This window comes from Clostridium ragsdalei P11, assembly GCF_001675165.1.
Taxonomy (GTDB): domain Bacteria; phylum Bacillota; class Clostridia; order Clostridiales; family Clostridiaceae; genus Clostridium_B; species Clostridium_B ragsdalei.
Window position 1 is genome coordinate 115,344 of sequence record NZ_LROS01000055.1, and the last position, 57,671, is coordinate 173,014.

Below are 57,671 nucleotides of genomic sequence, written 5' to 3' on the forward strand. Positions count from 1 at the left end.
TCATGGGCTGGTGCTGCAAATATGTCTGGACTACCAGATGCTACAAAAAATATGTTTAAAAATTGGAGCAAAAATAGCACACAGCAAGCTAATGATATACAGGGTACTATAAATAATATTGATAATACTTATAATAAAGCCATGAGTGATGCTACCTCTTCGACTCAAGCATTAACAGATGAAAATAATAATGGTTATACTCCTAGTGAAGATGGAGCTACTAAAGCAACTGAGGGGAATACAGAAGCTCAAAAGGCACAAAAAGCAATAATAGATGAAGTAAAAGAAAAAACTAAAGAATATGAAACTGAACTTAAAAATCTTGATAATATTCAAAATAAATTAGAAGTTGACCTTAAACATATGGATAAAACATCAGAAGAGTATCGTCAAGGATTACAACAAGAAATAGATTTATTAAAACAAAAGAATGGTTTCCTTCAAAAAGGAGTAGATTTAAATAATTCTAGCATGGGGGCATTAGGAGGATATGCTAGTGGAGCAGGTTCTCAAATGGGAGAAGAAGTAGCACAATTAGCAGAACAATATCAAGGCGTACCATATGTAAGGGGAGGAGCAGATCCTTCAGGTTTTGATTGTTCAGGATTAGTTCAATATGTATATTCACAACTTGGAATATCACTTCCTAGAACATCAGAAGAACAATTTACAGTAGGAACGCCAGTAGATAAAGATAATTTACAACCTGGAGATTTAGTATTTTTTGAAGGTAGTTCTCCAGGACATGTCGCAATTTATACTGGAGGCGGAGATATTGTAGCAGCGACACATAGTGGAAGTGATGTAAAAGTAGAATCTTTAGATGATGTATCTAATGCAGATGGATATAGTGGTGCTAGAAGGATTGTTTCAGGGGGTGGTTCTAGTACAGAAACATCTGTACCAAGTTCAATGACATATAAAGAGATTGTAGATGCAGCAGCTTCAAAATATGGTGTAGATCCTAATCTTATAGCAGCAGTAATAGAACAAGAAAGTACATGGGATGCAAGTCAAGTAACAGGTAGTGCAGTAGGATTAATGCAACTTGAACCAGATACAGCAGAATCTATGGGATTACCAAGAGATCAAAGGACAGATCCGTTAAAGAATGTAATGGCAGGAACTCAATATCTAGCTGGATTAATTGATAAATATGGTGAAGAAAAAGGAGTTGCTTTATATAATACTGGTGAAAATGGTGGAGGTAATTACGGATATGCTAATTCGGTAGAAAATAAAAAATCTGCATATGCTAGTGGTAGTAAATCTATTCCAGATAGTAGTGCTGATGTAAGTAATGATACTGATGTATTATCTGAAATGGATGATTTAAATTCAAAAACAGCAGATTATCAAAAACAGATGATAGATAACCAAAGTACTATATTAGATTTATATACTGAAAAGTATAATTCTCAATTAGATGCTTTTAAAGCGCAAATAGATAATTATACTAAATTACAAGATTATAATAAACAGCAGTATGATTTATTAAGAGAAACTGATTCTGCATCAGCAGATAAATATGCAAAAGCTGAATTAACAGATGAAAATGATATATATGGTGCATTATCACAAAAAGAAACATTTATTAGGTCACAAATGACACAAACAGTATTTGATAAAGCTACTCTTGCTCAAATGAAAAATGATTTATTAGATACCCAAGAACAAGAAGTAGAAACAATAAATAAATTACATACAGATTTTACAGAATGGCAGGATAATGCTTTAACTGATTCTACTAAGCAATATACAGATCAGTTAACTGAAATAAAAGCTCAATTAGATTTAATTGACACTGAAGACAAATCTAATTATCAAGATGAATTAGATTTAAATAAACAGGAATTATTACAGCAAGAAGAAATTAAGGCAAGGACGGAAGAAAGATTACAAACAATAAAAGAATTGATTGATACCGAAAAGAATGATACCACAAGACAAATAGAAATAGACGAATATAATAAGATAAATAATGAATTATTAGCCACAAATAAAGAAATAGTAACAATTAATAATAGTATTGATGATTTAAATCTTCAAAATAAATTAAAGCCATATGTAGATGATATAAAATCTGTTAATGATGAAATGGATGTATTAAATGATAAAACCGATTCTTCAAAGGCAAATGGAGAAACTATTGAGGATTTTGATAAAAAATTAGGATATTATAATCAGATTAATGATGATTTGCAAAAACAAAATGATATCTATACACAACAGATTAAATTATGGCAAGATTTACGTAGTGAATTTGAACAAGGTTCTGAATTGTGGACAGAGTATAATGATAAAATAGATGATGCTCAAGAAAAGCAATCGGAATTACAAAAAAGTCAAATTGATAATGCTAAGAAAATGGAAGAATTAGCTGAGAATCAAGTTCTTGATATAGCAGAGAATGCTATATATGGTGGTGAAACTCAACAACAATTTGAAGATAATGCTAAAGCTAGAGAAAATGCCATTGATGAACAACTTAAATTAATGGATAAGCAGGAACAGAATCTTGAAGAGCAGGAAACTAGAAATAAGAATTTGTTAGATCTTGAAGAAGCTAGAGTAAAATTGCAAGAAGACCAAGCAAATAAAAGTGTACAGCAATTAACTAAAGATAAAAATGGTAATTGGCAATTTACATATGTAGCAAATCAAGATACTGTTGACCAAGATGAAAAAGATATGCGTGATAAAGCACAATCTAATAATGATTGGGAAAGACAGACAAAGCAAAAACATGACCAAGATTCATTAAATGACGAAAAAGACGAATTAGAACAAGAAGTATCAATGCGTCAAGAAGCTATGGATAGAATTAAAACTAATATTGAAAATGCTTTTAATGACCAAAAAAATTTATTTAAAAATGGTCAAACTGATATTAGTACAATTGTAGAAAATAGTTTGTCACAAATATCTAACTTATATAGTAGTACATTCCCTGAAATCACAAATATTATAACAGAAAACGTTGAAGCACAAATAGCTGAAATGAATAAATTAAATCCTAATTTTGTTAATGCTCAAAATAATATTACAGGAATTACAAATCCTCAAACACCAGCAATTACACAGCACGTGGTGTATGGAAGTGGAATTGACATCGATAATGCAAAGCAAATGTTTGGTACTGATGGAATTACATATGTGAACATAGACAAAGATCATATGACAGATGAACAACGTAAAAAAATTAAATTAGGGGATAATGATTTACTTCTTGGTGGTGCAGGTGTTACTTATGGAATTACAGAAAATCAGAATGGTGGTACTGGTACTAGATTATGGGGACAAGATAGATATGCTACAAATGAAAAGATGGCAAATTGGTCAGAAGAAAATCAAGAAACTAAGCATTTTGTATTTGCAGAGGGGGAAGATCTAATAAGTGCAAAGGCAATTTATGGTGATGCCTATACATATATACCTACAGATAGATGGACAGAAAAAGAATGGTCTGAATTACATACAAAAGCAGGAGATAAAGTGATAGGTTCACAAGACCGTACACCTGGATTAGTATTAAATGGTGCTACTCGTATATATGGACAAGATAGAAGTGATACAGCAAATAAAATTGAAAATAATGCTTTAGATAAAGGTGTTATTGCTAAAAGAAATGTGTATGCTGGTGGAAAAGATTATGAAAGTGCTAAACAAGTACTTGATAGTACATATTATAATCTTATAGATATATCTTCTAAGGATTTTGATGCTTCTAAAGTGAATTTAACTGGTGATGATTGGGTTCTAGGAGGGGAAGCAGTAACTAGTTCACTTAACAATCAAATATCTCAGTCAAGAGCAAGAAGAATTTATGGACAGACCGCAGATGATACTAAAAAGGCATTAGAAAAAGCTAGAGATGATGATTTGGCAAATGTTCAAAAATATAATCAAAATGTCACTAAAAATATAAAACAAAGCACTCAGAAACAAACAGTGTTAATACAGGATGCTCAAACTAAGGAAAGTTATTCAATTGAAGTTGGGGCAAATACTAATTTAGATACAGTTATTGCAAGCATGGGTAATATTTATGATGTAACTAACGATGGCATGGGTAGAGTGGTTGTAACTGTAAATGACCATGTACAAGAGGCAATAGAATCATTTAATAAATTATTGGAGGCAGAGGCAGCAGCAGGAATTCAAGTTAGTTCATATACTCCAACAAAAATTGGTGATGTTGATACAAGACCAGTTGAGTATGCCACAGGTGCAGATGCTAAGATTTTGGAAGTCCAATATGGTGAAACTATTAGAATTTTACCTGGTACTGGATTTAGCCGAAGACCTGGCTCAACGAGATATGATACTAATAGATTATATCAAGAAGATTTAGCAAGAAAAGGATATCTACCTATTCATGATGCAGGTGATTTATATAAATATGCAGATGGAGGAAAGATTGATTATACTGGACTTGCAATAGTAGATGGAACTCCAAGTAAACCAGAAATGGTATTAAATCCAGATGATACATCTAAATATTTAGAAGCTTCAAAATTAATAAGAGATGTTGATTTAGATAAATCACTTAATGCATATCAATATATTCCAGATTTAATGCCGAATTTAATGAAATCTATACCTATGGATAATTTAATAAAGAATAATTTTAGAAATCAACCTACAAAAGTAAGTAATACTTTTCATTTTGATAAGGTAGAATTACCAAATGTGGTTGATGGTGAAAGTTTCATAAAAGAAATGGGTAATTTTGGAGTAAAGCAATATACAAGTAGTTATGTAAATGGATATTAATAGTTAATTGGAGAGTTGAAATATACTCTCCTTTTTATTTAAAAAAATTTAATGAAAGGTAGATGAGATAAATAATGTTAAAAGATAATGGTAGAGTAAAAATGGCAATGAGTCATTTTAAGGAAGAATTATTGAAAGCAGTAGAAAAGATGATTGAAGAAAAAAGGAAGAGAATAGATTATTGTAGGACGGTTTATGGAATAGTAAGGCAATGCAATATAGATGGTACATATGACGTAGAAATAAATAGTTGTACACAAAAAATATATAGTATGGATAATGCAAAATATTCGGTAGGAAACGTAGTGGTGTGTTTAGTTCTTGATAATAGAAACTATTCAAACAAGATAATTTTATGTAAAAAACCTACAGTAATATAATATGAAATAATACTACAAAAGTGTATAATTAAGTTAATTAATGAAAGCGTGAGGCGGTGGTATTATGGAAATTTGGGTAGGTTTAATTTTACTTTGCTGTATTGGTTTTATTATGTCTTGCTTTAGTCAAAGTCAACGAATATCAGATGAACATATAGTATTAGAAGAACAAATTATTCATTTAGCTGGACAACCATATTTTAAATCTAATCAGAAAATTCTTTTTCAAATAAAAAGTGAAAGCCCTAATCATAATAGATTATATATTCAAAATAAACTAATTAATACAAAAGATATAATAAGATGTGAGTTATTGACAAAAGAACAGATTTCAAAAGATGTAACATTTTCCAGATTGTTAACTTTAGGTATTTTTGCAATTGCGTTTAAGAAGAAACGAACTGTTACAGAAACATTTATGGCATTTTCATATAAAGTGGAAGGTGTTCAGGTAGATTGCTTATTTAAAGGAATTCTTACACAGCAACTTTCTAAATTAACATTTCAAATCAAAAAATTGATGTTAAATGCTAATAGTGGAATCAAAAAAGTAATTGAAATTAATTTATTGATGTGGAGTATTTGATAAAATATATGTTTTAAGTTGTTATTTGCATATAAATGTGTTGACTATAATACTAAAAAGATAGTTAAATTAAGCTAAAATTGAAGGAAATTATCTCCTCCTGTAGAAATATTATACGAGGGAGGTAAAAGAAATATGACAAAAAAGAAATTGCAAATATTTATTTCATCAACTTATATAGATTTACAAGAAGAAAGACAAGCAGCAGTAGAAGCTATTTTAGGATCGAAACATATACCTGCTGGTATGGAATTATTTAGAGCAGGAAATGTATCACAATTAGAAACAATTAAAAAATGGATTAATGAATCAGATATATATATGTTAATTTTAGGTGGCAGATATGGGAGTATAGAATCTAGTTCAGGTAAAAGTTATACTGAAATTGAATATAGATATGCGATTGATAAAAAGATTCCTGTATTTGCAGTTGTATTAACTGAATCATTTTTACATAAAAAAGCCGCTAATGGGTTAGATGTATTTGAAAAAGATAACAAAGATAAATATAATAATTTTAAAGAATTTGTAATGACTAAAATAGTAAAACAAGTAGATGATTGTAAAGATATAAAATTGGCTATAAAAGATTCAATTACTGAATTAGAAGAACAATATAATTTATATGGTTGGGTAAAAGGTTCTGAAATTGATGATAATACAGAAATAATAAAAGAAAATAGTAAATTATTAAAAGAGAACAATAAATTAAAAGGACAGCTTCAAAAACTTAAAGAGAAAGATAAAATAGGAAATTTTGAATATGAAAAGCTGAAAAAGGTATTGAGTAAAAAGACGTTAACAATATCAAAAAATTTTTTTGAGGATAGTAAAAAAGATAAAACTATGACTTATTTACATTTCTTTAAAATATTTAAAAATATTTTTGTTACAGGATTTACCAATTGTCCTGGTATCGATAAGTTGCAAAGTTATATTTTTAATGATATAAGTCCATTTCTTATTGAATTTGGTTTATTAGAAATAAATAGAGTTCCAGGAACTAAATATGAAAAAATACATATGTCAAAAAATGGATTGAATTTTATAGCTAGATTAGAGCTTGAAGATGTTAATAATTAAAGTTGTTATGTGAAATATATATAAGATGAAGATAAAAATTGATGAGGTTCAAATTTAATTAAATCTGTAATCTTTGTACACATAAAATTAATTTAATGATTTAAGAGTATATATAAAAAAACCACATGTACTCACACCGCAGAGTGATTTTTTCATGGATACGATAACATTGGGGTGAAAAGTGGCTGTAACCGTTGATATTAGTAAGTTTACCCGATACACACTTTTTAGTGGTTATCGGTGTTTATCGAGAAAAGATAGTTATATCAATGGTTGTAGCTATTTATAGAAACTTAAAAGTAGTTTCTTAATGAAAGGAAATGATGATATGAGTTCACTAAGTATAAAAATAGATAATTTATATTATTCAACAATCGAAAGAGAAATTTCTGATTTCTATGATATGGGAATGATTGACAGCTCGAATCTTCCTATAGAATGTTTAGAAGATACTTGTGATACATATATTTTGATTGGAAGTAAAAAGGAAGGAGAATTTAATATCAGAATTGCTAAACAAGCCGATGGTAAATATTGGCTATTTGCATCTCCAGTAGAAAAAATAAAGCAAAAATAACTTATTTTGTGTAAGTGAAAGTTTTTCTGCAAATAGTTCTCTATTAATTTTGTTTTCAAAATATATTTTTTTAAATACTACCTTTCTTTATATAATAACTGTTTATTTAAAGTATACTCTAAATAAATAAGCAAAATATATTTAAAAGTGTTTGTATAGGATTGCTTCTACAATTTATAAACATTTGTTTATCATAGTCCTTGACTTCAAACAAACAAGTTGATATAATATAGATAAGAAGTTAAGGGAAGGAAGTAATAATATGAATATAGCTTATGTAAGAGTAAGTACAGTTGAACAGAATGAGGAAAGGCAGATTGAAGCATTAAAGCCACATAATATTGATAAGTGGTTTACTGAAAAAGTTAGTGCTAAAAATATAGATAGACCACAATTGAAAGCAATGATAGAATTTGCACGTGAAGGTGATACAATATATATCCATAGTTTAGATAGATTGGCAAGAAGTACGAAAGATTTATTGAATATAGTAGAAGAATTACAAGCAAAGGGAATACATCTGGTAAGCAATAAAGAGAATATAGATACGTCTACAGCAACAGGAAAATTAATGTTAACTATGATTGGAGCAATAGCAGAGTTTGAACGTGCGAACCTATTAGAAAGACAAAAGGAAGGCATTGCAATAGCAAAAAAAGAAGGTAAATTTAAGGGCAGAAAAGAAATCCAATATCCAAGCAACTGGAAAGAAGTTTATACAAAATGGAAGAATAGAGAATTAAAAGGCAATCAAGCTATGGAACAGTTAGGACTTAAAAGAAATACATTTTATAAATTAGTCAAAGAGTATGAGAAGGTAAGGGAATAATACCTTCTTTTTTTTATAACTATATAGTGGTAGGGGGGTATTTTACAATTTTTTAGCAGTTAAATTTGTGTAAAACCGCTCTAGTACATTAACTCACACATCAGAGTAAAAAATGGTAATGTCTTTATGTTCTGAAATTTGATGCTTTTATTTGTGCATTTATAAATTAATACTATATAATATGGAATTTTAGGAGGAATTAGTTATAAATTGTAGAATACTGATAATATGAATAAAGTGTGAATAGACATAAGTATATGAGGAGGATCATATTCTATGAAAAATAAACTTGCTAAATTTACCAATGCATTACTAGTGATATTTACTATAGCATTTATAATATTTGCTCCAATGTTTAATTATCTAAAAAATAATAGTTCAAATATTGCTTTGCTTAATAATAAGGTATTTATAATTACATTACTAGTATTAGGGTGTATTTTGGCACTAACTGGTTTAATGCTAATATTAACTGGATTATGTTATATTAGAAATTCTTTATCAACAAAACAAAATTTTAAATTTAAAAAGAAACAAGTTATAGCAGGATTAATTATTATAGGTATAATTGCAATTATAGTTGTTGGTAATTTTAGTCACAAAGAAAATTCTCAAGTTGATAAAAATACTACATCTCAAGTGGCTACACAAAATGATAATAGTAGTACAAGTACTGATCAAGATAATGATACTACCTCTGAAAGTGATAATAATACGTCGGTTAATACATCTACACAAACGGAAACGGTGCAGCATCCTAATACTTCAGGTAAATTAACATCTGATGATGCGATGTTAGAATTGGAAAATGATTATTGTTCAGATGGGCATGTGTGTGGTACTATAAAAAATTTATCAAATGATTCTTATAGCTATGTTGAGGTAGATATAAATTTATATGATGCAAGTGGTAATCAAGTGGAGAGCACATTAGCGAATATTAATAATTTAGAAGGAAATACAAGTTGGAACTTTAAAGCACCAGTTATAAATCAAGATAGAGTTTCTAAATATAAAGTGGTTGGCATAAAAGAAAGTAAGTAAGATGGGAGATGTTTATTATGATTTGTCCAAATTGTTCAAGTGAAATTGAAGATGATAGTTTATTTTGTAGTGTATGTGGAAGTGATTTAAGAATAAAAGATAAACAGAAATCTATGATGGAAGATGAATCACATATTAATAAAACAAGCAATGATAATAAGGTTAAAGAAATATCATCAAATAATGCTCAAAATAATATATCCAAAATATTTATTGCTTTAGCAATTATAGGATGTGCATTATTTTTTATTTCAGCAGAACATATAAGTAAAGCTGGAGATGATATGATAACGCTTCGATCTGAAGCTGGTACATCACTAGCGGAAGTATATTATCAAGATGTTGGGAGAGCTTTAAAAGGTTTTGCTATATTTACTAGGGGATTAGGTGTAAGCATTTTAGCTATAGTATTTTCAACTGTTTTCAAAAAATATAAAAATAATTAATTAAAGTTTTGAGAGTGAGGTAAATTTAAATGTTTTGTCCTAATTGTGGAAAAGAAATATCAGATAACAGTGTATATTGCAATAAATGTGGAGCAAAAATAAATAATGATGAAATAACTCCAATTATGAATGATGATATTGAAGATCCAACAATAATATCTAATTCTGGAAAAGTAAAGAAAATAATTATAGGTTTGATTGTGATAGTAGTTATATGTTGTGCAGGATTTGGTGGATATAAATATGTACAAGCCAAGGAATTTAATAATTTAGTTAAAACAGCTAATCAAAAATTGAATGCAGGAAATTATGATGAAGCAATACAATTATATAATAAAGCATTAACGTATAGAAGCGATAGCAACGTTCAAAAAGAGCTTACAGAAGCACAAAAATATAAACAATACCAAAGTATATATAATCAAGGTTTAAAGCTAATGAGCAATAAGAAATATTCAGAAGCTATACAGAAATTTAGTAGTATAAATCAAAGTGTAGTGCAAATATATAATAATGCACAAAGTAAAATATCACAATGTAAAAAGAATGTTATAAATGATGATATTCAAGCTGCTGATAATGCAATTGAAAATGGAGATTATGATAATGCAAATAAATATATTAATGATATATTGAAGATAGATGCTAATAGTAGTGATGCTAAACGATTAAAAGCTAAAATTGTACAGGCACAAGGAAAATCTAAAGCAGAAGGAAATATCAAAGAACAGCAACAAGCAATAAATACTTCTATTATAATAAAATATTCAATAGATGAGAGAGGATATATAATGGCCACAAATTATCCCAATGGCTCAAGTATACAATTAAAAGTAGGTCAAGAAATTAATTTAATAGGGAATGTTTCCTCAAAATCTTCACAGAGAGTTCTATTTGATGGTACTGTTATGAAGTCAGTATCACCAACAGCTATAAAAACTACTACTGTAGGTGGTGGAGACATAAATATTATTCCTAATGGTTATGATTGGGATAAAGCTTATAAATATCACATTATTGTAACTAGTTAGCATTAGTGAGTTTTTAAAATAGTATTACTACATGGTAGGATTTATATTTACTCAAGAAAAAATTTAAAATGGAAGAATGAAGATCTATGAAGAAAATAAGTGTACTCCTAGATAAATTTTTAAAATAGAATGGGGAGATTAATATGGATAAAATTAAACTGTTTTTAAAGAAACATAAGTTTCCAATTTTTATATTAGTAATAGTAGTATTAGTGGGTATAGGATTTGGTACATATAATTATAACAAAGTACAAGCATATAATAATTTAATAACTACAGCAAATAAGTATATGAGTCAGGATGATTATGATAAAGCTGAAGCTTTATTTGAGCAGTCATTAAAATATAAAGAAGATTCTTTAGTTGAGAAAAATATAAAATTGGCTGTGACTTTAAAGAAGTTTAAAGAAATTTATGATGATGGAATGAAGTTAGCAAATGATAAAAAATATTTGGAAGCTATAGAAAAGTTTAAGACGATAGATAAAAGCGGTTTGAAGTGGTATTCCAATGCTCAAAAAGAAATTAATGAGTGTAAAAAGCAATTTATAGCACAAAATATGCAATTAGCAAATGATTCTGCAAAAAATGGTAAGTATGATGATGCAAATAAATATTTAAATGATATATTAAAGATTGATAGTAATAATGAAGATGCCAAGAATTTAAAGGATTCAATTGACGAAGCTATGAATCAAAAACAGGAAAATTCTAAGCCAATGGAAGAAACTAAACAAGTGGCACAAAATAATACAGAGCAATCCAATGTGAAAAATAATAGTAATTTGAATAATGATAAAGGTAATGAATATTCTGGTAAAATGAAAGAAATAGACAATGAGATATATGCAATAGAATCTCAAAAGAAAGGTATGTATAAGGGCAGTGAAGAATACAGGCAGGCATTACAACAACAAATTGATTTACTTAAACAAAAAAATGATTTGATAGATCAAATGCAAAAGTAAATCATTAGAGATATATGAAAGATAATATAAGGTTTGAATAATTTATATAATAATTAAGAGTATCACAGAAATGTGGTGCTTTTTTATATGCCTAAATTAAATTTACTTTTAAAATATTATGTTAATAGAAATAAATGTAAACTTGAAAATCTATAATTGAATTTAATGCAAATATAGTATAAGTCCTTGATAAAAAATTAGAAACTATTTTTATATAAAAATAAATATTAAAAGATAGATAAGCAAAAAAATCAGAAAAATATTTTTAAAAGCTATACATATATGGTAATTATTACATCATACTGAATTAATTAAATGGAAGTAGTATAATATAACTATGTGAATGGAACGGATTATAAAATTTAATAATGAAATCACAGATACTAGCCAATTAAAACATATCAAATTTTCATATTCACGGCGTGAAAGGTATGGAGTTTGAGAATGTGTTCATAATAAACTGCAGCGAAGGATTAATTCCTCATGCAAATAGCATACAAAATAACCTGGAAGAAGAAAGGCGGCTTTTTTATGTAGGAGTTACAAGAGCCATAGATAATTTGACTTTATGTTATTCAAGTACTATTAGGAAAAAGGCAGTAGATGTATCCAGGTTTATAGAGGAATGTGACTTGTTAAATTCGGGAGAACTTATGAAAAATTGCGGTTTAGAAGTAGGAGACTATGTAGTTCACAAAGTGTTTGGAAGTGGGAAAATAATAGATAAGGGAGATAATTGCTTAAAAGTATTATTTTCAGATAATAGAGAGATAGGATTTGACTTTTCTGTTCTTTATAATGGACAGTTGATGAAGGATGCTGCCAGAAAATGTTTGTGATTAAAGGTAAGTGTAGCCTAGTTTATAAGTAAGTTTCTATTAATTTCATATATAACCAGTAATAAATACTAGATGAAATAATTTAAATATTATATATTTGTTATGTAAGAAATATACATCACATATATGCTGTTTTAATAACAGCAGCCCATTTAATCATTTGAGGTCAGTATGAAAATACTGACCTCATTTCACTTGTCAAGAAAACCACCGGTAATGCCGGTGGATAAAAGGGCTTAAGCTCTGAACAATAAAAAACCCCCTATGATATAATTTGAACGACTGACAATCGCAAAAATTAAAATATCATAGGGAGGTGTCGTTATGGGAAACGACATAGAAAGCTTATCACATAGTGTGTCCTGAATGCAAAAGACAATGAAAAAAGAGAAAAATGTCAAAGACAATGCTTTTCAAAAGATGGAAGTAGGCCTTCCATGGTCGGTATACAGGTGCAGATCATAAACCACCCATGGGTGCTGTAATCAAAAGTTATGGTGCTGAGCGCATGAGGAAAAGGCAGCGGAAAACTGTCAGGTGTATGCCATGAAGCTGAACGAAAGTGAAGAGCTGATTAAGCATCGTTAAGACTTTAAAGTATAGTCGAAACTGAGGTATTGTGTGGACTTCAGGATAAGTCTGACGGGAACCTGTTTACTGGTCAGATGGCTATCGGTGTAGAGGCTACAGGAGCATGGTATAGGCTTTTGAAAGGAACAGGAGAATCTTGAATATCTATGTTAATCGAAAAATTTGAGTTGCCAAAGTACGAGAGTGAAAGTAGAAAAGAGATGTTCAGGTGCGGAAGAATTCGTAGTAGTGATGAAATTGCTGTAATGGGAATGGAGCAAAGGAATTCTATTATCTTAACTTCTGAAATATAACAACCAGAAATGGGAGGATTAAATTGATAGAAGGGAAATCATTTAGAATCACGAAAAAGGAAGTGTTAATGGCATACAAGCGTGTGAAAGCGAACAAAGGTGTCGGGGGAATTGATGGTGTAAGCTTCGAAGAATTTGATAAAGATTTTAAAAACAATATGTATAAACTATGGAATAGAATGGCATCTGGAAGTTACTTTCCTAAGGCTGTTAGAGGAGTTGAAATACCTAAAAAGAATGGGAAAGCAAGGCTTTTAGGAATACCAACAATTGAGGATAGGATAGCACAAATGGTTGTAAGGAGTAGATTTGAACCAAAAGTAGAAAAGATATTTTTAAAAGAATCTTTTGGGTATAGACCTTATAAATCTGCACTAGATGCTGTAGGGATGGCAAGGAAAAGATGTTTTAGAATGCCTTGGGTTATTGAATTTGACATAGTTGGCTTGTTTGACAATATTAGTCATGAGAAACTGATGAAAGCAGTCAAGATGCATACGCAGGAAAAGTGGATAATTTTATATATAGAGAGATTCTTGAAAGCACCAATACAAATGCCTAATGGAGATATTAAGGATAGAAAATCTGGAACTCCGCAAGGTGGAGTCATAAGTTCAGTTTTGGCAAATCTGTTTATGCATTATGCTTTTGATATATGGATGGCTAAAGAATTTCCAAGGAACCCCTGGGAAAGGTATGCAGATGATGGAGTAATACACTGCCTTAGCAAAAAACAGGCACTATACATAATGGATAGTTTATCAAAAAGAATGAAAGAATGTGAATTAGAAATACATCCAGATAAAACCAGAATAGTCTACTGTAGAAGTGAAAATTTTAATGAGCATTATAGAAATGAGTCATTTAACTTTCTAGGATATACATTCCGAAGTAGATGCTGTAAGAGCCGTACTGGTGAATATTTTACTGGCTTTACGCCAGCAGTTGGCAAAGAAGCAGGAAAGAGTTTCCGAAATAAAATACGAGAAGCAATAATAAATGCTAATACAACATCAATTGAAATCTTGTCTGAAATATTGAATCCAATTATACGAGGATGGATGAACTATTTCTTGAAATACAATCCAAGTGAAGCATTTAGGCAAGGAATTAACTACGTGAATCTAAGACTGGCGAGATGGTTAAGAAGAACTCACAAGAAAGTGAAAAATGGGATTCATAAAGCACAGATATTGTTGAAGAGAATCGCAAAAGTGATGCCGAATTTATTTTACCATTGGTCAGTGGGCTATATGCCAGTGACTTGATAATAAGAGCCGTATGATGGGAGACTATCAAGTACGGTTCTGTGAGAGACTAGGGGTGAGAATCCTCTTGCCTACTCGACCAAAATGGAGGTGTCAATATCATATAGTGTTTGCACCAAAATATAGAAGGCAAATAATATATGGGAAATATAAGGTACAAATAGGGAAAATATTAAGAGAGATATGTATAAGAAATAATGTAGAGATAATAGAAGCAAATGCATGTATAGATCACATACATATGCTTGTAACAATTCCACCCAAAATAAGTGTATCAAAGTTTATGGGAATACTTAAAGGAAAAAGTAGCTTAATGATATTTGATAGATTTGCAAATTTGAAATATAAATATGGAAATCGTCATTTTTGGTGTAGAGGTTATTATGTAGACACAGTTGGAAGAAATAAAACAGCAATAACAAAGTATATACAAAATCAATTACAAGAAGATCAAATTGTGGAACAAATAAGTATAAAAGAATATATAGATCCGTTTACAGGTGAGCAAGTAAAAAGAAGAAAATAAGCAGCCACCAAGGGTGGCCGCTGGAAATGTTTTGCGATTGGCGGTCTATTCAGGGCGCGAGTAGCGCTTGCCAGTACCATGCCCTTATAGGGCTTAATCAAGCCACCAGCTTAGCTGGTGGTACTTGACTATAAGTAGAACAACATATGATGATTTAAGTGATTCATCAAATTTAACGAATGGCTGAAATACAATACCCGCAGCATCATTACCCAAGTTAAATTTAGTATAACGCTTAAAGAGTATTACAAATATGTACAGGTCGTTTAAAACGTCTTGGAAATTTAAATCACATAAATGAAATGTAGTTTATGGAATAGTAAGACAATATTGACTCATAATTAAATTGATAAACACATATGAGATAGATATAATAAACAATATGGAGGGAATAAAATGAATCGGAACTATTTTATAAGAGAAATTCAATTAGATACAAAAAAAGTAAATTCGTTTTCTGAATATCCATATTGTTTACCAGTAATAAAAAATTTATCAACTATAAAATTTCACCCTAAAGTAACATATATAATAGGTGAAAATGGGACTGGAAAATCTACCATACTTGAAGCAATTGCTATAGCATGTGGTTTCAATCCTGAAGGTGGGTCTAGAAATTTTAACTTTTCAACAAGAGATACCCACTCTGATTTGTGGCAAAATTTAAAATTGATTAGAGAAACTAAAATACCTAAAGACGGTTTTTTCTTAAGAGCAGAAAGTTTCTACAATTTAGCTTCAAATATTGATGATATAGATGTTACTGATTCATATGGTGGGAATTCATTACATTCACAATCTCATGGAGAATCTTTTATGTCATTAATTATGAATAGATTTAGAGGAAATGGTTTATATATTTTAGATGAACCAGAAGCTGCTTTGTCTCCAACAAGACAAATGGTTCTAGTTTCAAGAATGCATGATTTAATTAAAAATAATTCTCAATTCATAATTGCTACTCATTCGCCAATAGTATTGTCTTATCCAGATTCTATAATTTATCAATTGGATGATAGATTAAGAAAAGTTAATTATGAAGATACCGAGACTTATCAGATAATGAAATCATTTGTTAATAATCCTAAAAAAATGTTGGATATACTTGGAGTAATGGCAAAGTAATTTTTATATGTTATAAAGTAATTGAAATTAATTTATTGATGTGAAGTATTTATACTTGATGTTTTATGCTGCATTAGACATATTAAATGGACAAGACCAATGTTTAATAAGGAGATGTGTATTATGGAAGTCGATCGAAAAACATTAATAAAGGATATTGTTAATATGGGGCCTAGGGCAATAGAAATATTAAAGAATTTTGGTATGGGTTGTATTGAATGCCCTTCATCTCAAAATGAGAGTATAGAAGATGCTGCTGCAACTCATGGAATCGACGTAGAGAATTTAATTCAAAGTTTGAATAAAATTCCATTAAGGGAGAAAATAAAATGGAAAATAGAAAAGAAGATTGAGGATGTTATGAAGTCACGATACAATATTAAATAATGCAATTGTAGAGATTAGTTATTTTAGATTTTTGATATCTTCTATAAGATAAACAGAGTTCTTGGCATCAGATGGGGTTTTGACTCCACACCTGATGCTTATTAACAGTATTCTTAGTGCTTCAGTACTTAGAGACGTTATCCTTTAGGAAAAATTGTTATCCAGGGACGTAGCTGCTCGCAACGTACACTTGGAGAAAAGCAGATATCCCAAATCTTTGATTTGGTGATAGTCGCTTTCGCTGTGTGCAAGCAGATATCCCAAATCTTTGATTTGGTGATAGTCGCTTTCACAGGGTGCGTGGGAGTATTAGAGTAGGTGGTCATCGGATAAAAATAAAACCAACACTTTAGCACAATATCATAAATTTAAGGAAACCTGATCAACATTTTTGTTTATCAGGTTTCCTTAAGTTTATCCGATAATTCATCGAATCCGCGTTAAATTATGTAATTATTTGAAAATTTTTATATGTTTTTTAGCTAATAAATGGTATAATAATAGTAAAGCATTTTTATTGGAGAAAATATTAATATGTAATTGTATTTCAAAACTAAAATAAATTAGTACAATATGTTAGATAAGGTAAAACGTTGAACTAATAATAAAGCATAATAATTGGACTTGCTTATATAGAGAGTCCCTAAAAATAGATTTAATCAATTAAATTGGAGGGGTATAAAATGGAATTAAAGGGAAGCAAAACAGAAAAAAATTTGTTGTCTGCATTTGCAGGTGAATCTCAAGCAAGAAATAAGTATACATATTTTTCTTCAGCTGCTAAAAAAGAGGGATATGAACAGATTGGTGAAATATTTCAACTTACAGCTGATAATGAAAAAGAGCATGCAAAGATTTGGTTTAAACTTTTAAATGGTATAGGTAATACTTCAGAAAATCTGAAATCTGCAGCTGGTGGAGAGAATTATGAATGGACTGAAATGTATAAAAAATTTGCAGAAGAAGCTAAGCAAGAGGGTTTTAGTGATATCTCTAGATTATTTAGTATGGTAGCAGAAATTGAGAAACATCATGAAGAAAGATATAATGAACTTTTAAAGAATATAGAAGAAAACAAGGTTTTTAGTAAAAGTGCGAAAAAGGTTTGGATATGTCGTAACTGTGGATATGTTTACATTGGTGAAAACGCACCTAAAAAATGTCCTGTATGCTCACATCCTGAATCATACTTTGAAATAGAAAGTAAAAATTGGTAGTAGTATAGTACTAAAAAACATCGTATTATTCAATTGAATTTTACGGTGTTTTTATATTTGTAAAACAAAAATATACATTTCAGGAGATGTTACATTAATGAATAAAAGGATTATGAAAATAATTGTATTTGCAGCAGCTTTTTTATTTATAGCACCTTTGTATAGAGTTTCTGCACAATCTTCAAAGTATTACAATGTTACTAGAATATGTGGACAAGATAGATATGAAACTTCTATTAATATCGCAGGCCAATTTAATCCTACAGTAACGGATAATATAATAATAGCTGACGGTAAGAGTTTTCCAGATGCATTAGTTGGAGCGCCGCTTTCAAAAAAATTAAATGCACCTATTTTGCTTGCAGATGATTTTAATAATGGATGTGAATATGAAAGCTTAGATTACATAAGTAAACATTTATCAAAAGGTGGAACTATTTATTTACTTGGTGGGGAGGGTTCAATAAGTAGTAATATAGTAAATGAGCTTAAGCAATATGGATATAAGAATATTAATAGATTGGGTGGCACAAATAGATTTGATACTAATAATATTATAGTAAATGAATTGAATGTTGCAAAAGGCACACCTGTAGTTATAGTTAATGGATTTGATTTTCCTGATGCACTTAGTATATCAGGTATAGCAGCATCTAATGGGTATCCTATATTTATGAGCCAAAATAACAGTATACCAGAAAACATAATTGATAAGATATCTTCTATAAGTCCTTCTAAGGTCTATATAGTTGGTGGCAGTGGAGTATTAAGTGATGATATTAAGAGTCAATTAAAAAATAATGTACCTAATATGAATGATGAAAATATTATAAGAATTAGTGGAAAGAATAGATATGATACATCCTTGAAGGTAGCGAATTATTTTAAGCTAGATTCCAAATATGCAGTACTTGCAAATGGAGAAAATTTTCCTGATGCTCTGTCAGGAAGCACGTTAGCTTCAAAATTAAACGCACCAATAGTACTTACAGATGGTCAAAATGCTGACATCCAAAAAAGTTATATAGATTCTTTGAATTGTAATAATGTTGTCATTTTAGGTGGACAAGGGGCTATATCTTCAAATATAGAAAATAGTTTTAATGGTATAAAGTTGGATGTTGGTGGAATTTTTCAAGGAGAAAAGATTATTGATTTAAAAACTGTAGATATAAATAATGACGGGAAACTTGAGAACATTATACTTACCAATAATATAAATGATAGTGGTAAAGTTAAATTATATGTACAAGATACTTCAAATGGTAATGTACTTGCATCAAAAGTTGTAGGTGATAGTGATTGCGGACATGGGCAAATTATGCTGGCAGATATGACAGGGGATGGATCACCTGAAATAATATCTATAGCGTTAGAAGGGGGAAGTAGTGGAGGCGAAACTTGCGATGTTGAAACTATGGATGGAAATAATTTGACTAAAATAGATAATTATAATGATGGTGAAAAGCCAGGATTACAGATTGGAAGTATGAGCGAGGATAATTTTTCATTTCAATTAAATGGATATGATACTTTTGGTATGTATTCAAAAAATTTCAATAAAAGTTGTTCAGTGAATTTAGAGAATGACAGACAAATGCAAAATGCTAAAGTATATGGAAGAGGAGTACAAGCTTGGATGGGACATGGACCGGTATATTATTTATATAATATAGATAATAGTGGTACTTATGGACTAAAGGTTTATGAAGATGTATCTGGTAGTTGTCATGCTGATGTACTAGGAGGATTTAATGCTTATTATAAATATGAAGATGGTATTATGAAACTTACTAATTTAGATTTTAATAGTCCATATTCTATGACAGAAACTAATTAAATGATATATATTTTTAAATTTAAGAACTTATAGAAATATAGGTTCTTTTTTGTACAAAAAATTGGAAGTATGACTAAAACAATTTAAATATTAAAATATTTTCTCATACTTATATTTAAAACTAAGGCTAATGAGATAAAATTAGCTAAACTAGAACTCCCTCCATAACTTACAAAGGGAAGAGTTATTCCTGCAATAGGCATAATTCCAATAGTCATACTGATATTTTGAAATACAGAGAAAATGAGAGAAGCTGCTATACCTATACATATAAATCTTCCTAGAGAATCTTTTGATTCTTTTGCTGACTTTATGATTCTATATATTAATATGCCATATGCTGCTAAAAGTATTGTAGATCCAATGAGTCCCCATTCCTCTCCAATGACAGAGAATATAAAATCCGTATGTACTTCGGGAATGTATCCACCAGATACTTGAGCACCTTTTAGAAATCCTGCTCCATGTAATCCTCCAGAACCTACTGCTATTAAGGATTGTGTAAGCTGGAAACTAACATCCTGTTGGTATGCTCCAGGGTTGATAAAAGAGGTTATTCTCTGCTTTTGATATTCCTTTAGAATTCCGCTAAACCAGATAATAATGCATAAGGGTATTGAAGAAGCAAATCCTATTATTATAGACTTTAAATTTAGACCAGCAATGAAAAAGATACAAAAAACTATAAATAAGTATATTAGTGCCATACCTAAGTTAGGTTGTATTATTATTAAGAAAATTGGTATAAAGGCATAAAAACACAGTATTAAAAAATTTTTTAAGTTATTTATATTGCAATCTATTTCTTCTAATTTTTTTGCAATAATTAATATTAATCCTATTTTTACAAATTCAGCCGGTTCTAGAGCTCTATTTCCGATTCTTATCCATGAAGAAGCACCTTTTATTGCCTTACTGGTTACATCATTAAATAGTAGAACTCCCACACCACCCCAATATATTAAATTGGCATATTGAACTATAGTTCTATAATCAATAAGTAAGATTAGAAAAATTACTACTGTACTCAATATAACCCATAATAACTGTAGTTTGGTATAATAATAATTAGACTGATTATATGTGGCACTATAAATGTTCATTATGCCAAAAAAGGATATTGCGATTGCAACTAACAGCGTAGTTACATCTAAATTTTTATATATTTTTTTATTTATTAAAAGCTTGTACATTTTATCACCCGTAGAATATTGCATAAATTTTCAACAAAAACAATATTATTCTAACATATAATTGTTAAAATAAGATGTAATAATCATTATATTTTAATGAAGGAAAAGTTTTGAATATTTAATAAAATAGGGAGATTATTATGAATACAAATATTGAGGCAATTTTATTTGATTCTGGACGTGTGTTAAATTATCCTCAGTCTGGCAATTGGTTTATAACACCTAATTTTTTTAAATATGTTGATAAAAACGTATTTAACAGCATTTCAAGGCATAGAAAGAAACTCTCATTTAAAAAAGCATATGATTATATAAATTCGTGCAAGTTAATTAAAACGCAAGAAGAAGAATGTAGGCATTTCGTTGAATATTATAATATATTTTTTAAAGGATTTCCTGAATTAAATTTAAGTACGGATGATGTGGAAAGTGTTGCTAAAGACTTAGTGTACAACCCCAAAAAGTATGTGTTCTTTGATGAAGTAGCAGGTGTAATTAGTATGCTGAGTAAAAAATATAAATTAGGAGTAGTATCTGATGCATGGCCATCTTTAAATAGTGTATTTGAAGCAGTAAAATTGCGAAAATACTTTTCTACATTTATTATTTCGTCAATGCTAGGAGTTACTAAACCTGATAGTATTATGTATCAAACTGCATTGGATGAATTGGGTGTGCTGCCTCAAAATACAATATTTGTTGATGATAACTTAAAAAACTGTATTGGTGCAAATAAACTTGGTATTCATTCAGTTTTGTTATGTAGGAATAAGCGTGAGTATATTTTAAATAAAGTATTAAGTATAGGAAAAAAATACGATGTTGTAAATAACCTTCAGCAACTAAATACACTAAAATATATGAGAAATTAATTAAAAAATGGCTATTTGTAGCCTGAGTAAAGGAGAAATGTTATGCAGCAATTTTTAATAAATGAATTTGGCAAGAACTTAGGTAATAAGATCTATAGTATTCAACAGAAAGAATTACAAACAATACTTGCTTTTGCTATAGGAAAAAGTAGTAATCAGTTAAAAACTCTTGAAAAGACAATTTTACCAAGGATTGTATTGTATAAGGCCTTACAAAAAGAATTAGAAGATCAGAAAAAGGCGTATGATACAGTTGAGAAATATATGTTTATTATTGTAGGACGAAAAATTAATAAACAATATTTAGCATTTGAATCTATACCTGGATTTTTTTATATCTTTAGAAAAATAATGATTGGAACAATTAGTAGAAGTGATAATTGGATAACTGAAGTGATAAAAAATGATAGCGTATCAGTAGAATATAACATAACAAAATGTCTTTGGTATGATGCCTGTAAGGAAAACAATTGTCTCGAACTTTGCAAAATTTTCTGTGATACAGATCATGTAATTTATGATTCAATGAAGAAAATAGAATTTATTCGGAAAGGAACATTGGGTACAGGACATAAATGTTGTGATTTTTGTTTCTTAAATAAAAAGAAATGCTAATAGTATAAAAATAATGTGGTAGATGTAACTAAGGCTTAATTTTTATCTATAAACAAGGTTCCATCACTTTGAATTTCAGCATAGAAAACGTCCTCTATAGAGGTAATATTTTGTTGCTTAAGTTGTTTCTTTAACCAGTTTTTATGTAAATTCAGTTCTTCTAAGTTATGGTCTATTATTTTACCATCAACAATTATCTCAGAAGGAATATATTTACTAGTATTCTTGCTAGGGTTAATAGCACTATGAACGTTACTGTTGTTTTAAGTAGTAATTGAAATACATCTATAATTCCAAGAGTCATCGGCGGTACCTCCTTAACACTAACTCTATATAAAAGTAGAGAGTTTATGTAATCAATGAAAAATATAATATCAATTTTATATTTTCCCAATATATCTGGCTTATTCATATTAGAGAAAGGAAAATAGTGTATAAAAAGATAAGTCATATATTAAAAATAGATATTGAGTACATTTTTGAAAAACAAGACGATAATTAATTATGGTGATAGTTTTTTTTGATATTAATCGAATTATCAATGAATCTTACTTAATGGGAGTGTTACAGTAGGTAGCCATCAGATAAAATGTGAAGGAGTTTAATATGAATGATGATTATATATTGAGAATAATAGAATCTATAGGGGAGTTTGCTGGAAAAGTATTGTTCAACAAACAGAGTAAGGAATTTAAAAATATAGATGTACAATCAATGACTATACAAGATGTGTTACCAATATTATTAAAAAAACTTGTTTTTCAGGGTAAATATAATGAGGCAGAAAATTTGCTATTTGAAGAACTGGAAAAGAATCCTTCAAATGATTTAATTAAAATAGGAAAAGATTTTTATAATATATTACTTTTAAAAAGTGATGAAGATCTTACCAAAGCAAATTTTTCGAGAGAGGAAATATTTCAAGGATTAAATGATATGAAAAAATTTACTTGTGAGCTTATTCAGGTGACTAACAATTCGCATCTTGAATAAGCTCTTTTTTGATATACTATAGATACGTTAAATAAATGTGCTAAACATTGATTTACAATTTATATTTAGAAATACTTATAGATTATGATGATATGAAAACCTGCTGCCGTGCAGTTCTTTCCAGACTTCATCACATTGCGAAAGAATTTCATTAGATAGCGGCCCCTTTTCTAAATATGCTAAATTCTGTTTCAAGTGCTCCAGGCGGCTTACTCCAATAATTACACTGTTCACGTAGCTATAAGAAATACACCAGCGCAATGCAAGTTCAAGCAGCTTCATGCCATGGCTTTGTGCAATCTGAGTTAGCTTTTCCATTGCTTGAAAACTGTCATCATTCCAATATCTTTGATAATATCCACCTAAATCGGAAAAACGTGAATTTTCAACAGGATGATCCTTGCTGTGCTTGCCGGAAAGTAATCCGCCTGCTATTGGATTATATATAACCAGGCCTACCTTGTTTTGCTTAATGCAAGGTACTAGCTCGGACTCTATACCCCTTGTAATTGAGTTATAAACGTTTTCTGTTACACTTGGCGTTATCAAGTTACGCTTGTCGCAAGTCCATAAGGCATCCATTAGTTGCCATGCAGCAAAGTTGCTGATTCCAATATAACGAATCTTCCCTGATTTAACAAGAGAAGTCATTGCTTCCATTGTTTCTTCAAATGGCGTTAGAGGATCAGGTGCATGCATATAATAAATATCTAGGTAGTCTGTATTTAATCGTTTTAAGCTATTTTCCACAGACGAAATAATATGTTTTCTGCTGAGACCTTTGTCGTTTGGCCCTGAACCCGATGGCCCTCCGACCTTACTTGCTAGAATTACATTTTCCCTGCAACCTTTAATACCTTTACCTGTAATTATTTCACTTTGTCCACCGTTATAAATGTCTGCAGTGTCTATAAAGTTGATTCCATTATCCAATGCATGCTTAATAACTTTAATGCTATCCTGTTCGTTTAACTGTCCACTAAATGTCATTGTTCCAAGACAAACTCTTGATACATTTAAACCTGTCCCTGCTAAATTTGTATATTCCATATACAAAACCTCCTAGTATATGTTTAATTTCATATTTTAATCTTCTTCATAATGAAGATATTAGCAATATAATGATTAGAAATCTAACAATTAGGTTTCTAACATTAATAGTATACTTTGCTAAATTTAATGTCAACTCAAATTATTATTTAAGGTTTTATTAAAATGATAGCCATTAGATAAAAATAGTTTCCATGGGTTTCATATTTATCCAATGACAAGCACTAGACGGAATGATTTATATGGTATACATTTATATTATAGAAATATATATTAAAGTACCATATTATTTTTTAACGGCGATAAACCCATTTAATTATTTGAAGTTAGTATTCCCCAATATTGACTTCTTTTTTTTATTAGAAAAGTTGGTTAATATACAGTTCGGTGCCATATTAGAAAACAAAAGGTCAATTTTCACTATATAGTGAACTAATTGGCCTTTTATTTTTTATCAAGTGGTAGTCGCTTTCATTGTGTGGTGGGAGTGTTATGGATGGTAGACAGCTAATAAAATTATTGTCTATATTCTCTTGGGTGAAGGCGGCTGCTATTATCTCTTAAAATAGGTCTTGGAAAATTATCCAATCTTTGTCTAGAAGTTAAGCTTAAATTTGTTGTTGTTGTAAATGACTCACCATCTGTTCCAATTGTAGAAGGATAAATTACAACATTTTCATTACTTGATTCCATTGCAACAGGATTAACATTGTTACTTGAAGCATTCAATAAAGTACCGTTTACCATAGCTGACTGGTATTTTATCGTACCCATATCTGCTAAAGGATATAGTTGATTGCTATCGTTAGAAGGATCCTCACTGATCCATTCTGCTGATGTTCCAATGCCTTGTTCATAGGAAGAATCTAATGTTGTTGATATAGTTTTAGTTTGTGTCTGGCCACCAGATGTAGTTACAGTAAATGTTAAGTTCCATGTTGAATTGGATGATTTAGATATACTAACATTGATAGTTGAATTAATTGGAACACTAATGATGTTTTGAGCAACATCAGGCAGCTTTTCCCAAAAAACTTCTGCCACAGCTTGTCCATTTTCTACTTCTTCTAAGGTTCCCATTTGAAGAAGATCTGAAGAACTTGCTCCACCTAAACCAATCCACTGTGCAGCTACTGTATTTTGCTTATTTGTTGGAATATTAGGGATTGTCCAACTACCAGAAATACTAGTATAGCTGCCACTTTTAGAAGTAGGTGTATCTATGTATCCTGCCCAATTACTAGACTTTTCAGTATTAGCAGGAAGATTTATTGTAGATATACTATTTTTCAGCTGATGAATTGGTAGTTGCTGCTGAGTTGGTAGTGAATGAACTAAATTCCGTCTGGGAAAGTAATTAGATAGAACATATTTATTATTGGTGGCATTTTGAGGTCCATTTTCAATTATAGTGGAGCCGGTTCCGAATCCAACTAATAGTGTTAATAATATAAGTGGAATTTTTTTGAATATAGTTTTCACTTTTCTTTCCTCCTTCCATAACATCTTAAAGATACATTTATGTTTTTTGATATTATAGAAATTTATTCTATAATATACTAATTTCTCATTTGTATGTGATGGATATGTGATGAAATAATTACAATAGTATTAATAAAGTATAAATTTACTGTAAACTAAAAAATATAACTAGTATACTGACTGGTTATTTCTTTGAAAATGCCTTATATAGAAGTAATTAGGACAAACAAATCGTATAAGTTGGAATTTTCCCTAATATCCTTAAAATATAAAAGCTAATTAGTGATTAACTTTAAAAATGATGTCAATAATATAGACAAGTATAAACTTTTATAAAAGTTCACGAAATAAGAAGTAGAGAGTTTGAGCTGGAGGTAGTGATGGTATGGGATACAATATTATAGATATAATTAATAAGTCAATAAATATTGCAGTTAGAAGAAAAGCTGAATATGAGGACATAGGAAAAAGGTGCAATAAGCAATCTATAAAAATAATGTCAGTTGTTTTAGTGAAACAATTAGATAAAAGTATTCAATATTATGAGAAGCTAAAAAAAGTAATAAGTGGTATGGAATTTGAAGAAATTGATTTTGTAATATATGATAAAATGTCTTTTTTAATAGATGAGTTTAACAGGAAAGTATATAAACCTGAAATCAACAATGTTAGAGACTATTTGAAATCTTTTCTTGACTTAGAGAAAGACGTGTATTCTTTACTTGTTGATGTACAAGGTAGATTTGTGAAAAATACAAGTGATGTAAGTACAAAAACATATACAATATTGTCCCATATTATTAATAATGAGGCTAGCCATATTTCAACTCTTGAAAAAATGCTAAAATAAAATTTATATTAAAATACATTTCCTTATCTTATGGCTGCCTACGATAATACTCACTTCCACTAAGCAAGATTCATTGATAGACATAATGCATCAGGTGCTGTTTAGAAAACTTCACCTAATGCATTTTAAAGTATATTTATTTAGTAGGAGGATCATCATTGATGATTCTATTTGCTTCTTCCTCCGAAAGGTCATAATTTAAAAACGTTTTATAAAAATTTCTAGTTTCTTTAACTATATCTATGTTAGAAAATTTATCCGGGTGTATTATTTTTGCTGCCCATTGTATTTGCAATGCTTCTTCTGCACTGTATCTATCCCAGTAAAAAGCTCCATCTGGATTGAAGTATACTTTTGAATTCTTAACGGCATTTACTTTTTGCCAGGAAGGATCCTTTAATAAATTGTTTATATTTTTTTTACCATTACTTACTTTCATTAATGTATTGCTGCTTAATATTACAACATCTGGATTCCATTTTAATATTTGTTCCATGGATACTTGCTTATTATTTCCTTTTACTTCTGAAGCTGCATTTACTCCACCAGCTGCTTCTATCCAGGAATTAATTATTGTATTGTTTCCATCTACGGTTATTGGTGAAAGTGAAGTTACATGGAGAACTTTAGGTCTTTGGTCCTTAGGCATTTTAGATGTTATGCTGGTTATAGTATTGAGCTTGCCATCTAAATAGTATATATATTCATCTGCTTTTTTCTTTGAGTCTGCTCCTAAAATATCACCTGTAAGTTTAACACATTTTTTTAAACTATTAAAATCAGTAAAGTTTAATTCTACAGTTGGAATTCCTGAGTCTGATATTTTATTTACATTTTTATCATTTAAAGGTGTAAATACAATGTCAGGTTTTGCTTTTATAAGTTCTTCTGTATTGACACCGTCTGAAGTAAATGCTGTCACTGCATTTTTCATTTGAGGATTTACTTTGTAGAGCCAGGGCCTTCCTTTTTCTGTGAGAATGGTGGCAACAATTTTATTCCCTTGGCCTAAAATACATAGAACTTCATTATGAGCTTGCCAGGAATCTCCTATCTTTTTAATATTTAGAGGCACGTCCACTTTTCGCCCAGCAGTATCGGTAATCGTTTTCGTCTGCGTGCTTTTTTCACTTGCTTTTTTTGATGTATCACCATTATTACATCCCGTTATTAAAAAAATAATTGCAAAAACAGTGATAAGCATGAATTTTAGTTTTTTCATGAGTTAACACATCCTTCTTAAAATATTTACCTATAGCTGAGTACCATAAAAATTCATTATAATATGTATTAATTTATAGAATATAGTCAACTTTTGGGTGAAATATGGATTTAATGGTACAATAATCTACTACATTCATTATAATATAATAATCTTTATTATACAATTGATTTTAAGACTAAACAGTATAAAATATAACATAATATACTTAAAACAAAATATAAAATATACTTTATATTATATTTTGTTATGTTTTATTGCAAACTTGATGAGAATATAATATAATATAATTATGTTAAAATTGTAATAAATGTTATTACGTAACTGGCAAAATAGAAATTCACCACATGGAGTGCGATATTAAGTTAAGACAGAGCCGAGCGCCTGGGCTATAAAATGTCTAGGCGCTTTTGTTTTATCCGATGACTACCTGCTCTAATACCCCCACTTCTTCTTCAAGTGGGAGTAAAGAGCAGCTACGTCCCTGGATAACGATTTTCCCTAAAGGATAACGCCTTCTAAGTGCTGAAGCACTAAGAATCCTGTTAATAAGTATCAGATGGAGTTAAAACTCCATCTGATGCCAAGAACTCTGTTTATCAAATACTTACATAAATTATGATAGTAATGGGGGATGGTAAGTAATGAAAAGTGAAAATGAGGAACATATATCACTACCTGGAAATGAGGCTCTAAAGAGAATAATGGAAAGGTGTAACCTAAAATCACGAATAGAAAAAGTATCTCTAATTGACGGATTAGGAAGAGTGTGTGCTTATGACATTGCATCTATGAATACACTTCCTAATAGTCTTACTAGTAGGCTAGATGGCATAGCTATATATTACCATGATTTTGAGAATGGAATACCTGATACTTCTAGTTGGAAAAGAGGAGTACAATATGACTTTGCAAATACTGGAATTGCTATTAAAAAGGATTATGATACCGTTATCAAAATAGAAGAAGTCGAAATAGACAAATCAGGTAACATAAAAATACTAAAGGCACCCTCAGCAAAAGGAGAGCTCACTCAGCCTGCAGGACAAAAAATGAAAAAAGGTGATGTACTTGTAAAGTCCCATACGTTACTTACACCATCTCATCTTGAAATACTTGCTATGGGGGGAATTGATAAGATTGATGTGCTGCAAAAACCTGTAGTAGCTATTATACCTACAGGTAATGAATTGGTTCCTGTAGGAAAACCATTACCATTAGGTAAAAATGTTGAGTCTAATAGTATAATGATGAGAACAAAAGTTGTTCTTTGGGGAGGACAGCCGCTAGTTTATGATATCGTTCCCGATGATCCTAAAAAAATTATAAATACACTTCTTGATGCTTTAAAAAAGGCGGATATTATAATAATCAATGGGGGATCATCAAAAGGTACTGAGGACTATAATATAAAAATGTTAGGAGAAGTAGGAGAAGTACTAGCTCATGAAGTAGAGCATGGACCAGGTAAACACACTTCATTTACTGTGGCTTATGGAAAACCTGTAATTGGCATCGTAGGCCCGCCAATTGGAGCTGAATATACAGTAGATTGGTATGTTATGCCCCTTATCAATAAATATCTTTTTCAACCAACCATAAAGCCGCAAAGGTTACAAGTAGTTCTTACAAAGCCAATTGTATCAAAGCGCCCATTCGATTTTTATGTACGTATTATTGTAAAATATGAGGACGGGCAGTATAAAGGTACGCCAGTAATTGGCCGTGACAAACTTGTTGTTGAAGGATTGATTCATGCAAATGCTCATTTATGTATACCGGGAGATGTTGATGGATATGAAGCAGGAGATAAGGTTGAAGTTGAGCTGCGCTGTCCCATAGAACTTATAACAAGGAATTAAATACTAAATAATAAAGGACAACTTTGTAAGGTGGCTAATTATAGTTTAAAAGGAGGACAAGTATATGCTAGAAGAAATGAAACTGGCTAATTCGTCTGAAAAATCTATATCACAATCAAAGAAGAAAAAATTAAAGACAACTTATATTATGATAATTATTGTCTTGTTACCAATACTTTCTTTTTTCATTTCATTAGCTATAGGCAGATATCCTATATCAGTATCACAATTTTTTAATGTTATATTATCAAATGTTTCAGGGATGGGTAATTCAAAATATGAAACTATTAGCACAGTTTTATTTAATGTCAGGATTCCTAGGATTTTGTCGGCATTACTGGTTGGAGCAGGCTTAGCTATAGCTGGTTCTGCATATCAGGGCTTATTTAAAAATCCAATGGTATCTCCAGATATACTTGGAGCTTCTTCTGGTGCGGGATTTGGTGCGGCATTTGGAATACTTTTATCATTTAACAGCTTTGGTGTACAGATTTCAGCATTTCTATTTGGACTTGCAGCAGTTAGTATAACCTATTTAATAAGTTTAATCATAGGAAGAGGTAATAATGCTACATTAGTACTTGTGCTTACAGGTATGGTAGTTTCAGCTTTATTCTCTTCTTTTATTTCTATAACAAAATATGTGGCTGATCCCTATGACAAACTTCCGGCTATAACTTTCTATTTGATGGGAGGATTGTCTTCTGTCACTATGAAAGACATCAAAATATTATCGGTACCATTTATAATAGGAATTATACCGTTAATTTTATTGAGGTGGAAACTTAATGTACTTTCCTTTGGTGATGAAGAATCAAAATCTTTAGGCGTAGATACTTCAAAGTTAAGAATAGTTATAATACTTTGTTCAACTCTAATTACTGCAGGAGCTGTATCAATCAGTGGTATTATTGGCTGGATAGGACTTGTAATACCTCATATAGCAAGAATGTTTGTGGGACCTAATTTTAAAGCTTTATTACCTGCTTCCTTATTGATTGGAGGTACATTCCTTTTGTTAGTTGATGACATAGCTAGATGTGCTTTTTCTATGGAGATTCCCTTAGGAATTCTCACATCATTAATTGGAGCACCATTTTTTATTTATCTTTTGATTAAAGGAAGGAGAGGATGGATATGAAAAAAATTTTTTTTACTGGTGAGAAGGGGATAGGTAAATCTACATTATTAGAAAAAGTTATTGAAAATATAGATTGTTCTATAGGCGGATTTATTCAAGAAAAAGAGTTTGCAGAAGGAATGAAAATTTTTAAAGTTATTTCACTTTATAACCCGGATGATAATTATATTATGGGCAGATATGATATGAAAAAAGAAAAAATGCATATGGATATGGATATATTCAATGTTATAGCTAATGATGTACTTTTAAAAAGCTTATATAGCAGAGATTTAATAGTACTTGATGAATTAGGTTTTATGGAAGAAAATGCACCATTATTCAAAGATACCATTTTTAAAATACTTAATAGTGATAAGCATGTTATAGGAGTATTAAAAGAATGTGATGGAGATTTCGTACAGAAAATAGCAAAGAGAGAAGATGTACAAGTAATTAGAATTGATAAAAATAATAGAAATTTTATGGAAGGTAAAATTCTTCAGATTTTACAAGAAAATGATGTAAGGTTGAAGGAAAAATTGATAGTTGAAAGTTAATTACTCAACTTTCACAGTTTAAGAAAATTGCGAAACAATTTTCTTAAAGAACAAAGAACAAAGTTCAAATATCAAATAAGGATAATTTTCTTCCTAACGTCAGAAAATATTAAAATTATAGATTTCCTGAGGTACGATGAAAATCATCTTTATCTGTTCTTTGTTATTTGAACTTTGTTATTTTTAAAAGGCTTTGCTTCGCAAAGTTTTTATATTAAGTCAAAATTTATACGTGCGAAAGTTGAATTAATTATAAATAACTTTGAAAAACCATGGGGGGAAGAAAAAATGAAAAAAATATCTAAAATTTTAATTCTATTACTAATAGTATGTACCTTTGGAGCTTGTGGAAAAAGCACAACTTCTACAAGTACAACTAATGCAGATAATAATAAAAAAATTACGGTTACTGATGGATTAGGAAGAAAAGTAGAGCTATCCAAGCCAGCTGAAAAGGTACTAAGTGATTATCCTATAGCAACACAGATATTATGTGCTTTAGGGGAACAAAATAATATTTTAGGTGCAGATGGGAAAGTTATGAAAAACCCATTAAGCTTTTCACCAAAAGCAGGTGCAAGTAAATTAGCTGCTTCTAAAGGCAACAATGAGTTAAATGTGGAACAAGTAGTAGCTGCTAAACCAGATATTGTTTTTATACAAAAAAAGAGTAAACAAGTCATACCAAATCTTGAAAAATCAAATATTAAGGTTTTTGTTGTAAATGCAGAGAACCTTGATGAATTAAAATCTACTGTGAAAAATTTAGGAATAGTTACTGGTAAAGAAAAGAAAGCAGATGAATTTATAGATTATTATACAAAAAAGTTAGCTTCTATTAATAATAAATTTAAAAGTGTAGATCAAAAAAATAAGCCTAAAGTATATATGGCAGGAGGAAGTATGTATTTAACCCCAGGAAAGAATATGTTTCAAAATTCATTTATTGAATTAGGCGGCGGAATAAATGTGGCAGGTTCTTTAAGTAAAAGTGCTAAGTGGAGTGAAATATCTGCAGAGCAGTTAATTAGCTGGAACCCTGATATAATAATTCTTACACAATATTCTGGAGTAAAACCTCAGGATGTACTTAATAATGCTGGCTTAAAAGATATAAATGCTGTGAAAAATAAAAAAGTTTATTTGATACCTTCAAAAATGAGTTCATGGGATATGCCTTGTCCACAGACAATTTTGGGAATAATGTGGTTAAGTACAAAAACAAATCCTGAAGTATTTAAAGATACAAACATAACAAAAGAAGTAGATGATTTTTATCAAAAGTTTTATGGAACTACTTATACAAAGCTTGGTGGTACTTTAGACTAAAATAGAAGCGTCCTAAATGTCATAATTTGATAAAAGGGAGGAGAGGACGGATATGAAGTTAGAAGTAAAAAATGTTAGTTGTGGTTATAGTACAAAAGTTGTTGTAAAAGATATATCTATGAGTGTGAGTTCAGGAGAAATATTGTGTTTACTGGGGCCAAATGGTGTAGGCAAAACTACTTTTTTTAAGACTATATTGGGTTTCTTAAAGCTTAAAGGTGGGGAAATACTCTTGGATGGACAAAATATACATAACTGGTCTAGAAAACAGTTGGCTAAAAATATTGGGTATGTACCACAGGCTCATACACCTCCTTTTCCCTACAAAGTTTTTGATGTAGTATTGATGGGCAGAACTGCCCATCTTTCAATGTTCTCCTCTCCTTCAAAAGAGGATAAAGATATTGCTGAGGAGGCTATAGATGTCTTAAATATATCCTATTTAAAAGATAAGATATATACGGAAATAAGCGGTGGGGAGAGACAGATGGTTTTAATTGCCAGGGCACTTGCACAATGTCCTAAAATGCTCATAATGGATGAGCCAACTTCTAATTTAGACTTCGGAAATCAAATTAGAGTATTAGATCAAATAAAAAAGCTTTCTAAAAGAGGACTAGCAGTTGTTATGACTTCACATTATCCTAACCATGCATTTATATGCTCTACGAAAGTGGCGTTTATGCAAAGAAACAATGTATTTACAGTAGGTAATGTAGATGAAGTTGTTACAGAGGATATGCTTAAAGAAGCATATGGTATTGATGTAAAGATTATTAGCATACCCAATTCAAATGGAGGACAGATGAAAGCTTGTGTACCTGTGATCAATTAATTGAAGAACAAGAAAATGGAATTTTTAAGTGCACTGCATATGAAATAGTTAAATAACAAAAAACATTATTTCAAAAATAGGAATGGACATTGATTTGTATAAAAAACAAATCAATGTCCATTCCTATTTTTGTATGGTCCATGGGAAAGTTTAGATAATAGTTTTAAATAAGTAATAAGAAAATTTAGAATAAAACGTAACATAAAGAAATATTATTTAATTAAAACATAAAATATTATAAAGTTTTATTATGTTATATTACGTTTTATTGCAAATAGAAAATAAATACATTATAATATATTTATGATATGTTTATATATATTTGTAACAAATGTCATTATATGCCCTAAAAAGTCATAATTAGCCATACACAATGTAATACTAAGTATGCTAAAGGTGGTGAGATGAAAGTGAACTATTATAAATTTAAATATAGATTCAAACAAGTTTTAATTTATATAATATTTTTTGCGATTTTTTTCACTAGTTTTGGAACTAATCCTATAGGTAACATTGCTAAAGCTGATCCATCAGCAGATTTTGTACTCAGAGTTAATATGAATGGAAAAATGGTTCCAATTAAAAGCTATAGTGTTAATGAATTAGAGGCATTGACACAGGTGAAACAAGTTTATTCATCTATAGATTATATGCCTTCACCAAATATTATTCTCGCTCAAGGAGTATTGATCAAGGATTTGTTAGCTCAAGCTAATATTAATGTTAGTGATGTACAGAGTTTGAAATTGTATTCCACGGATGGATGGAGTCACAATTATTCTAGGTCATACCTTTTTGGATCCCAGCGTAGTTATTATCCTGATATAGTTGCTAAATGGAATAAAGGCTCAGCTAATCCTACTGCTTCCTTATCGGATGCTGAGAAAAATAAAAGTGCAGTAGAGCCGATACTGGCTTTGCAATCCTATCAGGAGCGTTTTGGAAGTGAAAAAAATTGGGATAAATTACAGAAAAATCAACCAATTAGTTTTTTCTTTGGACAAACTAGTGTTAATGAAAGTACTTATGTTAATTTCGGTAAATTCATAAATAAAATGGATGTCATTTTAAATGATGATACTTCGTTAATAAGCCTTGACTCACCGAAGGAAGGACAAAAATGTGAATCTGGAACTCCTATAAATTTAAGTGGTACAGCTAAAAATGTAATTGGAGTAAAGTTTCACATCAATGACCCCAGTGGGAAAAACATTTTTAATTCACAAAACCTTACATTGACCAACAACACTTTCACATCAAGCTTTAAATTAGATGCAAATGCTGCTGAAGGAAAATATAATATTGTTTTTGAGGCAGAAAATCCAAAAAATTATGCAGCAAAATTTAATTTCACAGTTGGTAAAGAAAACCCAGCAGATAATAATAAAAATAAAGAACCAACAGAAGATAATCCACCTACAAATAGATTAAGCACAGGAACCGGTATCAAAGGAGCAGCAGCAGATACACTGACAATTAAAGTAGGGTATTATGGAGGACCTTATTATGTAAAAAAGGTTTATTCGCTAAAAGATTTACAAGCATTTCCGCAAGTGGCACAGACTTATACTTTTATAGATAATATGCCTGCAGTAGTTTTAGAGTCTGCTAGGGGGGTTAAATTAACTGATTTATTGTCAAATGCAGGTATTGACATGAATTCAATAGAAGAATTTCATTTTTATTGCACTGATGTTAAAGTTGGTTGGTATCAATCGATTCCAAAGTCGTATTTGTTGGATACAACTCGTTATTATTATCCGAATCTTCCGACTCATTGGGATGATGATACGGGATCAGCTTTGTCAAGAGCAGCAGATAAACCAGTTAAAGTCAATGCAATTATAGCTTATGAGGATAACTGGAAACGTTTTGCTACTTCCCCTGATTTTACTGATATGCAAACTGATACTCGCTATAGATTGGTTTTTGGACAAACTGATACGAGTACTCATAATGCATTCAAATCTGCAAAATGGATACATGCTATTGAAGTTATGCTAGGAGGCAAGCCTCCAGCAGGAGTTACTTTAAATCAAAATATAGCAAATCTTAAAGTAGGAAGTACTTTTAATTTAACGGCAAATGTAAGTGGTGGTAAAGATTCGGATAAAAGACTAAATTGGAGTTCAAGCAATACTGATGTTGCTAAAGTAGATGAAAATGGAAAAGTTACGATTGTTGGAAATGGAACTGCTAATATCACTGTAAGCACAAAAGTTGGAGGTAAAACAGATGTTTGTACTATAAATACTTTAGATAAGACAGGAAGTAAATCTCTAAGCAGTGCAGCAAATAACAAAAACAGTAATAAATCAACTAAGAAAAATGATAATAAAGAAATGTCACAAAAATCATCTAATGCTGGATCAAGTTATCTCACAGGAAAAGATGTAAAATCAGGTGCAGACGAAGTTTCTGAATCCCAACAGGAAGCAGGTGATCAGCCATGGCGTGCTTATGAAATGTCAGAAGATGCATCTCCTTTGCAAATGCAAAAGGAAGATGAAAGCTCAAGAATTTGTGTAGCGGTGATAAGTGTACTCTTATTACTTTTTGGATCAATCAGAAGATATTTAAAATATGTTAAGGGGGTAACAAAGTGATAGATTTTTCATTAATATCTGTAAAAAGCGTGCTGCATGCAATAACTAGTGCACTGTTAATACCTACTATTGCTATTTTGTTTTTATTTATGGCTTTAACGATAGTAGAGCTTGGAAGTTTAATAGTAGAAATTATTGTGGAGAGGCGTAAGGTAAAAATAAATATACCAGAACTGGTTGCGGATTTTCAAGGTAAGGATTCTGAATACATTATGGATAAAATTGAGCATAGTTCCTTATTTAAACGTCAAAAAGCAGTATTTAGCGAATGGGTAAAATACAGCTATTTGCCAATTGGTTCCTTGCAGGCTTTGGCAAGTAAATTGCTCATAAGAGAAGAACTACATTATGACAAAATAACTTCCAAAACAGATATAGTAGTACGTCTTGGACCGATGTTTGGCTTGATGGCTACCCTTATACCTCTTGGACCAGGACTTATTGCCCTTGGGCAGGGCGACACTAAGACATTGGCAGATTCTTTGCTTACTGCTTTTGATGCTACAGTATCTGGCTTGGCATCAGCAGGTGTTGCTTTTTTTATCTCCAAGTTAAGAAAAGGATGGTATGAGGATTATGTAAGCTCGGTTGAATCTTTAATGGAATGTTTGTTGGAGGTGTTTGAACATGAACGGGAGATTAAGAAATAGAAGAAGGCTTAGGATAGAAGAGGTTGATCCTCTTCAAGGTGTCATAAATATTGTAGATGCTATGCTGGTGTTTGCCTGTGGATTAATGCTTTCCTTGATTATGCATTGGAATGTAGATTTAGATCAGCCAAAGGAGCATATTAATTTAAACAAAGGAAAAGATGTTACACAAAACCAAAATATACGACGTGACCTAAAAGAAAGCAAACAGAAAGGAAAGCTTTATAAAAAGATGGGCAGTGTATACAAGGATCCTGCTACGGGAAAGTTGTTTATGATAAGTGATAAATGATGAGGTAAATATATATGAAGTTGTGGAAAAAATTTATAACCCGGTTTACCATATTTGAGTTAGCTTTAATAGCATTGATTTCTGCTTTGGGAATTGCGGCAAAACCGGTGGTAGCATCTTTAGGACATGTACTTACAGCTCCTTTGCTTATTCCTGGTGGATCTGTAATAGGAGGATTATATATGATGTGGATTGTTCTTGGTGCAGGATTAGTTACTAAATCAGGAGCAGGTACATTAATTGGACTTACCCAGGGAATGTTGATCATGTTTTTAGGCTTCTTTGGAAATCATGGGGCTTTTAGTTTAGTAACTTATGCATTGCCGGGAGTTAGCGTAGATTTAGTATTGAAATTTATGGGACATAGAGTATGCTGTCCTTTATGCAGTTTTTTAAGCGGAGCTGCAGCTAATATAACAGGAACTTTCTTGGTGTCTAGCATTTTTTTTAACTTGCCGTGGATTGCCCTATTTCTTTGCCTTTCTGTTTCTATGTTATCAGGGGGTTTAGGAGGAATATTAGCTTATTTAATTTTAAAGAAATTACGTAAAGTTAATATTGGTACCTTAAATTACAACCAAGAGAATAAGAAAAATGGAGGAGATATTTATAAATAAAAGAAATCGCAATATTTTATTTGTTTTAATAATGGCTTTGCTATTAATCATAGGAATTCTTGCTTATTTTAATCACAGTCAGATGACTTTAAAGGATACTTCAGGAGAAAAAATTGCTTTAAAAGACGGAAAAAAAGTTATTGCAACTTTGAATAAAGAAATAATTGTGAGTATGCAGGCTGAAAATTTTTCAGCTGTGATACATGCGGGAGGACGGCCTCCTGAAAAGCATAGCTATAAAGGAATTTCTATGAGAAAGGTTTTGGAACGACAAGATAAAAATATATTAAATGGAAAAAAGCAAGTAGTTCTAAGAGGAGTTGATGGGTATGCGGTATCATTTTCCGTAGAGGAAGTAAAAGAAAAGGATAATGTGTATTTAGTCTACAAAGAAGATGGAAAATTGTTAAAGAACAGGAAACAAGGGGGAAAAGGACCATATATGGTTGTACCTCGTAAGGATGCATTTGGGCAACGTTGGTGCAAGTATCTTAGTGAGGTGGATGTAGAGTGAGTACAGCTGTTACCGTTAATAAATTGACATTTTCTTATTCTGGTAGAGAAAAAAAGATATTAAAGAATGTTTCTTTTTCTGTGCAGGAAGGAGAAAGTGTTGGCATTGTAGGCTTAAGTGGATGTGGAAAAAGCACTTTATGTTTAATTTTGTGTGGTGCTATTCCCTCTAGGATTTCAGGAAATTTGGAAGGTGAAGTTACTATTTTAGGAAAATCTATTAAAAATTATACACTGTCACAAGTTGGGACTAAAGTAGGTATTGTATTTCAAAATGCCGATTGGCAGCTTTTAACTAATCGAGTTGAAGATGAGATTGCATTCCCTTTGGAAAATCTATGCTGGCAGCCTGAAAAAATTAAAACTAGGGTAAAAGAAATTATGGATAAGGTAGAAATTACACATCTAGCTTTTAGGGCACCTAAGCAGCTTTCAGGAGGGGAAAAACATCTAGTAGCTTTGGCAGCAGTAATGAGTATGAATCCACCTATTATTATTTTAGATGAGGTAATGAGTAACCTGGATAAAAAATCTTGCCAGCGAGTGCAGCAAATATTAGAAGTGTGGAAAAAAGAAGGAAAAACTATTATAGTGATTGATCATCAAGTGGAAAGGCTTAGATATATGGATAATTTGTACTTAATGCAGGAGGGAAGGTTACTTCCTGCTGAAGTAAATATGATTGAACACTACTATGCAAAACTAATTAGAAATTTTTTTAAAGGAGCAAAAGATCATGACTTTGCTTAAAGTGGAGCAGATTTCTTTCCAATACTCTACAGAAAAAATGTTAATTGACAAGCTTTCCTTTGAAGTACTTGAGGGTGAAAGTCTCGGAATTATAGGCCCTAATGGATGTGGTAAAACTACACTGCTTAAATTGATATTAGGCATTCTTAAACCAATTAAAGGAATAATTTATCTAGAAGGAATGGATATTTCAAAAATGACACTAGGTAAAATAGGCGAGTCAATTGGCTATGTGATGCAAAATCCTGAACGACAGCTGTTTATGCCAAGCGTTGCCGAGGAAATAACTTATGCCTTGCATATTCGAGGGTGGAAGAAAAAGATGATTCAAAATAAATTAGAAGAAATGATAGATTTCTTTGATTTAAAAGAACTAGAACATGTGTCTCCTTTCACTTTGAGTGGAGGTGAAAAGCAAATACTAGCATTAGCTGCTGTATCTGTCTTAAAGCCTAGGTTATTAATTTTAGATGAACCAACTACAGGACTTGACCCATTGAGAAAGGCTAAATTAGGGTATTTCCTTAAAAAATTGCAAAAAAACGGTTTAGGATTAATTTTAGTAAGTCATGATTTATCTTTTGTAAAGAATTTTTGCAGTGATACATTGTCTTTTTATTCTGCCTATAGGAGTATATAAAAAATGAAAATTTCTTCTATTGATCCTAGAGTACCTTTAATATTAGTTTTAACTATATCAACTTTAGCAGTCATCTTCCGCAGCATTCCCTGGTTATTGGCACTAACTGTTTTAACTTTTGGATTTTTGATATATTTTAAGATACCTTTTTATAAAAAATGCAAAAATCTTATTCCACTGTTTTTAATTTTTCCAACGATGACTTTTTTACAAAGCTTATTGCAGCCGCAAGGAAGAATTTTGTGGCATATACATAACACTGTTCTTTTAACTGATAAAGGACTATTTATGGGACTAGCTATTTTTTTACGAATGTTAATTATTGTTTATTCTGTATTTCTATTAGCAGCATTAAATGAGAGAAAGCTTATACAGGGATTACAGCAGTGGGGTATGCCCTATGAAATTGCATTTATGATTAAAATGGCACTGGAATTTTTCCCTTTGTTAAAAGAGGAGATTCAAGATGTTTATGCAGCTCTACAATTGAGAGGTATTAGGACTGAAAAATTGTCCATTAAAGAAAAAGTCTCAATTTATAGTTCTTTTATATTACCAATCCTTGTGAGAATTATACAAAAAACTCAAGAAATTGCTCTTGTTATGGAACTACGGGGATTTGGTATAGGGGATAAGAGAACATCTTACTATCATGTAGAATTAAGCAGCAAAGAAAAATGGATGCTAAAAGGATGTCTGGTTTTAGGAGTTATTTCACTTATATTGTATTTTGCATATTCTTATAGATAATTTTTAGATAATGAATTCTAAATGTAAAGAAGGGTTAATGTTATGCATAAATTTAAGAAATTATACTTATTAGCAGTGATAATTTTGATTTTGATAGGTATTGTAGTTTGTAAAAATCTAATAAATCCATTATCTGAAGGTAAAAATACCACATTATCTTATGACAATCAAAAAATACTAATACATGGACTTAAAGATACAGATTTTGAAGTTAGCATAAAAGATTTAAGACAATTGGACACAGTTACGAAACGTGGTGAAGCAACAAGATCTAATGGTGAAGAGGTCAGTCTTAAAGCTACAGGGCCTTTACTTGACACATTTTTATCTAAATATGGTAAGAAACAAAAAAATTTTACTACAATACGTTTTATAGCTAAAGACAATTATTCAATTGCTGTTCCATCAGACATATTAAACAGCCGTCAGATAATTATGGCATATATTATTGATGGAAAACCCTTAAAAGAAGATCAGCCTCTCCATATTGTTATTCCAGGGGAAAGGGCTATGTATTGGGTAAAAATGCTGAAGCAAGTTGATTTTGAAACTGGTGAAAATGTAAAGTCATGTAGAAAAGTAGTTTTCTTAGAAACAGCTTCAAGTAATATGTCTCAAGAAGATTACAAATATTATGACAGTATTGATAAAGCTATAAAAACGAAGGATCTAATTAAAAAATATGCAAACATTAATGATTCTACAGTAAAAAATGTTTCTATGGTAGCAGGGGATGGACTTAGAAAAAATGAAACAAAAGAAAACTTTTTAAGTGCATATATAAAAATAACTGGCAAAGATGCACCCAAATTTATGGCTCCACAATTTCCACAAGGAATGCATGTTAGGGATTTGATGTTTATTAACTATGGTGATGCAGCGGTATTTTCTATATCTCAAGGAAATAAGGTTTTAAAACAAACAGGCATTGACGATATACATGGAATTGATTTTTCAGAAATTATTAAACAAGTAGGGATGACCAATGCGAAGGGTTATAAATTGACTAATTTAAACGGAACTAGCATTCAATTAACACCTGATGAGTTATCAGAAGGAGTTATTTATTTAAAAGAAGGAAAAACAGTTGCATTTTCTACAGGAGTGAATGGAAAGAACAATATGGATAACTTGTTGTCTATTGAAGCAATTCAGTAAATGTGGCCTATATAAGGCTTATTGAAAGGGGATGTAATAATTGAATAAGAAAAAATTGCTTTTGGGCTTAGGAGTTCTACTGATAGGCTTTATATTAGGGATAGCTGCAGTTGATATTCAAAAAAGCAATCAAACTTCATTCATTCCTACTTTAAGCATTATTGGAGATGTTCCAAACAGTATAACCTTTCATAGCTTAAAAGATATAGGCAAACTTGAGGAGATAAAATTTCAAGGTACAAAGTATAAGGTTACTAAATTAGCAAATATTTTAAATAAGTTAAAGCCATTAGATAAAACTTTTCAACTTTATTTAGAGGGAAGCGATGGGTTTACCTCTATTATTAAATCTGAACAGATTGAGGATTGTTTTATTTCATTTACCTCTAAAAATGGATGGGAAGTAATATGTACCAAGCACCCTGTAAATGCTAATGCTAAATCTATTCAAAATATAGTGGTTGTGTCAGAAGGTAATTCAGATAAATATGATTTTAACATTATAAATTGTAACAGAAGATTAGTTAAAACTACTCCGGGAAAACTTTACGCAGGTACCATAACCGAATATCCATATTTTGAAGGAGAGGCATCTTTGAAAGATGGAGGAAAAACTTATGAGTCTAAGGTGTATACAAGGAGGAAAGTTTTTAAGTTGGGGGATTTAACAGGTGTAAATGTCTCAGGTAAGATATTACTTTTAGGAGAAAAAGGTGAATGGAGTCAGGTGGACAATCAGGGATATTTTCAATTGAAAGGCAGCAATATTGATTATATTCAGCCGGATACACGTGAAGTCATTAATAGAGTAAAAGGTGTTGTGGTTGATCCACCTTCTGCGACTATTATGGATACTTACTATGATACGATGCATTATCTTGAAGATGGCAAAAAGGTTTTGGTAATAATACTGGATGGATTTAATTACAAACAGTATGAATATGCCATAAAAAATGGATATGCACCATTTTTGGCTAAAAACAATAAGGCAGTTCAATCTATAGGAGTTTATCCTATAAAGTCAAATGTATGGTTTGCATCTATGATTACCGGACAGGCACCTTGTGATAACGGCATTATATCATCTAATAATAAGGAACTGAAGTTGCCGTCAATTTTCACAGAAGCTAGCAAGCTGAAAAAAAAAGCTCTTTTTATTGATTCAGGAAAAGAACTTATAAAAACTGGAGCAAAGCAGATTTTAGTTGCTGATAAGAATAAAAGTGGCAGTGCAGATGATGAATTGGACAATGTAGTACTAACTACAGGGATAGATAACGGATATGACCTTCTATGTATAAAATTCCACAATATAAATGACGTCACAAATCATTATGGTCAGTTAAGTAGTCAAGCTATGCAGTCAGTTACTGTAGTTGATAATTATATAGCTGAAATTGAAAAAAAATGGCCTGGAAAGGTTATTATCACAGGCAGTCAAGGAGAACAGACAGATTTAGGGAGAGATCTGTCATGCGATAGAATGATTATTCCCTATGTGATATTAAATAATAATAGCTAGAATTAAATAAAACAAAATACAATACTTAACAAATATCAAGTGATTCTAAGGTTCAGGTGGAGTTTGCTTATAAGGAATGCATTTTCTCCATCTGAACCTTAGAAGAACTTATCCAGGCGCGTAGCAGTGCTTATCCCCCACTTTGAAGAAAAGCAGATATCCCAAATCTTTGATTTGGTGATAGTCGCTTTCACAGAGTGCGATGGGGGTGTTAGCAATGATAGCGATCGGATAAATTGATTGTTATATAGAGTAATGTTAGCGAGGTCTATATTGCGGGAAAGTTATCATATGAGGCTGACAATAATCTCACAATATTACAATACAAAAAGTAACGAAGGGGATGATGATTTATAAGCATAAATTGGGTTAAAAACCTGATTATTTTAACTTAGCCTCAAATATATAAATCAATAATATGATAATCAAAAAGGGGGATAAAATATGCAGATAATCAAAACAAACTTTAACTTTAAGAAGATAACCAGTTGGATTTTAAGTGTATTTATGATATTGAGTTTGATTACCTTTGTCGGTCCGTCTTCAGCAGTTTCAGCTAAGACAGATCATTCTGATCCAGCAACAGATTTTGCAGTTTATATTGTTAAAAATGGACAAACCATACCACTGCATGAATACTCTATGGCAGAAATGAGGGCTCTTCAGACACCTGATCCGGTATATTACTCTTCTATTGATGCTATGCCAGCGGCAGTTGGTACTAAGGCACAAGGAGTTTTATTGACCACATTAATAAATGATTTGGCAAAGAACTATAATACAGATGCAGCTAATTATAGTGCGGTTAAGCTTTATTGTACAGATACAAAGCCCAATCCTTATAGAACATATTTGAGAAGTTTTTTATATGGCTCTAAAAGATACTATTTTCCAAATCTATATGCTAATTTTTCTGTAGATCCTGATACTGGAGATCCTAAAACTACCAGTGGAGCACTTGATAATCCTACAGAAGTAGAGCCAATGTTTGCTGTAAATTCTTTTCAAGATAGATACTTTAATTTCGTTACAACACCAGGTAGTACAGGAGAAAGTGAGTTAAAGAGTAAGACAATGACTGGTGTTGAAACATTTCGTTTCTGTTATGGACAGACCATAAAAAATGTTACAAATTGTGATTCAATGACAAATGGATATGCGAGATGGACATATCGTGTAGATATTATTTTACCTCAGGCACCAGCCATGACAGCAGATACAGCTGGGAAAACAGCAGGACAATCAGTTGATTTTAGTTTTACAGATGACGCAGCATGGAGAGGTGCTGTAACAGGAGTTACTGTAAATGGAACTGCATTAGACAGCAGCAAGTACAGCATATCAGCAGGAAAGATAACAATAGACGGCAGTGAATTTACAGCAGCAGGAGATTATAAGATAGCAGTACAAGCTAAAGGATATAATGATGCAGCAGTAACACAGACAATAAAGGCAGCACCAGTTGCAGCACCACCATCTATGACAGCAGACAGCAGTAATAACACAGCAGGTCAGTCAATAGATTTAACATTTACAGATGATGCAGCATGGAGAAATGCTGTAACAGGAATTACTGTAAATGGAAAGGCATTAGACAGCAGCAAGTACAACATAACAGCAGGAAAGATAACAATAGACGGCAGTGAATTTACAGCAGCAGGAGATTATAAAATAGCAGTACAAGCCACAGGCTATAGTGATGCGGAAGTGACACAAACAATACAGAAAGCACCAGCACCAGCATTGACAGCAGATAGCAGTAATAACACAGCAGGTCAGTCAATAGATTTAGCATTTACAGATGATGCAGCATGGAGAAATGCTGTAACAGGAATTACTGTAAATGGAACTGCATTAGACAGCAGTAAGTACAGTATAACAGCAGGAAAGATCACAATAAACGGCAGCGTGTTTACAGCAGCAGGAGATTATAAGATAGCAGTACAAGCTAAAGGCTATAGTGATGCGGAAGTGACACAGACAATACAGAAAGCACCAGCACCGATTCCAACAACACCAATTTATAAGATTACTCCAGTGGAGGATGCTGCATGTAAGGTTGGATCAGATGACAAAGGAATAACTACATTAACTGTTAACAGCGGTGTTTCTGGATTAAAATATTTTTCCACAAAAGTTGCTCCTGTTAAATCTCATCAAGGTAATGAAACAGTAGTTTTTGCTAAATATAGTAAGGGTGTGCTAATAGATATGAATGCTACTACAGCAGATTTTGATATGGTATCTTCTGCTGGGGCAGGTTTTAATGTTAATGAAGGTGATGTTATAAAGATATACGTAGTAGATCAGCTGACAAATGATACTAATGTCAATCCAGTAGTATTTCAGTAGTAATTTGTTAGTAGAATTTTGCAGCTGACTGCAAAATTCTACTAATAAAAATATCAAAATTGAACTAAATAAAAATATAATTAAGAAGATTAAAAATCAGGAGGTAACTTATGGAAAGTAACACAAGTAGAAAAATATTATGTATTTTGTTTTCCGTATTAATTTTATTTGCTTCAAGTATAGGCTTACCGGAAAAAAATAAAAATGTAAAAGCTGCTAGCTCGACTCCACAAAATGTAACAATAAAAAATTCTAGTGGTGCAGCTCTAACTGATGTCAAGCCAGACGATCAAGTAACAGTTTCTGGAACATACACTGCTGATACGTGGGTAAGTATTAAAATAGTGGATGACACTAAAGCCATCGTATTTTATGATGCAGTTAAGTCAGGATCAGATGGCAGTTTCAAAGACACGCTAAAAATACCTGAGAATACAGGAAAATTATTGACTGTAGTAACAGGATCAGGATCTGAGGTGGTTACTTCTACACTTAATGTAGTTAAGAATACTTCACAAGTTAAAGTGACAGGATTGGACTTAGATAAATGCAGTACTAAAGTGGAAATTGGAAAAACCGTTACTTTAGTTGCAACAGTACTGCCGCAAAATGCAACAGATAAAAAGGTAATATGGAGTTCAAGTGATACAAGTGTAGCAACAGTAGATCAGACAGGAAATGTTAAAGGTATAAAAGAAGGAAAAGCTACGATAACTGCAACTACTGAGGATGGAAATATATCAAAAAAATGTGAAGTAAAAGTAATAATTGATGAGTGCTTTATAGCAACAGCTGCATATGGGTCAAAGTTTCAGCCGTCAGTTGTACTATTAAGACACTTTAGAGATGATTACTTACTCACAAATAGTTTAGGAACAGGGTTTGTTAAATTTTATTACAGACATTCACCACCTATAGCAAACTTTATAGCCCATAATGTAGTATTAAAAAATACTGTAAAAGTATTATTAGCTCCTTTTGTAGGATGTGTTTATGGGATGTATCACCCAATATGTGCAGCTGCAATTTTAGGGGTAATAACCTTAACAATTTTAGCAAAGAGGAGACAGTGGGCTTACAGCAAACTATAGTATTTTTATACGTAAATATCTAAATTATCTATGTAAAAAAGGACGAGGACCTGGTGGATTTAGATATGTTGTTAAAGTGATGACACGGGTTCTTGACCTTTATAACAGTAAAAAACTTTAAGAATAGAGGGGATTAGTTATGTTTACAAAAAAACATAGTCCTTTATTAATAATTCTAGTGATTGTGGCCATGATTTTTACAATGTTACCAACTACAACCATGGCAGCCGGGGGGACAGGAAGTTCTGCTGCCGCCTATGAAAGTGGGACAAAGTCTGCAGTCAGCAGCACACAGTCTGATAATCAGGACTTAGTATTATACACGGCAGATGATTTATTTGCCTTTGCTAAAGATGTAAATAGCGGCAATAATTACAGTGGGAAAGTGGTACGTCTGGGGGCGGATATTGACCTGAAAGATGCTCCCTGGACCCCTATAGGTTACGTATATAGCAGCTCATTTTATAACACTACTAAAAATCATCCTTTTTCAGGAACCTTTGACGGTGACGGATATACTATCAAGGGCTTATTGATAAATGTCAAAGATACTAAAAGTGGTGGTAAGGGGCTTTTTGGACTGATCAGCTTTGCTGCAGTAAAAAATGTCACTGTAGAGGGCAGTGTTACAGCTGATGATTACAACGAAGCAGGTGGTATAGTAGGTTACGCAGACAATTCCGATGTAATTAACTGTGTCAATAATGCCAGCGTCAGTGGTAGTGGTTATGTTGGTGGAATCGTAGGTGGGCAAACTGGGGGGACCTATGGTGTTTACAGCTGTACAAACAATGGAAATGTTACAGAAAGTAGTAATTCAAAGGTACTTCCTGATCAATGTGGCGGCGGTATAGCCGGATGGTCCACTCATATTGCCTGCAGTACTAACCATGGTACAGTATCTGGCGGGGAAAATTATGAAAGTAATTGTTACATAGGGGGAATTGCAGGAGGTTCAGATACCTCTGTTAATTCCTATAGCATAGACCGCTGCTATAATACAGGAGCTGTTAATGCAAATGGACAATATGTTGGAGGTATTAGTGGATACCTGCGCTATGCTACCGTTAGTAACTGTTATAACATGGGACCTGTTAGCAGTGCATATGATTATGGTAATGCCGTAAACCCGGGTTATGTAGGAGGAATTGTTGGAGGACTTACGCCCTTCTCTGGTACTGACACTAGTACTTTATGCAACTGTTACAACAGGGGAGATTTAAATACTACAGGCAAGGGATTATTTACAACAGGACAAGTTTATGGAGCCCTGTGGGAAAGTACTGCAACTAACAACTACGGCAGTACTGATGCGGTTACTGCTGCCAAACTAGGCAAAGAGTATGCTGAGGACACCGCTCCCCAGATTAATGGCGGATGCCCTGTGCTTGCATGGCAGAAGGAAAATCCAAGTTATACAATTACTTTTGCTACAGATAAAGGTGCCTCCATCACGGTGAAAAACAGCACAGGAGAGACAGTTAATGCTTCTGCACATGGAACTTACTCCCTGACCTCTGGCAGATACAGCTATACAGCGGCTAATGGTAGTGCCACCGCCAGCGGTACTTTCAATGTAGTTAAGGATAACAAGACCATTGCTGCATACCTTACCAGCGGTTCCAAAGTTACTTTTGCTGCCGTGCCGCAGAATGCAGATGTGACGGTAAAGAATAGCACAGGACAGACGATGACACCCAAGTCGGATGGTAGTTATGCACTAATCAATGGAACCTATACTTATACTGCCAGTGCCGGGGGCTGTAACACTGCCAGCGGTAGTTTTGTTGTGGAAAATGGAACACGAAATATCCCGGTTGTTTTGGTGGAAAGCAGCAAAATTTATAATGTAACAGAGGATAGTTCAATTACCGGCGGTACTGTTAAAGTAGATCCATTAAGCGGTACAGCAGGTACTCCAGTTACAGTCACAGTGGCACCGGATAAGGGTAAACGTCTGGTTGAAAACAGCCTTAAATACACTACGGACAGTGGCAGCAGTGGATATACAGCCATTACCCAAACCAATGGTGTGTACAGCTTTATACTCCCAGGGGCCAATGTTACGATAACAGCTCAATTTGAGAAAATTCCTACTAAAAGTTACGCTGTTACCCTGGCGCCGGTTCCAGATAAAATTTGGACTGTAACCTCTGACAGGACATCTGCAGAAGAGGGTGATACTGTAACTGTTACCGTATCCGATACCTCTGTTAGCTCCTGGGCTACTGGTTTAGTAGTAACTGGAGCATCCGGCAAGAAATATGATTTTACTACCGTAAAGGCTGCTACTGGTAATGCAAATAATGTAAATGGGCCTGGAATTTACAGCTTTGTTATGCCTGGGGAACCTGTTACTGTGAACTTCACGGCAGATTACACCCCATTGGATGTCTATGTGAAGATTGGCAGCGGCCAGGAGACTTTAGTGCACTCTTATACTAGAGCAGAAATGGAGAAACTTGCAGCGGCAAATACCAGTCCGTGCTATTACGCAATGTGGGACAGGCTGCCAGCTGCGTTTATGGGAAAGGCAGTCCACTATGTTACCATACCACAGCTTGCAGCTAGTGCTAGCACTTATAACAGTGCAGTGCACTTCAATGACTCCAGCTGTACCATGAAGGGATTAAGTTTGGACGGTTGGACCACAAATCTCACCTGGGATTATTTGATGGGTACCACCCGTAAATACTATGCAGCTTTAGGAGATCCATATCTGGAAGCGGAAAATAGGACTGGAAAGGATAGAGAGGTACCTCCAGTTCTAACAATTACAGCCTGGGCAGGAAGGCAGGTGCATGTAGATAACCAGCCTTATGATACCCTTAATGCCTACCGTTTATTTTATGGACTGTCAGCATCAGAATATGGAGATGGAAGTCTCCCAACAGCTGATGAGATGGACAAAAGATGTACGGCAAATAACACTGCCAAGTTCATTAATAAGCTTGTTTTTATGGTTCCCCAAAGTTATAGCGCAGCAGTGGATAGCTCTATTAAAGGCGGCAGTTTGAAAATGATCCCAAGCAGCGGTACTGAAGGTACCCAGGTTACAGTTTCTGTTACACCAGACAGCGGTAAAAAGTTGGTAAGTGGCAGTCTTAAATATACTGCGGATGGCGGTAAAAGCTATACACCAATTACTGCAGCAAATGGTGTATACAGTTTCAAGCTTCCTGCAGCAAATGTTACTGTGACTGCACAGTTTGCGGATGCCGGTGCTTCAAACTATAGTGCGACATCAGACAGCAGCATTAAAGGCGGCAGCCTGTCAATTAGTCCTGGCAGCGGCACTGCTGGTACTACAGTTACAGTTTCCGTGTCACCAGACAGCGGCAAACGTCTTGTATACGGCAGCCTAAAGTACACGAAAGATGGTGGAAAGACTTACAATGATATTAATGCAGATGGAGGTGCATGCAGCTTTACTCTCCCGGCTGCAAACGTAATAGTAACTGCTAAATTTGAAAATATACCAGCTGCTGTTTATACAGTTATTCCGCAAATCAATGATGATTATACCATAGGCAGTACTTCAGATGGCATTAAGACTATGACAGTGAAAAGCGGGATAAACGGTTTAAAATATTTTAGAGTCAATATTGATCCAGTTATAGCCCACAGCGGATTGGAAACCGCAGTTTTTGTGCATGAGCGGGCTGGTGAGCAGCTTGAAATTAATTCTACAGAAGGAGATTTCGATCTTGTCAGCAGTGCTTCTGCAGGTTTTAATGTGCAGGAGGGAGATGTGGTTAAAGTGTATGTAGTAGATAAATTGACTAATGATCCTAATTCTAACCCCATTATTTTTCAGTAGTTTAATTGACAATGGAAAAATAAATTAAAGCATGTGGAGGTATAGAAAATGCAAAGATTTCGGGTTGTTATGAAAAAAAGTATAAGTTGCTTGTGTATATTGGTTATGTTGTTTTCTGCTTTTTTAGTTGGCAGTCCGCTTACGGTTGAGGCTAAGACTGCTAATAACCCACCGGCTACGGGCGGACTGCAGGTTGATGTAGTGAAAAATGGGAGTCCTGAGCAAGCAGCAAGTTTTAGTATTGAAGACTTGCAGGGATGGTCCCAGCATGAAGAGAAATACTCTTCCATAGATTCTATGCCTGCACCTGTTGGAACTCTGGCTTCTGGAATTTACTTAAGCCAGGTGCTTCAAGCTTCGGGAATTCAAAATACGTCGGATGTCGCCAGTATTAAGTTGTATGCGGCGGATGGGTGGAGCCATGTGTTTAGTTCAGACTATCTCTTTGGAAATCCGAGATATTATTATCCTAATTTAATTTCCAGTTGGGATACTGATAATCAGAAACCCGGCAGCGGGGCAGGCAGCAATGGTGTGGAAGTTCAGCCAATGTTTGCCCTTAATTCCTATCAGGATCGATATCTGGATTTGACAAGTCAGAATGCAGTTGATGAAGTGAAAGCAAAAATGAATGGAGCAAGTATGCTGCGTTTCTGTTTAGGTGAAAAAGCATCGGACGTTGAAGGAAATGGAACTGTTACAACGAATTTGATTGGAAAATGGATATATCGAATGGACGTAACTTTAAATAATGGAGTGACTCCGCCGCCGACTAATACTTTGCCCATGCAGTCACCAATTCTGTCAGCTTCCTATACTTCTCAAGGTACTGTAACGGGTACTGTAGGACAGTCTAGTCCCATTAATATCACTTTTAGTGATAATGCAGATTGGCGCAATGCAATTACTGGAATAGAGGTTAATGAAAAATCTTTAACTAGCGATCAGTATACAGCTTCACCAGGCCAGATTACCATATCTGCCAGTGCTTTTCCAGCAGCAGGGACATATTCGGTTGTGATACAGGCTAAGAATTATACGGATGACTGTGCTACACAGATTATGACAGTTCCATCATCTTTGGAAGCCCCGGTACCGGTACTAAATGGAGAAATTTTGAGCTGGAAAGCAGTTGCCGGTGCTTCCGGGTACAAGGTTAGTATTTCCCCTGCTGTAGGTAAGGCCATTACTAAAACTACAGCAGATACTAGTTTTGATTTGAGCGGTTTGGCTTTAGAATCAGGTAGCTATAGTATTACAGTAACGGCACAGGCTCCGGCAGGAAGCACACAGTGCAGCGATTCACAGGCTTCGGCTGCCTTGACATATACAGTAGGAAGCGGTAAAACAGGACCTATTTTTACTGCGGAGGGCACAGGTAATATTGTTGGAAAAGCCGTGACTATTACCTATAGTCCTTCAGATACTTCTTATAATCAGTCCATTAGTTCTGTAACTGTAAATGGTGTTACCGTTGATGCCGGTAAATATGACAAAACGGTGGGCGGACAATTGACTATTGACGGCAGTCTATTTCCCAAAGCTGGAGATTATGTGATTAAAGTAATGGCATCAGGTTATCAAGACACTGCAGTAATACAGTCTGTTTTTGATTCAACGAAAGCATTGGCCACTTTAAATTTAAGTGGAAGTCCTTCTTTGATCTACAACGGGGAACCCTTGCATTTTGTTTTGAGTAATCTTACCCTGGTTGGCAAAAACCAGTATGGTGATTCATATGACATTAGCGGGAAGCCGGTAATTTGGAAGGTAGAATCCGGACCTGCTACGGTGTTAGGCAGCACTCTGACCATAAATGGTTCCGGTAAAGTAACAGTTAGTGCATCTATAGGTCAGATTGTGAGCAACGAGCTAAAGCTGCGTGTGGGCAATTCAGGAGGAATTGACAATCCCGGATATCCTGATGAAATCCTTCTTTCCTGGAAGGAAGACCCTAAAACTACCCAGACGGTAACCTGGAGGACGGGAGTAGATACTACACAGAACCAGATCCAGTACATGCCTGCACAGAATTACAGCGGCAGTTTTAGTGGAGGCCAGTCAGCTACTGCACTGCAAAGCGATCTTTATGATAAGAATTACCATTTTGAAGTTACCTTACGGGGGCTGACCCAAGGAACCAAATATGTTTATCGTGTTGGTAGGGAAGGGGCCTGGAGCCAGCCAGCCTATTTTACCACCGGCGGCAGAGATAAAGATTTTTCTTTCCTATATATGGGGGATGTTCAGGAAGGTATTGAACCCTGGACAGATCTCCTTAAAGATGTTTATACGCAGAATCCCAATTTGAAATTTGGACTTATGGGAGGTGATTTAATTAATGTTGCCAATAGTACCAGTGAATGGGAACATTTGTTGAATGGGATGTCTCCAGTTTTCAACCAGATTCCTGTGATGCCTACGGTAGGTAATCACGAAGAACCAACGCCTGGTGACCTTAAGGATTATCCTCTGTACTGGAATTCCTTTGATTTTCCGGATAACGGTCCCGAGGGATATAAGAAACAATTTTATTCTTTTGACTATGGAAACTGCCATGTTGCCGTGCTGGACAGCAATATTATGGGAACTACAACTCCAGGGAGTAATGATTATAACAAGATAAGCCTCTGGCTTCAAAATGATTTGAACAGCAGTAATCAAACCTGGAAAATTCTCGTATTTCATCATCCACCTTATCCAGTAGTAGCTGATGCCTACTGCGCTAATATTCAGAAAAACTGGGCTCCACTGTTTGAAAAATGCGGAGTCGATGTAGCTTTTGTAGGACATCAGCATGTATATATGAGGACAAAACCTATGTATAATGGTCAAGTTCAAACAGACCCGCAGAAAGGAACAGTCTATATAATAGGAGATGCAGGAAGCAAGTTTTATCCTCCTGGACTTGATAAGAAATATCAATATTATATTGATAAGCAAATACCTTATAAAAGTAACTACCAATTGGTTAATATTAATGGTAATACCATGACGATAGTAACAAAAGATTCTCAAGGACAGGAAATAGACCGCTATTCCATTGAAAAATCTCCCGCAGTTTATACCGTTACTCCTATGGCCAATGAAGATGTCTATGAAACTGGTACTACAAGTGATGGAATCAATACCATGACCGTTAAGCCTGGTGTTTCTGGAATGAAATATTTTAGTGCCAAAGTAACGCCGGTTAAAGAGCATAGAGGAGAGGAATCTGCAGTATTTGTTCAAATAAGAAACGGTGTGCAGGTAAGGAGCAGTGTGGCAAAAGCTAATTTTGATGTTGTATCCTCTGCCCAGGCAGGCTTTAATGTGCAGGCCGGTGATGTTGTAAAGGTATATATGGTTGATGATTTGACCAATGATCTTGACTTGAATCCTGCGGTTCTGCAGTGATTAGGTATATATTAAGAGCATCTAGTAGGGGGTGGTAGAAGGTTAAAAGTAAAATTGGAAAGGGGTGATAAAAATAAATTTATTTAGAAGTTAAATAATATTAAAAAAAGGAGAGATATGACAATGTTTAATAAAAAACACTTACCGGTGTTGCTGTGTTTCATATTTGCATTTATGCTTTGTATAACATCGCCTAATCTAGTTTTTGCCGCAAGCACCTGGAATGGTACTAGTTCAAGTACAACCTGGTCTGGCAGCGGAAACTCTGGTGATCCTTATATAATCAGTACTGCTGATCAGCTAAAGGGGCTTGCAGACAGTGTAAATAACGGGACGTCCTATAGTGGAGACTACTTTAAGTTAGGTGACGACATCAATTTAGGTAACTATGCGTGGACACCAATTGGAGGCGCTTGCAGCATCTTAAACGGTGTTCCTACAGGTAAATATTTTGCCGGTGTTTTTGATGGCAATAATAAGACCATCAGCGGCATAAATATTTCTAATCCTGCTGCTTCCACTGGAGCCTATGGTTTATTCGGCTATGTTAACGGCGGTGTCATCGGCAACTTAAAGGTGGCAGGTTCACTAAATATGGGGACCAGTGCTATTAACGAAATTGGAGCCGTAGTGGGATACACCAACGGCAGCATCTATAACTGCCATAGTGCAATGAATGTCTGTGTAAACAATGCTAGTGCTTCTCAGGCTGGAGGTATTGCAGGTGTAGTAGAGAATACCAATACTAGTAAAATATTAAATGTACAATATTGCTCCAATACTGGAACTGTTACTGGCAGAGGCAGAGTTGGAGGTATTGTAGGTGCTGTGTATTGTGTAAGCAACGGTGGTGTAGTTGTTGACGAATGTTACAACACTGGAAACCTAACTACTGTAGGAACTTCAACAAAGTCTTATGTCGGTGGAATAGTGGGTTATTGTAGAGGATACATTACCAGCTGCTATAACCAGGGTAATTTATCAACTTATGGTGGACATTACCAGGGCGGCATTGTAGGCATTCTGCAGGGATCAAACCCTACTGCTCGTATGTCTTACTGCTACAACACAGGTATTTTTAGTGGTGCTTCTACAAGCTACGATCAGGCACTGTGGGCTTCAGCTGACCGTAGTTTTTCAGTAACTATTACAGATTGCATATATTCAGATAAGGTTACAACAGATAGCAATGTTCGAATTACTCAGTCAGCTGATCGTACATGGGGTAATTGCCACGGTGTTATAAATCTTGCAGATACTGACATGCAGGGAGAAAAAGCACTTGAATCCCTTAATGCTACAGCTAATGGTACTAAGTATGGATTTGCACAGTCAGGTGGATATCCAATTCTTGTTTGGCAGTCAAATCCAGACTGGATAGTAAATGACCTTGGCAGCAGTACTACTCCAACTGCTTCTGGTACAGATACAGATGAAGCTGGTGCTGTATTCCTGGACGGTACTGCACAGACAAATGGTAATGGAACAAAGAGCAGTCCATACAACAATTTTGCAGATGCTGAAAAAGCAGTGGCAACTGCCTCAAACAAAACTATATACATCACCGGTCAGGTTACTGTGTCCGATTCACAAACATGGTCTCTATCTGGTGCTGAGATTAAGAGAAGCTATACTTACAATGGATATTTAGTAAATGTAGCTGATGGTGATTCTTTGACCTTGAAAGACATTACCATTGACGGAAACAATTATAATGCTAAAACTAATCCAAAGGGGCTTACTATCTCTAATGGTTCCTTGATTAATGTAACAGGCGGCACATTGAATGTGGGAACTGGCGCTATTTTGCAAAACAACTATGGAAACAGCGGCGGTGCAATTCGTATCAGCGGCGGTAATACTACCATGACAGGCGGTACTATTAATGGCAACACTGCAGCAAGCAATGGAGCAGGAGTAGCTGTATATGGTGGAACCTTTACCATTACTCCTAGTAAGGCTACTGACGCTTTCAATTTGGTTGACTCTATCTATTTAGGTACTGGCCAGAAATTGTCTGTAGGTGCAACTTTGGAAAACATTACAGGAACCCTGAATGTTCAGGCAGCTGATCCTGCTTCAGGACGTGTTATTGCCCAAGTAGCCGGTGCATATCCAAAGCTTACTGATGAGGACCTTGGAGAAGTTGTTTATAGCGGAAAGACCCTTGTTTTGAATGGTAATAGTAATCAAATCCAGATACAATAGTCTTTGTTTATTAAAAGAAAATTGTATAAGATTATATATAGACAAGAAGAAAATACTATGAAAAATGCCACCAGGCATTTTATAATGCCTGGTGGTTGTTTGATAAACCTCCTCGATTTTAACTCTATTATTATTTCAACAAAATTTAAGAAGTCCAGATGATTTAATCTGGACTTCAGTTTAATATGTGTATTTAAAAAGATATATGTATTTTTATAATATTTGCAAAAAATCTACAGAAGCTTACATAATTACCCTGTAATAGAGCATAATGCTGTGGAATTAGTGTGATGTTGTTAAGGTCTATATTAAAAGAATATGAAATAGGAGGTAATTTATGAAAATTAGCAGAAATAAAAAAATATTAGGTATTAAGTTTTTTGTGTTAATTTTATTTGTTTTAAGTATAGCATTACCACAAAAAAGTGAAATTGTAAAAGCTGAAACAAACACTGCAGGTGCAGGAATTATTACAAAAGTTGCAGGTACTGGAGCCAAAGGTTATTCCGGAGACGGAGGAGATGCATTAAAGGCCGATATTGCTTTCAGCAGAATTGCTGTTGATGGTGCAGGTAATATATATATAACAGATTCACTTCACAAGCGTATCCGTGAGGTGGCAGCAGTGACAGGTATGCAGTACGGTATATCTATGACAGCAGGAAACATCTATACTATTGCAGGTACTGGAACCAAGGGTTATTCCGGAGATGGGGGACCAGCAGTTAAAGCAGAATTGCGTCAAGCCGCTGGAATAGCTGTTGATAATGCAGGAAATATTTATTTTAATGATTCAGGTAACTATAGAATTCGAAAGATAGATTCCAGCGGCATTATTACAACATTTGCAGGAAATGGAATAGGTGCTGATTATGGAGATGATGAAGGGGAAGATGTACCGGCTGTGCAGGCTAAAATATCTGGTGATGGTTGTTTTTGTTTTTTAGTAGATAATAAAGGTAATCTTTATTTTACTGAAGATGACAATGCGAAAGTTCGAGAGGTAGCAGCCGTAACAGGTATGCAGTATGGCATATCAATGAAAGCGGGAAACATTTATACTATTGCAGGTAATGGAACTTATGGTTATTCTGGCGATGGAGGATCGGCTGCCAGTGCTAAGTTATACTGCCCTGATGGTATAGCATTAGATAGAGCCGGTAACCTCTACATTGCTGATGATGATAATTATAGAGTTCGTAAGGTTGACAACACAAGTGGTATTATTACAACTGCTGCAGGAAATGGAACTAAAGGCTATACAGGTGATGGGGCATCTGCTGTTAATGCCACAATGTGTGAGCCTAACAGTGTAGTCTTTGACAGAGACGACAATCTTCTTATTTCAGATTGGCTTAATTACTGTATTCGAAAAGTGGATTCCAAAGGTATTATTTCTACCATAGCCGGCGGAAATGGTGCAGGATCATCAGGTGACGGTGGACCGGCTGCCAGTGCTAAATTCAAAGCCAATAACATTGTAATGGATAATAAAAACAATCTTTATATTGCTGATT

The 57,671-nt window shown here is 33.0% G+C and carries 48 protein-coding genes (2 of these 48 cut by a window edge); 43 read left to right on the forward strand and 5 right to left on the reverse strand.

All coding sequences use genetic code 11. The features are described 5' to 3' along the window. From CLRAG_RS16740 to CLRAG_RS16820, 18 genes are all read left to right on the forward strand, one after another. Positions 1-4,776, forward strand: partial view of a phage tail tape measure protein gene (locus CLRAG_RS16740; protein ID WP_065079450.1) — the 3' portion only. 3,561 nt of this gene lie to the left of the window's left edge; 4,776 of the gene's 8,337 nt are visible here — the last part of the coding sequence; its start codon lies beyond the left edge, outside the window; it ends in the stop codon at positions 4,774-4,776. Between the two features lie 74 nt (positions 4,777-4,850). Beyond that, the gene (locus tag CLRAG_RS16745; RefSeq protein ID WP_065079451.1) at positions 4,851-5,156 is read left to right on the forward strand and encodes a hypothetical protein; all 306 of its coding nucleotides are present in this window, start codon (positions 4,851-4,853) and stop codon (positions 5,154-5,156) included. Between the two features lie 64 nt (positions 5,157-5,220). Next, positions 5,221-5,742, forward strand: coding sequence for a hypothetical protein (locus tag CLRAG_RS16750; RefSeq protein WP_065079452.1), 522 nt, complete (start codon positions 5,221-5,223; stop codon positions 5,740-5,742). A gap of 135 nt (positions 5,743-5,877) precedes the next feature. Continuing rightward, positions 5,878-6,825 (forward strand): DUF4062 domain-containing protein, encoded by a 948-nt coding sequence (locus tag CLRAG_RS16755; protein WP_065079453.1) that lies wholly within the window; start codon positions 5,878-5,880, stop codon positions 6,823-6,825. Positions 6,826-7,153: 328 nt separating this feature from the next. Beyond that, entirely contained in the window at positions 7,154-7,402 is a 249-nt protein-coding gene (locus tag CLRAG_RS16760; RefSeq protein ID WP_167351585.1) for a hypothetical protein, read from the forward strand. A 262-nt stretch (positions 7,403-7,664) separates the two neighbouring features. Further along, positions 7,665-8,231 (forward strand): recombinase family protein, encoded by a 567-nt coding sequence (locus tag CLRAG_RS16765; protein ID WP_065079455.1) that lies wholly within the window; start codon positions 7,665-7,667, stop codon positions 8,229-8,231. Between the two features lie 276 nt (positions 8,232-8,507). Continuing rightward, on the forward strand, positions 8,508-9,275 hold the full coding sequence (locus CLRAG_RS16770) for an FxLYD domain-containing protein (RefSeq protein WP_065079456.1): 768 nt from the start codon (positions 8,508-8,510) through the stop codon (positions 9,273-9,275). 17 nt (positions 9,276-9,292) lie between these two features. Beyond that, entirely contained in the window at positions 9,293-9,721 is a 429-nt protein-coding gene (locus CLRAG_RS16775) for a zinc-ribbon domain-containing protein (RefSeq protein ID WP_065079457.1), read from the forward strand. A gap of 29 nt (positions 9,722-9,750) precedes the next feature. Beyond that, positions 9,751-10,752: a zinc ribbon domain-containing protein gene (locus CLRAG_RS16780; protein WP_065079458.1), complete on the forward strand. Its 1,002-nt coding sequence runs from the start codon at positions 9,751-9,753 to the stop codon at positions 10,750-10,752. A gap of 143 nt (positions 10,753-10,895) precedes the next feature. Next, positions 10,896-11,720: a hypothetical protein gene (locus CLRAG_RS16785; RefSeq protein ID WP_065079459.1), complete on the forward strand. Its 825-nt coding sequence runs from the start codon at positions 10,896-10,898 to the stop codon at positions 11,718-11,720. Positions 11,721-12,142: 422 nt separating this feature from the next. After that, complete coding sequence (locus tag CLRAG_RS16790; protein ID WP_275507588.1) at positions 12,143-12,559, forward strand: 3'-5' exonuclease; 417 nt, start codon at positions 12,143-12,145, stop codon at positions 12,557-12,559. Positions 12,560-13,296: 737 nt separating this feature from the next. Next, complete coding sequence (locus CLRAG_RS20680; RefSeq protein ID WP_154105016.1) at positions 13,297-13,443, forward strand: hypothetical protein; 147 nt, start codon at positions 13,297-13,299, stop codon at positions 13,441-13,443. Between the two features lie 23 nt (positions 13,444-13,466). After that, complete coding sequence (ltrA, locus tag CLRAG_RS16795) at positions 13,467-14,711, forward strand: group II intron reverse transcriptase/maturase (RefSeq protein ID WP_065079461.1); 1,245 nt, start codon at positions 13,467-13,469, stop codon at positions 14,709-14,711. Positions 14,712-14,778: 67 nt separating this feature from the next. Continuing rightward, the gene (gene tnpA / locus CLRAG_RS16800; RefSeq protein ID WP_242872165.1) at positions 14,779-15,237 is read left to right on the forward strand and encodes an IS200/IS605 family transposase; all 459 of its coding nucleotides are present in this window, start codon (positions 14,779-14,781) and stop codon (positions 15,235-15,237) included. A 396-nt stretch (positions 15,238-15,633) separates the two neighbouring features. Next, positions 15,634-16,362: an AAA family ATPase gene (locus CLRAG_RS16805; protein WP_065079462.1), complete on the forward strand. Its 729-nt coding sequence runs from the start codon at positions 15,634-15,636 to the stop codon at positions 16,360-16,362. A gap of 123 nt (positions 16,363-16,485) precedes the next feature. Then, a complete protein-coding gene (locus tag CLRAG_RS16810; protein ID WP_065079463.1) occupies positions 16,486-16,749 on the forward strand; it encodes a DUF1858 domain-containing protein in 264 nt (87 codons plus the stop codon). A 683-nt stretch (positions 16,750-17,432) separates the two neighbouring features. Continuing rightward, on the forward strand, positions 17,433-17,966 hold the full coding sequence (gene rbr, locus CLRAG_RS16815) for a rubrerythrin (RefSeq protein WP_065079464.1): 534 nt from the start codon (positions 17,433-17,435) through the stop codon (positions 17,964-17,966). 97 nt (positions 17,967-18,063) lie between these two features. Next, the gene (locus tag CLRAG_RS16820) at positions 18,064-19,806 is read left to right on the forward strand and encodes a cell wall-binding repeat-containing protein (protein ID WP_065079465.1); all 1,743 of its coding nucleotides are present in this window, start codon (positions 18,064-18,066) and stop codon (positions 19,804-19,806) included. An 83-nt stretch (positions 19,807-19,889) separates the two neighbouring features. Here CLRAG_RS16820 and rodA read toward each other — a convergent pair whose 3' ends face one another. Further along, positions 19,890-20,999, reverse strand: coding sequence for a rod shape-determining protein RodA (rodA, locus tag CLRAG_RS16825; RefSeq protein ID WP_065079466.1), 1,110 nt, complete (start codon positions 20,997-20,999; stop codon positions 19,890-19,892). 140 nt (positions 21,000-21,139) lie between these two features. Here rodA and CLRAG_RS16830 point away from each other — a divergent pair, with 140 nt between their 5' ends. After that, on the forward strand, positions 21,140-21,871 hold the full coding sequence (locus CLRAG_RS16830) for an HAD-IA family hydrolase (RefSeq protein WP_065079467.1): 732 nt from the start codon (positions 21,140-21,142) through the stop codon (positions 21,869-21,871). A 42-nt stretch (positions 21,872-21,913) separates the two neighbouring features. Further along, positions 21,914-22,486: an L-2-amino-thiazoline-4-carboxylic acid hydrolase gene (locus CLRAG_RS16835; protein WP_065079468.1), complete on the forward strand. Its 573-nt coding sequence runs from the start codon at positions 21,914-21,916 to the stop codon at positions 22,484-22,486. Positions 22,487-22,521: 35 nt separating this feature from the next. Here the strand turns inward: CLRAG_RS16835 and CLRAG_RS21255 are convergent, their stop codons facing one another. After that, positions 22,522-22,725: a YetF domain-containing protein gene (locus CLRAG_RS21255; protein WP_083985786.1), complete on the reverse strand. Its 204-nt coding sequence runs from the start codon at positions 22,723-22,725 to the stop codon at positions 22,522-22,524. 367 nt (positions 22,726-23,092) lie between these two features. Here CLRAG_RS21255 and CLRAG_RS16840 point away from each other — a divergent pair, with 367 nt between their 5' ends. After that, a complete protein-coding gene (locus CLRAG_RS16840; RefSeq protein ID WP_065079469.1) occupies positions 23,093-23,479 on the forward strand; it encodes a DUF6483 family protein in 387 nt (128 codons plus the stop codon). 75 nt (positions 23,480-23,554) lie between these two features. On the opposite strand, the gene CLRAG_RS16845 is transcribed toward CLRAG_RS16840, so the two are convergent. Together CLRAG_RS16845 and CLRAG_RS16850 are read right to left on the reverse strand one after the other, a co-directional pair. After that, a complete protein-coding gene (locus CLRAG_RS16845; RefSeq protein ID WP_065079470.1) occupies positions 23,555-24,529 on the reverse strand; it encodes an aldo/keto reductase in 975 nt (324 codons plus the stop codon). Positions 24,530-25,045: 516 nt separating this feature from the next. Further along, the gene (locus CLRAG_RS16850) at positions 25,046-26,011 is read right to left on the reverse strand and encodes a G1 family glutamic endopeptidase (RefSeq protein WP_083985784.1); all 966 of its coding nucleotides are present in this window, start codon (positions 26,009-26,011) and stop codon (positions 25,046-25,048) included. A 385-nt stretch (positions 26,012-26,396) separates the two neighbouring features. Here CLRAG_RS16850 and CLRAG_RS16855 point away from each other — a divergent pair, with 385 nt between their 5' ends. After that, positions 26,397-26,861, forward strand: coding sequence for a hypothetical protein (locus CLRAG_RS16855; protein WP_013238369.1), 465 nt, complete (start codon positions 26,397-26,399; stop codon positions 26,859-26,861). Positions 26,862-26,997: 136 nt separating this feature from the next. Here CLRAG_RS16855 and CLRAG_RS16860 read toward each other — a convergent pair whose 3' ends face one another. Continuing rightward, the gene (locus tag CLRAG_RS16860; RefSeq protein WP_065079472.1) at positions 26,998-28,083 is read right to left on the reverse strand and encodes an ABC transporter substrate-binding protein; all 1,086 of its coding nucleotides are present in this window, start codon (positions 28,081-28,083) and stop codon (positions 26,998-27,000) included. Between the two features lie 644 nt (positions 28,084-28,727). Here CLRAG_RS16860 and CLRAG_RS16865 point away from each other — a divergent pair. The 21 genes from CLRAG_RS16865 to CLRAG_RS16965 form a co-directional block, all read left to right on the forward strand. Next, positions 28,728-29,945 carry a molybdopterin molybdotransferase MoeA gene (locus CLRAG_RS16865; protein ID WP_065079473.1) on the forward strand — a complete coding sequence of 406 codons (1,218 nt, stop codon included), beginning with the start codon at positions 28,728-28,730 and terminating at the stop codon, positions 29,943-29,945. Between the two features lie 64 nt (positions 29,946-30,009). Then, positions 30,010-31,086: a FecCD family ABC transporter permease gene (locus CLRAG_RS16870; RefSeq protein WP_154105017.1), complete on the forward strand. Its 1,077-nt coding sequence runs from the start codon at positions 30,010-30,012 to the stop codon at positions 31,084-31,086. Next, entirely contained in the window at positions 31,083-31,625 is a 543-nt protein-coding gene (locus CLRAG_RS16875) for a nucleoside-triphosphatase (RefSeq protein ID WP_065079474.1), read from the forward strand. The genes CLRAG_RS16870 and CLRAG_RS16875 overlap by 4 nt, the downstream gene beginning before the upstream one ends. Positions 31,626-31,913: 288 nt before the next feature. Then, on the forward strand, positions 31,914-32,954 hold the full coding sequence (locus CLRAG_RS16880; protein WP_065079475.1) for an ABC transporter substrate-binding protein: 1,041 nt from the start codon (positions 31,914-31,916) through the stop codon (positions 32,952-32,954). A 52-nt stretch (positions 32,955-33,006) separates the two neighbouring features. After that, complete coding sequence (locus CLRAG_RS16885) at positions 33,007-33,789, forward strand: ABC transporter ATP-binding protein (protein WP_065079476.1); 783 nt, start codon at positions 33,007-33,009, stop codon at positions 33,787-33,789. Between the two features lie 410 nt (positions 33,790-34,199). Next, positions 34,200-36,395 carry an Ig-like domain-containing protein gene (locus CLRAG_RS16890; RefSeq protein WP_167351586.1) on the forward strand — a complete coding sequence of 732 codons (2,196 nt, stop codon included), beginning with the start codon at positions 34,200-34,202 and terminating at the stop codon, positions 36,393-36,395. Next, positions 36,392-37,045 carry a MotA/TolQ/ExbB proton channel family protein gene (locus tag CLRAG_RS16895; RefSeq protein WP_242872166.1) on the forward strand — a complete coding sequence of 218 codons (654 nt, stop codon included), beginning with the start codon at positions 36,392-36,394 and terminating at the stop codon, positions 37,043-37,045. Before CLRAG_RS16890 ends, CLRAG_RS16895 begins: the two co-directional genes overlap by 4 nt. After that, complete coding sequence (locus tag CLRAG_RS16900) at positions 37,023-37,337, forward strand: DUF2149 domain-containing protein (RefSeq protein WP_065079478.1); 315 nt, start codon at positions 37,023-37,025, stop codon at positions 37,335-37,337. The genes CLRAG_RS16895 and CLRAG_RS16900 overlap by 23 nt, the downstream gene beginning before the upstream one ends. Positions 37,338-37,351: 14 nt before the next feature. Beyond that, complete coding sequence (locus CLRAG_RS16905; RefSeq protein WP_065079479.1) at positions 37,352-37,954, forward strand: ECF transporter S component; 603 nt, start codon at positions 37,352-37,354, stop codon at positions 37,952-37,954. Continuing rightward, the gene (locus CLRAG_RS16910; protein ID WP_065079480.1) at positions 37,932-38,468 is read left to right on the forward strand and encodes a molybdopterin-dependent oxidoreductase; all 537 of its coding nucleotides are present in this window, start codon (positions 37,932-37,934) and stop codon (positions 38,466-38,468) included. Before CLRAG_RS16905 ends, CLRAG_RS16910 begins: the two co-directional genes overlap by 23 nt. Then, positions 38,465-39,217 carry an ABC transporter ATP-binding protein gene (locus CLRAG_RS16915; protein ID WP_065079481.1) on the forward strand — a complete coding sequence of 251 codons (753 nt, stop codon included), beginning with the start codon at positions 38,465-38,467 and terminating at the stop codon, positions 39,215-39,217. Before CLRAG_RS16910 ends, CLRAG_RS16915 begins: the two co-directional genes overlap by 4 nt. Then, positions 39,204-39,857: an energy-coupling factor ABC transporter ATP-binding protein gene (locus tag CLRAG_RS16920; RefSeq protein ID WP_065079482.1), complete on the forward strand. Its 654-nt coding sequence runs from the start codon at positions 39,204-39,206 to the stop codon at positions 39,855-39,857. Before CLRAG_RS16915 ends, CLRAG_RS16920 begins: the two co-directional genes overlap by 14 nt. Positions 39,858-39,860: 3 nt before the next feature. Further along, a complete protein-coding gene (locus CLRAG_RS16925) occupies positions 39,861-40,607 on the forward strand; it encodes an energy-coupling factor transporter transmembrane component T family protein (RefSeq protein WP_065079483.1) in 747 nt (248 codons plus the stop codon). Positions 40,608-40,649: 42 nt separating this feature from the next. Then, entirely contained in the window at positions 40,650-41,765 is a 1,116-nt protein-coding gene (locus CLRAG_RS16930) for a molybdopterin-dependent oxidoreductase (RefSeq protein ID WP_065079484.1), read from the forward strand. 40 nt (positions 41,766-41,805) lie between these two features. Continuing rightward, on the forward strand, positions 41,806-43,287 hold the full coding sequence (locus CLRAG_RS16935; protein ID WP_065079485.1) for a hypothetical protein: 1,482 nt from the start codon (positions 41,806-41,808) through the stop codon (positions 43,285-43,287). A gap of 444 nt (positions 43,288-43,731) precedes the next feature. Beyond that, complete coding sequence (locus CLRAG_RS16940) at positions 43,732-45,639, forward strand: DUF1533 domain-containing protein (protein ID WP_065079486.1); 1,908 nt, start codon at positions 43,732-43,734, stop codon at positions 45,637-45,639. Positions 45,640-45,749: 110 nt separating this feature from the next. After that, positions 45,750-46,730, forward strand: coding sequence for a CFI-box-CTERM domain-containing protein (locus tag CLRAG_RS20980; protein WP_065079487.1), 981 nt, complete (start codon positions 45,750-45,752; stop codon positions 46,728-46,730). A 139-nt stretch (positions 46,731-46,869) separates the two neighbouring features. Then, complete coding sequence (locus tag CLRAG_RS16950; RefSeq protein WP_065079488.1) at positions 46,870-50,550, forward strand: InlB B-repeat-containing protein; 3,681 nt, start codon at positions 46,870-46,872, stop codon at positions 50,548-50,550. Between the two features lie 48 nt (positions 50,551-50,598). Next, entirely contained in the window at positions 50,599-53,946 is a 3,348-nt protein-coding gene (locus CLRAG_RS16955) for a hemoblobin-interacting domain-containing protein (RefSeq protein ID WP_065079489.1), read from the forward strand. A 123-nt stretch (positions 53,947-54,069) separates the two neighbouring features. After that, positions 54,070-56,154 carry an autotransporter outer membrane beta-barrel domain-containing protein gene (locus CLRAG_RS16960; RefSeq protein ID WP_065079490.1) on the forward strand — a complete coding sequence of 695 codons (2,085 nt, stop codon included), beginning with the start codon at positions 54,070-54,072 and terminating at the stop codon, positions 56,152-56,154. Between the two features lie 337 nt (positions 56,155-56,491). After that, positions 56,492-57,671, forward strand: the 5' portion of a protein-coding gene (locus CLRAG_RS16965) for a hemoblobin-interacting domain-containing protein (RefSeq protein ID WP_065079491.1). Its footprint extends 668 nt past the window's final position; 1,180 of the gene's 1,848 nt are visible here — the first part of the coding sequence; the start codon lies at positions 56,492-56,494; its stop codon lies beyond the right edge, outside the window.

Excerpts from the sequence above, each read along its gene's own strand:
- CLRAG_RS16930 (WP_065079484.1), top strand. The coding sequence starts at position 40,650 with ATGCATAAATTTAAGAAATTATACTTATTAGCAGTGATAATTTTGATT.
- CLRAG_RS16845 (WP_065079470.1), bottom strand. The coding sequence starts at position 24,529 with ATGGAATATACAAATTTAGCAGGGACAGGTTTAAATGTATCAAGAGTT.
- CLRAG_RS16830 (WP_065079467.1), top strand. The coding sequence starts at position 21,140 with ATGAATACAAATATTGAGGCAATTTTATTTGATTCTGGACGTGTGTTA.
- CLRAG_RS16875 (WP_065079474.1), top strand. The coding sequence starts at position 31,083 with ATGAAAAAAATTTTTTTTACTGGTGAGAAGGGGATAGGTAAATCTACA.
- CLRAG_RS16750 (WP_065079452.1), top strand. The coding sequence starts at position 5,221 with ATGGAAATTTGGGTAGGTTTAATTTTACTTTGCTGTATTGGTTTTATT.
- rbr (WP_065079464.1), top strand. The coding sequence starts at position 17,433 with ATGGAATTAAAGGGAAGCAAAACAGAAAAAAATTTGTTGTCTGCATTT.
- CLRAG_RS16785 (WP_065079459.1), top strand. The coding sequence starts at position 10,896 with ATGGATAAAATTAAACTGTTTTTAAAGAAACATAAGTTTCCAATTTTT.
- CLRAG_RS16880 (WP_065079475.1), top strand. The coding sequence starts at position 31,914 with ATGAAAAAAATATCTAAAATTTTAATTCTATTACTAATAGTATGTACC.
- CLRAG_RS16865 (WP_065079473.1), top strand. The coding sequence starts at position 28,728 with ATGAAAAGTGAAAATGAGGAACATATATCACTACCTGGAAATGAGGCT.
- CLRAG_RS16940 (WP_065079486.1), top strand. The coding sequence starts at position 43,732 with ATGCAGATAATCAAAACAAACTTTAACTTTAAGAAGATAACCAGTTGG.
- CLRAG_RS20680 (WP_154105016.1), top strand. The coding sequence starts at position 13,297 with ATGTTAATCGAAAAATTTGAGTTGCCAAAGTACGAGAGTGAAAGTAGA.
- CLRAG_RS16835 (WP_065079468.1), top strand. The coding sequence starts at position 21,914 with ATGCAGCAATTTTTAATAAATGAATTTGGCAAGAACTTAGGTAATAAG.
- CLRAG_RS16755 (WP_065079453.1), top strand. The coding sequence starts at position 5,878 with ATGACAAAAAAGAAATTGCAAATATTTATTTCATCAACTTATATAGAT.
- CLRAG_RS16900 (WP_065079478.1), top strand. The coding sequence starts at position 37,023 with ATGAACGGGAGATTAAGAAATAGAAGAAGGCTTAGGATAGAAGAGGTT.
- CLRAG_RS16955 (WP_065079489.1), top strand. The coding sequence starts at position 50,599 with ATGCAAAGATTTCGGGTTGTTATGAAAAAAAGTATAAGTTGCTTGTGT.
- CLRAG_RS16960 (WP_065079490.1), top strand. The coding sequence starts at position 54,070 with ATGTTTAATAAAAAACACTTACCGGTGTTGCTGTGTTTCATATTTGCA.
- CLRAG_RS20980 (WP_065079487.1), top strand. The coding sequence starts at position 45,750 with ATGGAAAGTAACACAAGTAGAAAAATATTATGTATTTTGTTTTCCGTA.
- CLRAG_RS16745 (WP_065079451.1), top strand. The coding sequence starts at position 4,851 with ATGTTAAAAGATAATGGTAGAGTAAAAATGGCAATGAGTCATTTTAAG.
- CLRAG_RS16905 (WP_065079479.1), top strand. The coding sequence starts at position 37,352 with ATGAAGTTGTGGAAAAAATTTATAACCCGGTTTACCATATTTGAGTTA.
- CLRAG_RS16780 (WP_065079458.1), top strand. The coding sequence starts at position 9,751 with ATGTTTTGTCCTAATTGTGGAAAAGAAATATCAGATAACAGTGTATAT.
- CLRAG_RS16820 (WP_065079465.1), top strand. The coding sequence starts at position 18,064 with ATGAATAAAAGGATTATGAAAATAATTGTATTTGCAGCAGCTTTTTTA.
- CLRAG_RS16810 (WP_065079463.1), top strand. The coding sequence starts at position 16,486 with ATGGAAGTCGATCGAAAAACATTAATAAAGGATATTGTTAATATGGGG.
- CLRAG_RS16910 (WP_065079480.1), top strand. The coding sequence starts at position 37,932 with ATGGAGGAGATATTTATAAATAAAAGAAATCGCAATATTTTATTTGTT.
- CLRAG_RS16885 (WP_065079476.1), top strand. The coding sequence starts at position 33,007 with ATGAAGTTAGAAGTAAAAAATGTTAGTTGTGGTTATAGTACAAAAGTT.
- CLRAG_RS16805 (WP_065079462.1), top strand. The coding sequence starts at position 15,634 with ATGAATCGGAACTATTTTATAAGAGAAATTCAATTAGATACAAAAAAA.
- CLRAG_RS16870 (WP_154105017.1), top strand. The coding sequence starts at position 30,010 with ATGCTAGAAGAAATGAAACTGGCTAATTCGTCTGAAAAATCTATATCA.
- CLRAG_RS16840 (WP_065079469.1), top strand. The coding sequence starts at position 23,093 with ATGAATGATGATTATATATTGAGAATAATAGAATCTATAGGGGAGTTT.
- CLRAG_RS16760 (WP_167351585.1), top strand. The coding sequence starts at position 7,154 with ATGAGTTCACTAAGTATAAAAATAGATAATTTATATTATTCAACAATC.
- CLRAG_RS16860 (WP_065079472.1), bottom strand. The coding sequence starts at position 28,083 with ATGAAAAAACTAAAATTCATGCTTATCACTGTTTTTGCAATTATTTTT.
- CLRAG_RS16920 (WP_065079482.1), top strand. The coding sequence starts at position 39,204 with ATGACTTTGCTTAAAGTGGAGCAGATTTCTTTCCAATACTCTACAGAA.
- CLRAG_RS16950 (WP_065079488.1), top strand. The coding sequence starts at position 46,870 with ATGTTTACAAAAAAACATAGTCCTTTATTAATAATTCTAGTGATTGTG.
- rodA (WP_065079466.1), bottom strand. The coding sequence starts at position 20,999 with ATGTACAAGCTTTTAATAAATAAAAAAATATATAAAAATTTAGATGTA.
- CLRAG_RS16770 (WP_065079456.1), top strand. The coding sequence starts at position 8,508 with ATGAAAAATAAACTTGCTAAATTTACCAATGCATTACTAGTGATATTT.
- CLRAG_RS16775 (WP_065079457.1), top strand. The coding sequence starts at position 9,293 with ATGATTTGTCCAAATTGTTCAAGTGAAATTGAAGATGATAGTTTATTT.
- CLRAG_RS16855 (WP_013238369.1), top strand. The coding sequence starts at position 26,397 with ATGGGATACAATATTATAGATATAATTAATAAGTCAATAAATATTGCA.
- CLRAG_RS16925 (WP_065079483.1), top strand. The coding sequence starts at position 39,861 with ATGAAAATTTCTTCTATTGATCCTAGAGTACCTTTAATATTAGTTTTA.
- CLRAG_RS16765 (WP_065079455.1), top strand. The coding sequence starts at position 7,665 with ATGAATATAGCTTATGTAAGAGTAAGTACAGTTGAACAGAATGAGGAA.